The sequence below is a fragment of the Allokutzneria sp. NRRL B-24872 genome, assembly GCF_002155965.1.
In the GTDB taxonomy this organism is placed as follows: domain Bacteria; phylum Actinomycetota; class Actinomycetes; order Mycobacteriales; family Pseudonocardiaceae; genus Allokutzneria.
Genome location: NZ_MUMH01000124.1, coordinates 1 through 55044 on the forward strand (window position 1 = coordinate 1; position 55044 = coordinate 55044).

Genomic DNA, 55044 nt, shown 5'->3' on the forward strand with positions numbered 1-55044 from the left:
CGCGAGCGGATGGTGGAGGAGCTGGACTACCGCATCGAGGCGGACAACCAGCGGGCCTTCGCCAAGGGCTTCGTCGACGACGAGCACATCGTCGTGCCCAGGGTGGTGGCCAGCGCGCCCAAGGTCATGGTCTCGGAGTGGGTCGAGGGCACACCGCTGGCGGCGACGATCAAGGACGGCACGCGGGAGGAGCGGGACGCGGCGGGCCACCTGCTGTCGCTGTTCCACTTCTCGGCGCCCGAGCGGAGCGGTCTGCTGCACGCCGACCCGCACCCCGGCAACTTCATGACGCTGCCGGACGGCAGGTTGTGCGTGATCGACTTCGGCGCGGTCGCGCGGTTGCCGGAGGGGCTGCCGCACACGCTCGGCGTGCTGACCAGGCTGGCGTTGCAGGGCAGGTCCGAGGACCTGATGCAACTGCTGCGCGCCGAGCGCTTCCTCGGTCAGGACACCGACCTGGACGCGCAGGACGTGCTCAGCTACCTGGCACCGTTCGTCGAGCCGATGGGTGCGGAGCGGTTCCACTTCACCAGGAGCTGGTTGCAGCGCCAGGCGGAGCGGATCAGCAACCTGCGCGGAGCGGACTTCCGCACCGGGCGGTTCCTCAACCTGCCGCCGAGCTACCTGCTGATCCACCGGGTGACGATGGGCTCCATCGGCATCCTGTGCCAGCTGGACGCCGAGGTGCCCGCGCGCGAGATCGTCACGCGCTGGCAGCCCGGTTTCGCCGAAGAGGACTGACTCACCCCGGCAACGGGACGCGTCAGGCCCACCACTCGCTGGGCAGCTTGCTCTCGATGTCGCGCACGTGCGTCCGCGCGCAGGCGGGGCACAACCAGCGGGTGCGGCCGCTGTCCCGATCGCTGACCCAGGCCAGCGCCGCGGTCGGATCGCCGTCGAGGTCGCGGACGGTGCCGCAGCGGTGGCAGGCGACGGGCTCGTTCATGGCTGGAGGCTACGCGAGCGGCCTGCGGCCGAGGTGGACCGTGTTGGCCTGCAACCAGAACAGGTCCTCGCGGTCAACGAGGCTGAGCTGGTCGCCGGGGTCGAGCATGCGGTCGAGCAGCGCGGTGTCCTCGGCGGAGCACCAGCCCTCGGTGGTGTCGCGCAGCCAGCGGACGCGGTCGATCACGGTCGTGCGGTCGGCGTCGCTCAGCGGGGCCGGGCGGTCGAAGAGATAGCTGAAGGCGGTCACGTCGACGAGGCCGACGCCGCGGAGCACGCTGCTCCAGCCCTCGGTCAGCGGGATCGAACCGCTCATCTCAGCGCGCATCGCCTTGAACCACTGGGTGTTCGCCACGTCCAGCCGCTGCTGCAGGCCGGGTTCGCCGACTCCGAGATCGTTGGCGAGGAAGCGCGAGGGCAGGCCACCCTCGGCCAGCGCCAAGCGGCCGCCGGGAGCGAGTGAAGCGGCGAGGTTGCGCACTCCCTGCCGTTCGTCGGGCAGGTGGTGCACGACGTGCGATGCCCAGATGAGGTCGGCGGCGGGCAGTCGCCGGGCCAGCTCGGGGTCGGCGGCGTCACCGTGCACGACGACCACCTCGATCTCGGCGCCCGCCACCGCGCGGACGCTCTCCTCGGCCGCGGCGAGCAGGTCCGGCACCGCGTCGACCAGCACCACGATGGCGCCGGGTTTTCCGGCCGCGCGCAGCGCCTCGGCGAAGGAACTCGCCCAGCCGCCGGAGCCGGAGCCCATGTCGATCACCGTGCGAACGCTGTCGTCGACCAGGCGCGCGGCGACCTCTGCGCGCGCCGTCGCGGTCAGCAGGTCCGCCCTGCGCAGCTCGGTGAGCCGGCTCGGCCAGTCGATGTTGTCGTGCGCGTGCGCGTGGGAGCCCATGGGCTGACCGTACCGACGCGCGCGAGCGGGTTGCCCGACTCGGCCGGGCCGTTGCCCCGCAAGAGGTTGAGCCCGATACGGCCGTCGTTGAAGACAGTTGAGGGGGCTGAACACCGGTGAACCCGATGGTGCGCGGGCACCGTCCTCGCCGACGTTTCCGCGTGGCTGGCGAGCGTGAGGTGGGGAAACGGCGACGGGCGCCGTCCTGGGAGGACGACGCCCGTCATCTCGTGCTCATCGGATCGAAGTGGATCTTGTTGGGGCGGAGGGGTTTCCGCCCCGGCGCGGGATCAGAGCGTGGACCGGTGCCGGTCCGCCCTGCGGTTGGCCACCGACGCCAGCCACTGCCACCGCTGCGCGGCGGACATGCGACGGGCTTGTCGCTCGTGCGCGGCGGAGTGCTCCGCCTCCCGCATTCGTTGACGGGTTAGATGCTCATGGAGAAACATGTTCGAAGCCACCCTTTGGTGAAGATCGTTGCTGGTCATCGCGTCGAAGTAGATGTGGTCGTTCATGCGGCTGCCTCCTGCTTCGCGGTGACGCCCGTGGCGCCGACGGTGGTCTCCTTGCGCGGACGGCCACGGGGCCGCTTGCGTGCGATCACCGCGCCGCGCTCGAAGATCTCCCCACCCCAGACGCCCCAGGGCTCGCGCCGCGCGAGCGCTCCGGCCAGGCACTCGGCCCGGACGGGGCAGTCGACGCAGAGCGTCTTGGCGCGGTCGAGGTCGGACGGGGTGTCGGCGAACCAGAGGTCAGCGTCGCCGACTCGGCAGGGCAGGTTGCTCGCCGCGTCGAAGACGTCGGCGGTTCCGTAGTCGGGAACGGACCCGACCTCGGGGATCGTTCCGCAAGGCGGAACGGTCGCGGTCAACACAGTGTTCTCCTCGGTTGTTCTGTGTTTTCGGGTGTTTCTCGGGGTGTTTCCGGGTGTGGAAATGACGAAGGCCGCGAACCGACTTGCGGTCCGCGGCCTTCGTGAGCCTGTGTCCTGACGGTGTCAGGGACTTCGGTCCACTGGTACGGACGAGCAAGCACGGACGTTCTGCCGAACATCAACGGGCTGGTCTTCACGGGTCACGTGCAGAGCGACGGACGGGGCGGCAACGGGCAGACCGGTGCCCAACGGCTTCAGCGCGACTGGGGCGGTGATGGTCCACGCGCCACCCCTGGACTTCATGCCGCTGCCGATGGGCGCGGACATGCCAATGACCCCGGCGAAGGAGGGGTAGCCCGCGAGCGAGAGGTTCTTGGTGATCTTCACTGCGGCCACCTCCTTTCCGAGGTCATCTGGGCCCGAGCGAACTCGGGCGTTTTCACGTGTGGATGTCGGGAGCCGGGGCTCCCGTCCCTTGCAGGCTATGTCTCGCGTGCCAGGGCGTGCAACCGAATTATTCGAGTTGGTCTTCACTCGCCCGGATGAGTGACGGCGAGCCACCGTCCGAGCCCCCAGCGTGCACGAGATCGAGCACGTCAGAACCATACTTGTCCAACTTCGACGCGCCAATACCCGAGATGCCCACAAGGGCGGCGACCGTCGTCGGGCGCTGCTCGGCGATGGCCATCAGGGTCGCGTCCGTGAACACCACGTAGGCCGGGACCTTGAGCTGCTTCGCGCGGTCGGCGCGCCACACCTTGAGCCTGCCGAGCAGTTGTTCGTCCACATCGGACGGACAGCTCGCGCACCTGCCGAGCTTGACCGCGACGCTGCCGATGAGCGGCCCGGCGCACGTGCGGCACTCCGGTTTCGCGGCGTCCCGGCGCAGCGAGGACGCGCCGGCGACCGTGCCCTTGGCGGGCAGGGCGGCCGGGTGGTCGTCGGGGACGAGCCCGTAGAGGAAGCGGCTGCGACGCCTCGGCCTGCCGCCCCCACCGGCCGAGCGCATCAGCGCCCAGGACAGCCACAGGTGCTCGCGGGCCCGCGTGACGCCGACGTAGAAGAGCCTGCGCTCCTCCTCGATCCCTTCGGAGCCACCCGAACTGTCGGAGAGCACGTGCTGGATCGGCAGGGTGCCCTCGGTGAGACCGACGAGGAACACCGCGTCCCACTCCAGGCCCTTCGCCGCGTGCAGCGAGGCGAGCGTCACGCCCTCCACGGTCGGCGGGTGCTGGGCCTCCGCGCGCAGCACCAGCTCGCCGACGAAGCGCGGCAGGTCGGCGTCCTCGACCGCGGCGGCGAACTCCTCGGCCAACTCGACGAGCGCGAGCAGGGACTCCCACTTCTCCCGCATCGCGCCACCGGTCGGCGGCTCGTCGGTGAGGCCGATGGTGGAGAGCAGCTTGCGCACCACGTCCGGCAGCGTGTTCGCGCCGATCTCCAGCTCTCCGTTGGAGCGCAGCACGTGCATGGCCTGGCGGACCTCCGGGCGGTGGAAGAACCGCTCCCCGCCGCGCACCTGGTACGGGATCTCCGCCTCGGTCAGGGCCTGCTCGTAGACCTCCGACTGCGCGTTGACGCGGTAGAGCACCGCGATCTCGCTCGCGGAGACGCCCGCGTCGAGCAGCTTGCGGATGCGCCGGACGACCGCACGCGCCTCGGCGTTCTCGTCGTCGAACTCGGCGAAGTGCGGTTGCGGGCCGTCGGGGCGCTGGCCGATCAGCTGCAGGCGCGAGCCGGCCGGGCGTCCGCGCGCGGCGCCGATGACCTTGTTGGCCAGCGCCACGACCTGCGGGGTGGAGCGGTAGTCGCGTTCGAGCCGGACCACGACGGCCTCGGGGAAGCGCTTGGAGAAGTCCAGCAGCGGGCGCGGGGACGCTCCCGCGAAGGAGTAGATCGTCTGGTTCGCGTCGCCGACCACGGTGAGGTCGTCGCGGTTGCCCAGCCAGGCGTCGAGCACGCGCTGCTGGAGCGGGGTGACGTCCTGGTACTCGTCGACAACGAAGCAGCGGTAGCGCTCGCGGAACTCCCCGGCGACGTCGTGGTGCTCCTCCAGCACGGCGGCGGTGTGCAGCAGCAGGTCGTCGAAGTCCAGCGACCGCGCGCGTGTCTTCAGGGCCTCGTAGCCCGCGTACACGGCGGTGACCTGCTCAGCCGGGCCCGGGATCTCGCGGCCGATCTTGGCGGTGGCCGTGCCGTAGTCGTCGGGGGTGATCAGCGACGCCTTGGCCCACTCGATCTCGCTGGCGAAGTCGCGCAGGGACTCGCGGTCGGTCGGGGCGCCCGCGCGCTGCGCCGCCTGGCCGACGAGGCGGAGCTTGCCGTCCAGCAGCTCCCACGGCGCGTCGCCGACGACCCTGGGCCAGAAGTAGCGCAGCTGGCGCAACGCGGCGGCGTGGAAGGTCCGCGCCTGCGCGCCTTGGACGCCGAGCGCGCGCAGGCGTGTGCGCATCTCGCCCGCCGCGCGCGCGGTGAAGGTGACCGCGAGGACCTGGCCCGCCGCGACGTGACCGTTGTTGACCAGGTGCGCGATGCGGCGGGTGATCGTCCGCGTCTTGCCGGTGCCCGCGCCCGCGAGGACGCAGACCGGGCCGCGCGGCGCGTGCACCGCTTCCCGCTGCTCGGGATCGAGTCCCTCGCTCAGCCTGTTCGCGTGCTCCGAGTCGCCCACCGCCCCATACTCGCAGAGGCCGCGCGCCGGAGGGACGCGCGGCTCAGCGTGGGTGGATTTTGTTTCACAGGAACACGTTCAGAGCTGGACGTTCGCCCACGCGGCGAGCATGCGGTGGGCGATGGAGCTGGCGCCGGGCAGGCCGAGACCGGGGATGGCCCCGCCCGCCGCGAAGGCCGCGCGGACCTCGTCGCGGTGCACCCACTTGGCGTGCTCGATCTCGCCCTCCGCGAGCACAAGAGGCGCGTCGCGGTCGGCGAGCGCGGAGAAGCCGACCATCAGCGAGCGCGGGAACGGCCAGGGCTGGCTGCCGAGGTAGCGGACGGAGCGGACGGCGACGCCGACCTCTTCGCCGACCTCGCGCTCCACGCACGCCTCCAACGACTCGCCGACCTCGACGAAGCCCGCGAGCACCGAATACCGCTCGGCGGGCCAGACCGGCTGGCGCGCGAGCAGGACGTGCGAATCGCCGTCGTGCACGAGACAGATCACGGCGGGGTCGGTGCGCGGGTACTCCTCGTGCCCGCACCCCGTGCACCGCCGAGCCCAGCCCGCGCGCACGGCCTCCGTCGGAGAACCGCAGCGCGCGCAGAAGTTGCTGAGGTCGTGCCACGCGAGCAGGCCGACGGCGGCGGTCATGAGCCCGGCGTCGGTGTCGCTCAGCAACGCCCCGCACATGCGCAGGTCCTGCCAGTCCTCCGCACCGGGACCGCGAACGGCCCAGTACGCGGTGTCGTCCTGCACGCCGAGGAACACCGCGCCGTCCACGGGCGCCTCGCCGAGGTCGCTGGTGCGGCCGAGGTGCAGCACGTCGTCCACGAGCCGGGCGCGGCCGCGCTCGTCGATCACGACGAGAGCGGCCTCCTTCCACCCCTTGGCGAGCAGTTCGACGTCGTCCCGCGAGGCGTCCGCTCTGTCCACAGTGGACCGCGACAGGGCGGGTAATCCGTCGAGCGCGAAGTCCGTCACGAGAGGACGACACCTCCGAGCCCGCGCAGCGGTGCCTCCAGCGTCGAGGCGTCGCCGACGACCACGCCGGTCCACGCGGTCGGCCGGAAGAACTCGGCTGCGGCCTCGGCGATCTGCTCGGCGGTGACCTTGCGCAGGCGGTCAGGGTGCGCCCACAGCCACTCCGCGCCGAGGCCGACCGACGCCAGCCCCGCGAGGTTGCTGGCGAGCCCGGCCTGCGAGGAGACGCCGATGGACAGCGAGCCGACGAGGTAGCGGCGCACGGTGTCGACCTCGGACTCCGTCGGCGGCACCAGGCACATCCGGCCGAGCTCGTAGCGCGCTTCGAGGACGGCGGGCGCGGTGACCTCGCTCGCGGTGTCCCCGCTGAGGATCAGCGTCGCCTTGCCCGGCGTGAACTCGAACATCGAGTGCACCGAGTACGTGTAGCCCTTGTCCTCGCGGAGGTTCTCGACCACGCGCGAGGAGAAGAACCCGCCGAAGGCGACGTTGGCCATCTGCAGCGCGGGGTAGCGCGGATCGGTGCGCGGAACCGCCTGCGTGCTCAGCCGCAGCTGCGACTGCACGGCGCCCGGACGGTCGACGAGGCGCAGGTCGCCGCCCGCGATGTCCGGCAGCTGCGGCATGTCCACCGCGCTGGCGTCGGACTTCCACCCGGTGAGCTTCTCCGCGATCTGGTCGACGGCCCGGCGCGGATCGACGTCGCCGACGATCACGAGCACGGACCCGCGCGGGAGCACGGCGGTGCGGTGCAGCTCGCGGACGTCCTCGACGGTGACGGCCGCCGCGGCCTCCTCGGTCGGCACCTCCCTGGTGAACGGGTGGTCGCCGTAGCGGTGGCGCTGCAACGCTTCCCGGGCGATCGTGCCGGGCTGCGAGCGCATCAGCGAGATCGAGCTGACCAGTCGCTCGCGCTCGCGGTAGACCTCCTGCTCGGGGTACGCCGCCGCGGTCAGCAGGTCGGCGAGGACGTCCAGCTGGAGGTCAAGGCCCTCGACGAGGCCGTTCCAGGCCAGCGTGAGGTGCTCGGGGTCGACACCGACGCTCAGCGCGGCACCGACCCGGGCCAGGTCGCTGTCCAGCTCGACCATCGTGCGGTTGGCGGTGCCCGCGAGCAGCGTCGCGGACAGCAGCTCGGCCTGCGCGGCGTGCTCGGGCCGCTCCCCCGCGAACGGGACGGTGAGCCGGAACTCGACCATGGGCACGGTGGCGCGGCGCGCGGCGATCACGCGCAAACCGTTGTCCAGCACGGTGTCCACGAGCTCGGGCTCGACGGCGGTGCTCTGCGCGAGGAGGTCCGGCAGGGGGCGCGGACCGGCTTCGGTGCGGCCGATCTCGGCGGCGGTGCGAGTCACTTGGCGCCTCCAGCGGGGGTCAGGGTCAGCACGGCGCGGGAGTCGGGCCGCAGGCCCTTGGCGGCCTTCGCCACGTCGTCCGGGGTCACGGCCGCGAGCAGGCTCGGCAGCTCGCCGATGAGCTCGGCTCGGCCGAACAGCAGCTCGGCCGAGCCGTAGTTCAGCGTCCGCGAGGTCAACCGGTCGTGCGCCCCGTGCAGCGTCGCCGCCCAGCGCGCGGTGATCCTGGCCAGCTCGTCGGCCTCGGGACCGTGCGCGGCCAGCCGCTCCAGCTCCTCGTCGATCGCGCCGAGCACTCGCGCCTGCTCGACCTGGCCGGGGTGGATGGCCACGATCGCGAAGGTGTCCGGGTCGCGCGCGTCCAGCGAGCTGCCGAGCAGGCCGCAGCGCGCGCTGATCTCGATCACCAGCTCGTCGCTGTGCACCAGTCGCTGCACCAGTCGCGCCGAGTCACCGTCGCTGAGCAGCGAGGACAGCACCATGTAGGCCAGGTAGCCGTTCATGTCGGTGCTCGGGTCGGGCAGGCGGTAGCCCACGGTCAGGCCGGGCAGCGTCGCGTGCTGGTCGACCTGCTCGCCGCGCAGCTCGGTGGTCGGCAGCGGCTCGGAGAAGGACGGGCGCGGCGGCACCGGGCGGGCCTTGACGTCGCCGAAGTGCTTGTGCACCAGCTCGATCGTCGGCTTGAGCTCGAACTCGCCGGTCACCGTCAGCACGGCGTTGCCCGGCGCGTAGTAGGTGTCGAAGAAGGACGCGCAGTCGTCCAGGGTCGCCTGCTCCAGCTCGGCGAAGTCGCCGTAACCGTTGTGCGCGTTGGCGAAGGTGGAGTACAGCACCGGCGGCAGGGTGATCCACGGGAACCCGCCGTAGGGCCGGTTCAGCACGTTGAGCCGGATCTCCTCCTTGACCACGTCGACCTGGTTGCGCAGGTTCTCCTCGGTGATCTTCGGAGCGCGCATCCGGTCGGCTTCCAGGAAGAGCATCCGCTCCAGCGCCGCGGACGGCGTGACCTGGTAGTAGTCGGTGTAGTCCTGGTGCGTTGAGCCGTTGAAGGTGCCACCGGAGCCCTGGACGTGCCGGAAGTGCGCGAGCTTCTCCAGGCTCTCGCTGCCCTGGAACATCAGGTGCTCGAAGAGGTGGGCGAACCCTGTGCGCCCCTCCGGCTCCGATCGGAACCCCACGTCGTAGTGCACGCTGACACCGACGACGGGCGCTGACGGGTCCGGAGCCAGGAGCACCCGCAACCCGTTGGGCAGGGTGAACCGGTGAAGCTGGGGTTGGGCCATGGCCGCAAGCCTATGCCCGCACGGCCCCGGCGCCTCAGCCTATGCTTTCCAGTGCGCGCCCCGACCCCGGGACGTGCGTCTTCTGCCGGTCCGGCGTGTGGAGGCCCCGACGATGACAGAGCCAGTCGAGCCGCCCCTCGAGGACCCGACGGCGCACTACCGGAGGCGCGGCAACTCGCCCCTGGTGATCACCCTCGTGGTGGTCGGCCTGCTCGTGGGCACCCTCGGCTTCGCCGGGCTGGCTCGCACGTGGGGCTCGACGCCGGACGTCGGCGACCCCGGGCTGGCCGCCGTCCCGCCCGCGAGTTCGAGCGCGGGTCCCGACGAGAAGCCGGTCGCCCGGCCGAAGTACCGCCTCGCCGACCACCCGCTGCTGGCCGAGGGCCTCGGGCTCGGGCCGACCGACTGCCAGCTGCCCGCGTTCGGGCGCACCGAGGACCAGCTGCACGCCTACTACGCCGCCGGGCTGAAGTGCCTGGAGGCGGCGTGGACGCCGGTGCTCCAGGCGGCCAACCTGCCGACGCAGCAGGCGAAGCTGGACACCTCACCGGACCTGCCGCGCAACCCCTGCGGCGAGCCGCCGAACGAGGACGAGGCGATCGCGATGTACTGCGGCGCCAACTTCACGATCTACATGCCGATCACCCGCTTGCAGCGCAACTACGGTTCCGGCCGCTCCGCCGCGTCGGGGCACCTGGCGACGCTGGCGCACGAGTACGGCCACCACGTGCAGGCCGTCAGCGGCATGCTCTCGGCGGCCAACCGGCAGCAGATCGACGCGGGCGAGTCCACCCCGACCGGCCGCGAGACCTCCCGCCGCATCGAGATGCAGGCGACCTGCTTCGCCGGGATGTTCTTCGCCGCCACCTCGGGCCGCGGCTCGGTGACCAAGTCGCTCGCGGACAGCGGGGTCGCGGACTTCCGCAGGATGGACGACACCTCCGTGCAGGGCAGCACGCACGGCAAGGCCAGCAACCAGGCGGCGTGGGCCAAGCGCGGTCACAAGGACAACCGCACGTCCTCGTGCAACACCTGGACGGCGTCCGCCTCCGAGGTCAGCTAGCGGGCGCCTGGGCCAGCGAGAGGCTGTTGCCGTCGGGGTCGAGCACCTCGACGTGGCGCACGCCGTTGCCGTAGGTCTCCACCGGTTCGTGCTCGATGCCGTTGGCGGCCAAGCGCGCCAGGACGTCGTCGAGATCCGTCACGCCGAGCGTGACCATCGCCTTGCCCAGCCGAGCCGCGCGCACGTCGCGGGCGACCACGACGACCCACGCGTTCTCACCGACCTGCCACAGGTGCTCCTCGCCGATCACCTCGTCGGCCGGGCGCCCGAAGAACACCTCGAACCACATCAGGGCTCGGGCGAGGTCGCTCACCGGCATGATGCTGTAGAGGTCCACGCGGACCACTCCTCTCGGTCGTCTCGGAGGGTGGACCGCCGGGACGAGGAGAACTCATCGCGCGGTGTCGGTGAGCAGGCGCCCGACCTGGTTGGTGAGGCGGGCGATGCCGCCGGGGGCGATGGTGGTCCACGCGGGACCGTTGTAGGTGGCGCGCTGCTCGATCAGGTAGCGGCCGTGGTCGGTGTCCACGAACGCGACCGCGTGCCCGCCGCGCTTGCGCCGGTTGGCGTTGTCGCGCACGGCCGAGGTGAACTGGCCGCCGCCGACCACCCCGCTCAGCATCTCGCCGATCATGGCCGCGTCCGCCTGCCCGATCCGCCGCTCCACCAGGCCCGCCGCCAGGTCCTCACCGTCGGCGCACGCGGCGTCGAAGACCGCGCTGGGCAGGCTCACCGAGCGCCCGGGGCCGCCCCGCAGCGAGGGCACCGCGGTGACGATCGTCCTGGTCAGCGCCTTGCCGAAGATGCTGGTGAGAGTGATCTTGGAGCCGTCGCAGACCGCGAGCACGCCCTCGTCGCCGACGCCCGCCGCCATCACGCGGCGGCCGGGGTCCTGGCGCAGGGAGGCGTGCAGCTCCTGGCGGCCGGTGGCCAGCACGGTCAGCAGCTCGCGCAGCCTCGGCTCGACCTGGGCGGGTCCGCTCGCCGCCCTCCCGGTGAAGTGCGCGAAGGGCTCGGGCAACTGCCCCAGGTTGAGCCCGCGCCAACAGCGGTCGAACTCCTCGGCGGTGAGGGCGACGAGCGCCCTCGCCCGCGCGGGTCGGTGCGGCATGGGGCTCCCCTCCACGGCGGGCGGAAATAATTTTCCCGCTCCGACGCGAGCTCACCCGCCCCGGTTCCCACCGTGATGAGGAGGAGATCAGGTGGTGATCAGGCGGGCTGTTCGGTGGCCGTTCGCCGCCTGCCGTACCCGGCGAGCAGCAGCGCGTAGATCGCTCCCGCCACCCCGGCGACCGTGCACAGCACCGCGCGCAGCCGCTGGCCGAGCCCGCTTCCCGCCTGCCCGGTACCGACCACCTGCACGACCAGGTTCTCCGTGACGGCGGGCAGCTTCTGCGGCACCTCGACCTGGAGCTGCTCGCCCTCGCGGCTGCCGCACGCGTCGAGCTTGGCGCGCATCGGCAGCCCGTCCACGCGGATCTCGATCCCGTCCCGCGCGTCGCTGCCGCAGGCGACCGGCGCGACGACGGTGGCCGGCACCCGCCGGGTCGGCGCGAGATCGCCCGACGACGAGCCCGTGACCAGCGGAAGCCCCCACACGACGAGGGCGGCGCCGAGTCCGACAAGGCCGACGACGAGCAGGATCAGTCCCCAGCGGACCGGGGCAGGGCGAGCGACCACACCGAGGATGGTCCCAGACCCGCCTCGGCTAGTCCTCTCCAGCCGGGGTCACCTTGCGGACGTAGAGCAACCGGTCGCCGGATTCGATGGCGTCGGCCTCGGGCGCGTCGACCCGGTAGAGCCGGCCGCCACGCACCACGCCGAGCACGATGTCGGAGAGGTGCCTCGGCGATCCGCCGATCTCGGCGGCCTCGACCTCGCGCTCGGAGATGGCCAGCCCGGCGTCCGGGGTGAGCAGGTCCTCGAACATCTCCACCACCGACGGCGTGGAGGTGGCCATGCCGAGCAGCCTGCCCGCGGTCTCGCTGGAGACCACGACCGAGTCGGCGCCGGACTGGCGCAGCAGGTGGACGTTCTCCGCCTCCCGCACCGCCGCCACGATCTGGGCCTTCGGGGCCAGCTCGCGGGCGGTCAGCGTGACCAGCACGGCGGTGTCGTCGCGGTTGGCCGCGACCACGATGGCCTTGGCCCTGGACGCGCCGGCCAGCCGGAGCACGTCGGAGCGCGTTCCGGAGCCGTGCACGGTGACCAGGCCCTGGGCGGAGGCGGCCTCCAGCGACTCGTGGTCGGTGTCGACGACGACGATCTGCGTGCTCTCGGTCCCCTCCCCGAGCAGCGCGGTGACCGCGGAGCGGCCCTTGGTGCCGTACCCGATGACGACCGTGTGGTCGCGCACCTTGGACCTCCAACTTTGGATCTTGAGAGCCTGCCTGGAGCGGTCGGTGAGCACCTCGAGGGTGGTACCGACCAGGACGATCAGGAACAGCACGCGCAGCGGGGTGATCACCAGGACGTTGATCAACCGGGCCGACGGGGAGGCCGGGGTGATGTCGCCGTAGCCGGTGGTCGACAGCGACACGGTCGCGTAGTAGATCGAGTCGAGCAGCGAGAGCCCGTCCTCGTTGACGTCGCGGTAGCCCTCGCGGTCGAAGTAGACGATCAGCACCGTCGCGATCAGCGCCAGCGAGGCGCCGATGACCCTGCGCACGATGGCGCGGATCGGGCTCATCGTGTGCGTCGGGATCTTCAGCACGCCGACCAGGGCGTGCCCCGGCTTGACGTCGAGGTCGTCGGTCGTGCGACGAAGGCGGATCATGCCGCGCTCCCGTGGTCGAGAAGGTCGATCCCCGCCGGGTTCCGGCGCGGACCGCCCAGGAGACCCGCCAGCCGCACGGCGTTGTGCAGCAGCAGCGAGGTGCTGAGCTGTTCATCCTGCTGGGTGACGTCGGCGGGGTCGGAGGCGGCCCCGCCCAGCACCGGGAGGCCGCTGAGGGCGGGCACGCCCAGCTCGGCGAGCAGCGTGGGCTCGGCGGCGCTCGGCGCGGGGGCGAGCATCAGCATCACCTGGCAGTCCAGCTCCGCCCGGTGCGCATCGACCAGGCGCTCCAGGTGCTCGGAGCCGACCGCGCCCGCGCCCTCGGCGAGCAGCACGACCGTGGCGGCCGGGCGGGTTCTGCCGGTGGCGGCGAGGTGCCCGGCCACGGCCAGCCGCACGGACGTGAGCAGCCCCTTGGCGACCGCGCCCCTGGCGATCAGCGCGCCGTCGCGCAGGGCGGGTTCGAACGGCGGGTGGCTCCAGCCCTGCACGTCGCGGATGGGCGCGACGTCGTGGTGGCCGTAGACGAAGACCGTGGGGCCGTCGCCGCGCCAGACGGCGTGCACGGCGGGTCGGGCGTAGCCGTCGTCCCAGATGCGGGCTTCCGGCCAGCCGTCGCGGCGCAGCGCGGTCGCGAGCCAGCGCGCTGAGCGCAGCAGGTCGTCGCCGTGGGCGGGATCGGCACTGATGGAGGGGATGGTCAGCCAGTCACGCAGGTCCGCGAGGTAGGACTCGGCACGGGCCGAGACCTCCTGTGCTTCGGCGGAACCCGCGCCCAGATGGTGCGAGTCGGTCACGGAGCGGGAGGTTAGGGCATGTGAGCGGCCCACGGGCTGTGATTCCCCGCGCGTCGTGCGCACCACGGGAGTTACCGTTCAGTAATGGCAGCTGACAAGCAGACCTCGGCCGTGGTGCTCGCGGCCTTCCTCGGCGGCATGGGCGCGCTGCACTTCGTGAAGCCGGAGCCCTTCGACGCGATCGTGCCGAGCCGGTTGCCCGGCTCGGCACGACTGTGGACCCACCTCTCCGGCGTCGCCGAGCTGGGGTGCGCGGCGGCCGTGGCCCTTCCGCGCACCCGCAGGTTCGGCGGGCTGCTGAGCGCGGGCCTGTTCGCGGCGGTTTTCCCGGCCAACGTCAAGATGGCTTACGACTACCGGGACAAGCCCGCCAAGCAGCGGCTGATCGCCTACGCGCGATTGCCCTTCCAGGTGCCCCTGGTGTTGTGGGCGTTGAGCGTGCGGAAACGCGCCCTCGGGAAATGACTCAGTAGTAGAGGACGTCCCAGTGCGGCGGGTTCGCCTCACGGGTGTAGATGTTCCCGGCGGCCGAGCGGTACTGCTCGACACCGAACGTGGGCGTGCGCTTGGTGAAGCTGCGCCGGATGTAGCCCTCGATGCAGTCGTTGCGCCGGAAGTCGACCTTGTAGCCGTTCCAGTGCGAGTACGTGCCGCCGCCGTGGCCGGTCTCGGTGCCGCCGGTGAGGTGCAGCGCGCACCCGCTGGAGCGCTTGAGCACGATGACCTGGTCGATCGTGCCGGAGAAGATCTGGTCGAACGACGTGCAGTTGGGGTTGTTGCGGTCCGAGCAGTTGCCGCTGGAGCCCCAGGTGATGCCCGCCGCGCGCAGCCGCGAGGTCGCGGTGGCGTGGCTGATCTTGGTGCCGCTCCGCGCGCTCGGCGGGGCGTCGTCGCCGAGCCGGACGGCCTCGGGCGTGGCCAGTTCGCTGGCCCCGTGCGGCACGGATGCCGAGGCCTGCGGGAGGAGGGTCAGGGTGGCGCTCGCCGCGAGGACGAGCGCGCCCAAGACGCGCCTGGACATGGTTCTCCTTCAAGAAGTGCGTGCAGGGGGTGAGGGAGGGGAACCAGGCGCGGCTCACCAGTAGAGAACGTCCCAGTGGTTGCTCTCGTTGGTGTAGATGTTGCCGCTGGGCGCCTTGTACTGCTCGATGCCGAAGGTCGGCGGCACGACCTTGGTGAAGGTGCGGCGGATGTAGCCCTCGACGCAGGTGTTGCGCCGGAAATCGATCTTGTAGCCGTTCCAGTGCGAGTAGCCCGCGTGCGAGCCGTGCGCGTCCTCGGTGCCACCGGTGGCCACGAGCGCGCAGCCGCTGGCCCGACGCAGCGTGATGATGCCGTCGATGGTCCCGGAGTTGATCTGCTCGAAGGACGTGCAGTTCGGGTTGAGGCGGTTCGAGCAGTTGCCGCTGGACCAGATGCCGATCCCGGCGGCGGTCAGCCTGGCGGCCGCGGTGGCGTGGCTGAGCTTGACGCCGCTGCGGTCCTGGGCGGGCGGGGTGAAGCCAGCGAGGCGCTGGGCCTCGGGAACGCCGGCCTCGGTGCCCGGCAGGGCGGAGGCGAGCGCGGAGGGCCCGGGCAGCAGGGTGGCGGCGACGGCCGCGATCCCGAGCGTGGTGATGATCGAGCGCAGGTTCATCGACCTGACTCCTTCACGTGTCGACGCCCCGGCCTGCGGTGCAGGGGGTGCAGGGGGGCGCTGGTCACCCGATGGGGCGACACGCGGTGGAGAGTCGACAGGGTTACTAAAATTTCGGTGAATGCGCGCCAAAATCCGCAGGTAGTCCGGGGTAAGGCGCCAAATGCCAATTGCACTTGCTCCGCCACGGCCTCCACAAGGCGATGCTCCTGGGCCTACGATGCCCCGGTGCCGCCTCTCGAACACGCCGCGACCGCACTCGGCTGGCACGGCGTGGTCGTCCCAGACGTGTCAGTGCTGGGACAACAGGTCTCCGCCGTCGTCCGGATCAGGAGCGACGTGCACGAGTGGCGCGCGCGCAACGGCTGGCCACCGGAGTCGGACCCCTCGTGGTTCCGCTCCTGGTTCGAGCCGAGCTTCCACGACCAGGTCCCGGTGCCCGCGGTGGAGCTGCTCGGCGTGCTGGTGTTCGAGTCCTCGGTGGACCGGGCGCTGACCTCCTGCGGCACGCTGATGACCCTCGCGCCGTGCGCGGTGGTGCTGCCCTCGCCGCAGCCCGAGGACCCCTGGCGGATGATCGAGCTCGACTACTACGGCATCGGCGTGGTCACCGCGGACGGCACGGGCGCGACCGCTCTGGTGCCGCCGGAGGACCGCTCCGGGGAGTTCGGCCCGTCGCTGTTCGGCCGCTGGCTGCTGGAAGTCCTCTACGAGCGCACGCTGGAGCTGGCGCACCAGCCGTCCCCGCGCTGACGCCCCAGGTCCTCCAACCGCGTCCCCAGCCGCCCCAGCAGGGCGCGCAGGGTGATCAGCTCCTCCTCGGCGAGGCACGAGCGCACCTCGGCGTCGGCCTCCGCGACCTCGGCGCGCAGCGTGGTGAGCAGCGCGCGGCCCTTGCGGGTCAACGACAACCGCACGCACCGCCGGTTGTTCTCCGGCACGATCCGCTCGACCAGCCCGGTCGCGACCAGCTTGTTGATCTGCCTGGTCAGCGTGGGCGCCTCGATCTCCAACCTGGCGGCCAGCTCGGAGTTGCCGCGCGCGCCCGTGCCGAGTTCCTGGAGCGCGAGGAAGCCCGCGAAGGTCAGCCCGCGCGCGGCGAGCAGGCGGTCGAGGTGGCAGCGGATGGCCCTCGCGACGACTGTCAGCTCTCTGCCGACACAGGACCACGCGCCGTTCTCCGGGTCGAGCAGGACAGCAGGCTCGCGGCTGGCGGAAGAGGCGGGCACGGCGCCAGATTAGCCGGGTCGCGGCACCGAGCGGAGCAGCCCGCGCAGCCCCTCCGCGTCCAGCAGGTCGGTGGGGCGCAGCGTGTGGTCGTGGCGGACGTAGTGGAACGCGGCGCGGACGCGCTCCAGCGGCACCTCGCGCAGGCTCGCCCACGCCAGCCGGTACGCGGCCAGCTGCACGGTCACGGCGGGCAGGTGCTCGGAGTCGGGCACCGCGCCGGTCTTCCAGTCCACCACCGTCCAGCCGCCGTCCTTGTCGGCGAAGACCGCGTCCATCCGGCCGCGCACCGCGATGCCGTCGACCTCGGTCTCGAACGGCACCTCGACCTCCTCGGGCGTGCGGTCGGCCCACTCGCTGGCCAGGAACGAGCGCTGCAAGTCCTCCAGGTCCGCGTCGGGCACCGCGGTCTCGTCGGCCGCGCCGGGCAGCTCGTCGAGGTCCAGCAGCCGCGTCGCGCCGAAGCGCCGCTCCAGCCACGCGTGGAAGGCGGTGCCTCGGCGCGCGGTCGGGTTCGGCGGGAACGGCAGCGGACGGCGGAGCCGCCTGGCGAGCGCAGCCGGGTCTGCGGCCAGCTCGACCAGCTGGCTCACCGAGAGCTGTGACGGCAGGACGACCTGTTCGCGCCTGGTCGCCGCTGACGCGCGCTCTTCCAGCAGGACGTCCACGTCGCGCGCCCAGCCCTCGGGGTCGTCCTCCTCGTCCACCTCGGGCGGCGGCTCCTGGAGGGCGGCGCGCACCATGTCCGCGCCTCGCTGCACCGCGGCGCGTCTGCGAGACAGGGGATCGTGCGGCCACTTCGCGCTCTTCGTGGCCTGGGCCAACGGGTTTCCCTCGTCGAGCACGGGCTCCGGCGCCCAGTGCTGCACCGATCCGATCTCCGGCGATTCGACCATCGCGGCGTGGATCTCGGTGAGGAAGTCCGACGGCCCGCGCGGCTTCTCCCCCGTCTCGCCCCACCAGTGCCCGGACACCAGCAGCGCGTGCTCGGCGCGGGTCAGCGCGACGTAGAGCAGCCGTCGCTCCTCGATCAGCCTGCGCTCCTCGAAGTCCTCTTCGTGGATCTTGAGCGCGGTCTCGATCTCCTTGCGGTTGGCGCAGCTCTCCAGCGACAGCGTCGGCAGGTCCTGCGAGTCGCCGCGCAGCTCGGCGGGCAGCTGCTGCGGAGTGCGCAGCCAGCTGGACGACTTCTTCTTGCCTGGGAACACATCCCGGCCGAGGTGCGGCACCGCGACGATCTCCCACTCCAGCCCCTTGGCGGAGTGCACGGTCAGGATCTGCACGCGGTCCTCGGCGACCTCGACCTCACCCGGCTCCAACCCGTCCTCGGCCCGCTCCGCCGCGCTGAGGAAGTCCAGCAGCGACGGCAGCGTGGCGGACGGGCTCGCCGAGGCGAAGTCCGCGACGACGTCGGCGAAGGCGTCGAGCTGGGCGCGGCCGATCTTGTTGGGCCGGGCCAGGGTTTCGATGTCCAGCAACAGGTTCCGCTCGACGTCGGCCACCAGCTCCGGCAGCGGTTGGTCCATCCTGCGGCGGAGCGCGGCCAGCTCGCGGCCGAGCTTGCGAACTCGTTTGAAGCCCTCCTCGGAGTACGCCTCGGCGTCTCCGGGGTCGTCCACCGCGTCGACCAGACCGGCCAGTTCGGCGTGCTCGCCGGGCAGCGCGTCGGCGATGGCGTCGGTCCCGGTCGGCTTCGCGTCGGCCCCACCGGCGAGGAACTTCGCGCGATCCCACAGCGCCGCGATGTCAGAAACGCCCATGCGCCAACGAGATCCGGTCAGCAGCCGCATCGCCGCCGTGCCCGCGAGCGGGTCGACCAGCACGCGCAGGGCGCTCACCAGGTCGCGCACCTCGGGCTCGTCGAGCAGTCCGCCGAGGCCGACGACCTCGACCGGGAGCCCCCGATCCCGCAGTGCCGTCGCGATCTCGGCCATGTCCGATCTCCGCCGCACGAGCACCGCCGCGGTCGGCGACTCCCCCGTGGCGTCCACTCTGGACTCCCAGTAAGCGGAGATCGTGTCCGCCATCCAGTCCAGTTCCTGCTGCACATCTGGCAGCAGCGCCACGCGCACGTCGCCCGGTCCGGCGTTGTCCTTGGCGCGCAGGGGTTCCACGTCGAGCCCGGCCGTGCGCAGCGGCTCGGACACCGCGTTGGCCAGCGCCAGGACCTGCGGTGGGTTGCGGAAGCTCGTGAGCAGGCCGTAGCGCCGCGCGGGCTCAAGTCGATCTTCGCCGTAGCGCGGGAAGTCGGTCGCGAAACGCGGCAGGTTCGCCGCGCTCGCGCCGCGCCAGCCGTAGATCGCCTGAGCCGGATCACCCACTGCCGTAACGGGAACCGGCGTGCGGTGGCCACCGCCGAACAGCGCGCGGAGCAACACGCGCTGCGCGTGCCCGGTGTCCTGGTACTCGTCCAGCAGCACCGCGCCGTAGCGCTCGCGCTCGCCGGTCACGACCTCCGGATGCTCTTCCGCGAGGCGCGCGGCCATCGCCATCTGGTCCGCGAAGTCCATCGTCGCCTCGCGCCGCTTCCTCGCCGCGTACTCCTCGACGAGGGGCAGCAGTGCGATCCGCAGCCTTTGTGCGGCAAGGACTTTCTGCATGTCCTGGCTCAGCTCGTTGCGCTGGCGAGGCCCCTTCGGCGCGCTCTCGACGGCCCGGCAGAACGCCTCCGCGTGCGTGCGCAGGCGTTCCGGGCTGACGAGGTGTTCGCCGAGTTCACCCGCGAGCGCGAGCAGGTATCCGGTCACCGTGGACGGCACCTTGTCGGTGTTGATGTCCTCGGTCCACGATGAGACAACGCGATGCGCGAGCTGCCAGGAAGCCGTCTCGCGCAGCAGTCGCGCGCCGGGCTCGACCGGCAGGCGCAGCCCGTGCTCGCCGACGAGCCGCCCCGCATAGGCGTGGTAGGTGAGCACCGTGGGTTCGCCGGTCAGCACCGCGTTTCTGCGTTCACCACTGGGGTCCAGGTCTTCGAGCAGCCCAGAACCCGCCAGCCGCCGCAACCTCAGCCGCACGCGATCGGCGAGCTGACGAGCTGCCTTGCGGGTGAACGTCAAGCCCAGCACGCGATCCGGCGTCACGAGGCCGTTGGCGACGAGCCAGACGACTCGCGCCGCCATCGTCTCGGTCTTGCCCGCGCCCGCGCCCGCGATCACCAAGGCGGGCTCGGTGGTAGCGGCGATCACCTCGGCCTGTTCGGGTGTCGGGGGGTGCAGGCCGAGGGCTTCCGCGATGCGGGCCGGGCTGGCGGTCACTCCGTGACCTGTCGACCCGAAGGCTGAATCGGGCAGCAAGTCCTTGCGGGACAACGAGAGCAGTCCGCGTTTTCGGTCACCGTGTACTCCGGCCCGACGCAGGACGCCGCGGCCGCGTGCACCACATCGGTCCACGCCTTGACGGCCTGCTCGTCCAGCGGCGGCTGCACGCGCTCAGCGGCTCCGGTCTTCTTGTCGTCCTTGGACACGAACAGCAGGCGCGCGCCGCCGGGCTCCGTGCCCAGCCCGAGCTTGGTGAACGCGCCGAGCGCCACCGCGAGCTGGTAGACCGCGAGCTGCGGGTGCTCTTCCGCGTCGGCCTTGCTGACCGGATTGCGGCCGGTCTTGACGTCCACCACGACCGCGCGGCCGTCCTTGTCCACGTCGAGCCGGTCGACGCGACCGCGCACCTTCAGCCACGGACCGCCCGCTTTCGGTTGCATCGTCACCGAAAGCTCGTTCTCCACCGCGACCTGGGTGAGCTCCGCACGGCTGCTCGACAACCACGTCATGAAGGCGGTCAGCATGCCTTCGACACGCGTCCGCTCCTTGCGCGAGAACCACGGCGCTCCGGCGTCCACCGTCGCCCACGCCTGGTCGAGCGTCTTGCGCAGCGTGTCGTTGTCGGCCCCTTCAGCAGCGGCCTGCACCAACGCGTGCACCAGCGAGCCGGTGATCGAGGCCAGCTCGGCGGAGTCCTGCCCGCCGTGGCGCTCCACCATCCAGCGCATCGGGCAGCGCGTCAGAACGTCCACTGTGGACGGAGAAACCGAGACGGTGTCACTCTCTGTCCACAGTGGAGCGTCCGTGGAGGTTTCCGGGAGCCCGTACCAGTTGTCCGGGTGCGCTCCGGGAACTCCGGCCTGCGCGAGCTTCGCCAGCTGCGCGGCGGCGCGGGCCTTCTTGTCCGGCTCAGCGTCCTTGTCGCACACCACCGAGCGCAGTTCACCGACGAGCTCGGCGAGCACGAGCCCGCGTTCCGGCTTCGCGATCGGGCGCGGCGCTTCCTCGGTGCCGAACTGGTCGAAGCCGTCCAATTCGTCGAGGAACCGCGAAGGCTGCTCGTCCTCGCCGCGAACGGCGCTGACCAAGAGCTTCTTCTTCGCCCGGCTGGCCGCGACGAGCAGCAGCCTGCGCTCCTCGGCCAGGATCGGCGCGGTGGCGGAGAGCTTGTCCGACGGCTCCAGCCCGGCGAGCTGGTCGATGAGCTTTTCCACGCCCAGCAACGATCCGCGCAGCCTCAGGTCCGGCCAAGCGCCTTCCTGCACGCCGGGCACCGCGACGACCGTCCACTCGCGACCGACTGCGGCGTGCGCGGTGAGCACCGCGACCGACTCGCCCTTCGGCGCTGCGGCGGCCAGCGTGTCACCCGCGATCTGTTGCGCGGTCAGGTAATCCGCGAATCCGGCGACGTCCTGGCCGGGCAGCCGATCGGTGTAGCGAGCCGCCGCGTCGAACAGCGCGACGATCGCGTCCAGGTCTCGATCCGCTTGCGCACCGGTCGGTCCCGGACGCGCGGCCTGCCTGGTCCAGCGGATCTCAAGGCCGCTCGCCTGCCACACCTGCCACAGCACGTGCTCGACGCTGGCGTGCTTCGCGATCGCCTCCCTGGCGATCTGGATCAGCCCCGAGACCTTGCGCGCGGGCGCCGCCGCCAGATCTTCGAGCCCCGCGAGCTGATCCGGCTCCTGAAGGACGTCGACCAGCAGGTCACCGCTCGGCCGATCACTGCCCGCGGCGAGTTCAAGCCGCCGGAGTCCACGCCGCAACCGCCGCAGCGCCAACGGGTCCGCGCCGCCGAGCGGGCTCGACAGCAACGCCGCCGCCACCTCGGGGTTCAGTTCCTCCGGCCGCGCCGCGCAGCGCAACAACGTCAGCAGCGGCCACACCGCGCTCTGTTGCGGCAACGGCAACTCGTCCAGGTCGACGTTCACCGGAACGCCCGCCGCGAGCAACGCCCTCCGCAGCACCGGGAGCACCAGGCTCGTCGACCGCGCCACCACCGCCATCTCCGACCACGGCACCTCGTCGATGAGGTGCGCGCGGCGCAGCTGATCGGCCACCCAGGACGCCTCCTGCGCGCCCGATGCGAACAACTTCACCGCGACCTCGCCGGGCTCTTGGTCCTCCGGTCCGGTCAAAGTCCTTGCCGCGCCTGGCAAACGAGCCATCAGCCGACGAACGGCCTCGCGCACGGCGGGGCTCATCCGGTGATCCGTCGAGAGCGTGACCGTGCGCCCAGGAGCATCGCGCAACAGTTGCGGATCGGCTCCACGGAAGGAGAACACCGCCTGGTCCGGGTCTCCGGCGAGCACGAACTCCCCCGCCGAGTCGCCGATCACGCGGATCAGCTCGAACTGTTGCGGGTCAAGGTGTTGCGCGTCGTCCACGAGCAATAGCCGCACCCTGGCGCGCTCGCGCTCCAGCAGCTCCGGCTCCAAGTGCAGGACTCCCAGCGCCGAGCCCACCAGCTCCGCCGCGTCGAGCGCGGGCGCCGTCGCCTGCGGCGCCTCCGAGCCGACCGAGCCGCGCAGCAGCTGCACCTGCTCGTACTGCGCGCCGAACGTGCCCGCCGCGACCCATTCCGGCCGACCGTGTTCCCTGCCCAGCTCGACCAGGTCCTCCGGTCCTAACCCGCGCTCCGCCGCGCGCAGCAACAGGTCTCGCAGCTCAGCCGCGAAGCCGGGCACCGCGATCGCGGGCCGCAACCGGTCCGGCCAGTAGTCCGCGTCGTCCTCGATGTCACCCGCGAGCAGTTCGCGCACCACGACGTCCTGCTCCGGCCCCGACAGCAGGCGCGGCGGCGGCAGCTCGAAGGTCGTCGAGTGCAGACGCAACACCGCGAAGGCGTAGGAATGAACCGTGCGCACGAGCGGCTCACGAATCGTGCGCAAGGGACTGTCAACGCGCGCTTCGCTGATCAGCGAGGTGATGTGCGCCCGCATCGCCGTCGCCGCTTTCCGGTTCGTGCACAGGACCAGCACGTTCTCCGGATCGAGGCCCCGGTTGAGGATGCGGTCGGCGGCCACCTCGGCCAGCAGCGTGGTCTTGCCCGTGCCTGGTCCGCCGAGCACCCGCACCGCTGCGCCAGGGTTGTCGAGCACGCGCCGACCCGCGACGTCCCACTCGGGACGCCGCCTGATCCGGTCCGACCCGCGTACCAGGGTCGGCGCGTGAACTGCGGGCACGCTCCGATGCAATCACGCTGCCCTGACGACGCCCAGCACCGGGTGCCCGTGTCGCCCTACGAAGGGATGGTTGACAGCCCCAGTGGTCTAGTCCACCGTGGAGAGCGCTTACCGCTCGCTCGGTTCGCCGCCTCGACGCGAGTCCCCCCTGCACTGGAGGACCCATGAGGTTTCTGCGGCGAACCACGCTCTGCGCGCTCAGCGCCATCGCCGTCATCGGCACCGCTACCCCCGCTACTGCGGCTGCGGTCAACCCCGTCACCGCATCGCCCTACCTGTACAGCTGGGGCAGGACGATCAACGCCGTCGACGTGATGCGCCAGACCGGCGTGAAGTCCTTCACCCTGGCCTTCGTGCTCTCCGACGGCGGCTGCAACCCGAAGTGGGACGGCACCCAGGAGCTGTCGTCGAAGTCCGCGCTGATCAACCAGATCCGCGGCGCCGGCGGCGAGGTCGTCCCGTCCTTCGGCGGCTGGTCCGGCAACAAGCTCGGCGACCGCTGCGGCAGCGCCAGCGCGCTGGCCGGGGCCTACCAGAAGGTGATCGACGCGTTCCGCCTCAGCGCGATCGACATCGACATCGAGAACACCGAGTTCCACAACCCCGCTTCGCAGGACAAGGTGCTCGGCGCGCTGAAGATCGTGAAGGACCGCAACCCCGGCGTGCAGACCGTGATCACCATGGGCACGGCCAAGAACGGCCCCGACGCCGACGGCCAGCGCCTCATCCGCCGCGCCCGCGAGCTCGGCGCCAACGTCGACGTGTGGACCCTGATGCCGTTCAACTTCGGCGGCGGCAACATGGTCACCGACACCATCAGCGCCGTCGACAACCTGCGCTCGCGGCTGAGCAGCACCTTCGGCTACTCCACGGCCGATGCCTACGGCCGCAGCGGCATCTCGTCCATGAACGGCAAGACCGATCAGAACGAGACCGTCACCGCGGCCAACTACACCGCGATGCGCGACTACGCTCGCCGGAACCACTTGGGGCGCTTCACGTTCTGGGCCCTCAACCGCGACTTCGGCAACTGCGGAGCGGCGGGCTCCAACTGCTCCGGCATCAACCAGGGCACCTACGAGTTCACCCGCATCACCGCCGGCTACACGGGCTGATCCGCGTTGTCGGTGCCCTGCGCGACAATCGGGGCGTGGACGAACAGATGCACGAGCGCGTGCGGGACGTGATCCGCTCCATCCCGGTCGGCCAGGTCGCGACCTACGGTGACGTGGCGGCGGTGGCGAAGGCCCCGTCGCCGCGCGTCGTCGGCCGCATCCTCGCCGAGGACGGGCACGACCTGCCGTGGCAGCGCGTCCTGCGGGCGAACGGCACCCCCGCCCCGCACCTCGCCGACGAGCAGCTCCAACTCCTCCGCGCCGAGGGCGTCGCGATCCTGGACGGCAAGATCGACTTCGCCGCCCACCGCTGGGAGGAGTCGCCCACCGCCGACGCGAAGGCGGAGGACGACCCCCAACCCGGCCTCTTCTAACCCGGGTCCCTCCTCCTCGCGTTTTGGCAACTCGTTGTGATTTGAGAGCGCTCCCCATCACAACAAGTTGCCAAAAGGTTCAGATGGCGGCGCCGAGGGCTGCGGCGAGCTTGAGTTCGACGGCGGCCTCGGAGTGCCGGGACAGCCGCGTCAGCGTGCGGCCGAGCAGCAGGCGCGCGTAGCCGTCGGACGGGTCCAGCCGCACCAGCTCACGCGCCACGGTCTCGGCGCGGCCGAGCGAGGCGGACTGGAAGTGCGCCAACGCCAGCTCCTCCAGCACCGCGCGGTTGGTCGGCTCCTCAGCCGCGGCGCGAGCGAGGAAGCGCGCGGCTCCGCTCGGGTCCCCGGCCTCGCGGAACATCCGCCCGCGCTCGAACAGCTCCATGCTCATCCGTACACCTCCTCGTCGGTCGGACCCCGGTGGGCGATGCGCTCCGCCGGGATGGTCCCGAGGCGGCCCGCCTGGTAGTCCTCCATCGCTTCGATGATCTCCGCGCGGGTGTTCATCACGAACGGCCCGTAGCGCGCGACCGGCTCGTTGATCGGACGTCCGCCCAGCACGAGCACGTCCCAGTCGGTGTGCGCCCGCATCGTCAGGGCCGCGCCCGCGTTGAACACGCCGAGCTGCCCCTCCTCCAACGGCCGCCCCTCAACACCGATGGCGCCACGCCCGTTGAGCACGTAGACCATCGCGTTGAACTCGCGCGGCCACGACAGGTCGAGCTGAGCGCCCGCGCTGACCGTGGCGTGCAGGTAGGTGATCGGCGTCCACGTCACGCCGGGGCCGTCGTGCCCGTCGAGCGAGCCGGCGATCACCCGGACCAGCGCTCCACCGTCCACACTGGACAGAAGCGTGACGTCCCCGCCGCCGATGTCCTGGTAGCGCGGAGCCGTCATCTTCATGGCACGCGGCAGGTTCACCCACAGCTGCACGCCGTGGAAGAGCCCGCCCTGCGTCACGATCTCCTGCGGCGGCAGCTCGTTGTGCAGAATGCCGCTCCCTGCGGTCATCCACTGCGTGCCGCCGTCCTTGATCACGCCGCCGCCACCGATCGAGTCGGTGTGCTCCATCGCGCCGTCGATCATGTAGGTGACCGTCTCGAAGCCGCGGTGCGGGTGCCACGGGGCGCCCTTGGCCTCGCCCGGCGCGTACTCCACCGCGCCGAGGTGGTCCAGCAGCAGGAACGGGTCGGCCAGGCTCAGGTCGACGCCGGGGAACGGGCGGCGCACGGCGAAGCCCTCGCCTTCGAGGAAGCGCTGCGCCTGCACGACGCGCTTCACGCCGCGCCAGTCGGTCTCCGCACGGGGCAGCTCCGGCAGGCGGGGCAGGGTCAGGGTGTTCGCGGTGACGGCGGGCATGGTGGGCCTCCTCGGTCGACGGCCGTGCACACCCTACAAGCTCGTTGAACTCTCAACTATTCCTCGGAGCTCACGCGGCCATGCCCAGCTCCACCGTTCCGTCGACCACGCGCACCGGGTAGACCGGAATGCGCAGCTCAGGGTCCTCGACGCACTCGCCGGTCTCCAGGTCGAACGCCCGCTCGCGCGCCGGGGAGATCACCACCAGCCGCCCGCGCCGGTCGCCGATGATGCCCCGCGAGAGCACCGGAGCCCCGGTCGCCGGGTCGAGGTTGCCGACCGCGCGCACGAAGCCCTCGAAGGTGCGGAACACCGCAGCCTGCTCACCGTCGGGCAGCGCGGTCACCGAACCGCGGTCGGGCCACAGCGCGTCGTAACCACAGATCTGAATCCACGAGAGCGGCTGCATCTGCTCACCTCCGAAAGCGCGTTGGAGGCATCCTGAGTCACCCGGATGTCGCAACGTTCACCCGGAGATGACAGCCGTGTTAACCCACTACAGGGCTTCGAGCACCAGCTGGGCGGCGCGGTCCAAGCCGGTCAGCGTCTGCGTGGAGGAGCGCGGGTGCAGCGCGTGCATCGCGAGCCGGTAGAGCAGCGCGCGCAACAGCATCTGCGGCCACTCGGGCAGGTGCGCCCAGCGCTTGGTCAGCCCGATGTCCGCGCCGCCCCAGGCCAGCGCGTCCACCGCGATCACCGCGGCAGCCCACTCCGGCGGGCGCCAGTACGGCGTGAAGTCCATGATCCCGGGCGGCGCGTTGCCCGCGAAGAGCACGTTGCCGAACAGGTCCCCGTGCACCAGCTGCGAGCGCAGCCGCGTCGGCCTGCGGGAATTGACCAGCACGGTGAACATCCGCCCGCCGAGGTCCGGCACGAGACGGGCGTCCGCCTCACCCCAGGCCATCCGGTCGGCGATCGCGCTGATGTCCTTGCGCGCGTCCAGGAAATCGGGCCTGCGCAGCTCCACCGTTGCCGCGTGCAGGCGCAGCGACACCGAGATCACCTCGTCGTGCCGCGACTCCGGCTGCCCGGCGATGTGCCTGGTCGCCGACCACCCCGCGACCACCCACCTGCCGTCGGTGGAGCGCAGCGGCCGGGCCAGCCGGAGCTGGTCGACCTCGAGGGAGTCGAGCGTCTGCGCGGCCCATGCCGCCTCGGACGGGTCGAAGACCGGTTTGAGCACGACGTCGCCGCACAACCACGCCGGGCCGCCCGCGTAGGGCTCGGGCAGCGCGGTACGTGCACCGAACGCCGCTCGCACGTGTTGGGGTGGCGGCTCCGGCGGTGGGTTCACGACAGGGCACGCTACAGCGCCCCACTGACAGAACCTGGGACCGGCACGGCCGAGGAAGGGGCGCTTTTGGCTTAACCAGCGCCCCTTCGGCCACAACTAGTACGTCGGCAGGCTCGGATCGATGTCGCGCGCCCAGCCCAGAACGCCGCCGCCGACGTGCACTGCGTCGCCGAAACCAGCGCGGTGCAGCGCGGCAAGCGCCTCCGCCGAGCGCGCGCCGGACTTGCAGTGCAGCACGATCGGCTTGTCCTGCGGCAGTTCGCCGAAGGCCTCGCCGGAGAGGATGCGGTCCTTCGGGATCAGCACCGAGCCGGGGATCTTGACGATCTCGTACTCGTGCGGCTCGCGGACGTCGACCAGCACGAAGTCCTCGTTGCGGTCGAACTTCTCCTTGAGCTCGCGCGGGGTGATCGTGCGCCCGGCCGCCGCGCTCTGCGCCGCGTCGGAGACCACGCCGCAGAACGCCTCGTAGTCGATCAGCTCGGTGACCGGCTCGCCGTTGGGGTCCTTGCGGATCTTGATCGTCCGGTAGGACATCTCCAGCGCGTCGAAGACCATCAGCCTGCCCAGCAGCGTCTCGCCGATGCCGGTGATCACCTTGATCGCCTCGGTGACCATGATCGAGCCGATGGAGGCGCACAGCACGCCGAGCACGCCGCCCTCGGCGCAGGAGGGGACCATCCCGGGCGGCGGGGCCTCCGGGTAGAGGTCGCGGTACTGCACGCCCTCGACGCCGCCGGGCGGATCGGCCCAGTAGACGCTGGCCTGGCCCTCGAAGCGGAAGATCGAGCCCCAGACGTAGGGCTTGCCGAGCAGCACGCAGGCGTCGTTGACGAGGTAGCGGGTGGCGAAGTTGTCCGTGCCGTCCAGGATCAGGTCGTAGTCGCGGAAGACGTCCAGGACGTTGTCCGCCTCCAGCCGCACCTGGTGCAGGTTCACCTTGACGAACGGGTTGACCTCGGCGATCGAGTCGCGCGCGGACTCCGCCTTGGGCCGCCCGAGGTCGGACTGGCCGTGGATGATCTGCCGGTGCAGGTTCGACTCGTCGACCGTGTCGAACTCGACGATGCCGAGCGTGCCGACTCCCGCAGCGGCGAGGTAGAGCAGCGCCGGGCTTCCGAGCCCACCGGCACCGACCACCAGCACCTTCGCGTTCTTCAGCCGCTTCTGACCGTCGACCCCGACCTCGGGGATGATCAGGTGGCGGCTGTAGCGGGCGACCTCTTCGTTGGTCAGTCCCGCTGCGGGCTCCACCAGCGGTGGCAGCGTCGACATGGGTGTTCCTCCTCGCCACGTGGGCACCGAAATCGTCCCTGTGCTCGTCAACGCCCGTCTTACACGCGTTCTTCCACGTGGACCAGACGTCCCAACCCCTGGGAGGCCGTCAGGGGTTGGGCCAGGGGTTGGGCTTGCACGTCTTGCCGTCGGCCTTGACCGCGTTCTTGTTGTTGCTGTCCGCCTGGTTCAGCAGGGCGACGTAGTTGTTGGCGACGCCGAAGGACTGCTGCATCATCACCGGCGCCGCTCCGCCCTCGTCCGAACAACCCTTGTGCTGGTTGCGGAACACGTGCCCGACCTCGTGGTTGATCGCGTACGTGCGGTAGAGCCCGAGGTCGGGTCCGTAGGCGATGGCCCCGCGCACCCACCGCGCGAGGTTGATGTAGACCCGGTCCTGAGTGGTGTTCCAGCAGGACGCCTCGTACTGGATCGTGTAGTTGCACACGTCGGGCCTGCGCGTGGTCCCCGGCGTGGTGAGGCTGATCCGGAAGTCCGGCGCCGGGGTGGTGCTGTCGACCCGCTGCAGGCGCACGCCACCGATCTTGCTGCCGATCCAGCTCTTCGGGCTGGACAGGATGCCGTCGACCACCCTGGCGAAGGCGTCCTCGCCCTGCACCTGCGAGGCGTCGATGCCGTTCTCGATCTCGATCGTGTAGCGGTAGAGCTTGCCGGTGGTGCCCACCACGTCGGTGGAGCCGCGCACGACGGAGAAGGTGTTCGGCCCGGACTCGGTGTACTTGCCACCGGTCTTGGGCAGCTCAGCGCTGGGGATGTTCACGTCGATCTTGCCGGGCGGGGCCTCGGCGACGACGGGTTCCAGCTGCTCGGGCGGCTCCTCGCTGGAGCTGCTCTGCTGACCGCCGCCCGCCTGCTGCTGCTCGGGGGGCGCGGCGCCGAAGTCGACGAAGGCGAGCACGGTCAGCACGACCAGCACCGGCAGCGCGTAGACCCGCCATCCGTAGGTGGCGATGGCACCGGCGACGCCGGTCTTCTTCTTCGGCTTCTCCCGGCGTTCGCGCTCGTCACCGCGCTTGTCCTGGCGCGGCTTCCAGGACGCGACGAGCGGTTCGGACTGGTTGCGGCGCTCACGCCGGACGCGCTGCGGCTGCTGGACCTTTTCCGGGCGAATCGGACGAGCGGAGCCCCCGTTGCCGTGCGTTCCGCGTTGTCCGTGCTCCGTTCGGGTCACGGCCCCAGATTGCCACAGCCTCCGTGAGGCCCGCGCGCACGACCCACGTTGATCACCATTCGTGCGCGTCGACCGCTTCGAGCATGCCCAGGAACGCCTTGGCGACCGTCCTCGGCCGCTCCATCTGCGCGACGTGCCCCGTCCTCGGCAGCACGAGCAGCCGCCCGCGCGGGAGCAGCCGCGCGGTCCGGGGCGCCTTGCGCACGCTGACCAGGCGGTCCTCCGTGCCCCACACCACCAGCGCGGGCTTGTCGACCCTGGGCAGCACGGTGCGCCAGACCGAGCGGTGCGGCGGCGCCAGCCAGGACCTGATCAGCCCGTACGCCGTGCGGTCCAGCGCGTCGTTGGCCCAGTGCTGGCCGGCCCGGACGTGGTACTCCTCCTCGGCCAACGCCCAACGACCCTCGGGGATCTCCTCCGTGCTGGCCATCACCAGCTTGGCGAGCCGTTCCGTGCGCATCCGCGCGGTGATCACGCCGACCTGGCGGCGCATCCTCGGCCCGATCACCGGCAGGCTCATCAGCAGGTAGCGCGGGTCGGAGACGCGGCGGGGGTCGGGGCGCAGGTCCGGCATGGCGGGTGAGACGAGGGTCAGCGTGCGCACCAGGTCCGGCCGCAGCGCCGCGATGCGCAGCGCGATCGCCCCGCCGAGGGAGTTGCCGAACAGGTGGACCGGCCCCAGCTCCAACCCGGCGAGGAACTTGATGACCATCGGGACCACGACGGTGATGTCGTAGTCGTGGTCCGGTCCCGGCTCGGACAGCCCGAAGCCGGGCAGGTCGATCGAGATCCCGGGGAACCTGCTGCTCAGCACGGCCGCGAGATCCGTCCAGTTGGTCGAGGAACCACCGAGGCCGTGGATGTAGAAGGCGGTCGGCGCCTCCTGCGGTCCCGGGGTCTCGCGCACGTGCAACCGCACCCCACCCGAGGTGACGAGCCTGCCCGGCCACCACTCGCGGGACAGATCAACCTCGGGCAGCTCAGCCCTGGACAGCGGGATTCTGGTCAGCGGTTGGCGCTCGGCGGTCCGGCTCATGCACCAAGGATGCCGCGCGGCGATGACATCTGACTACCAGCGAGTAAGGTCATGAAGACCGTGCGGGCGGCGAAACCCCGGCGGCACGGCAAGAGCACGGCTGGAGGCGGTATGACGGAGACGGCGCAGGGCAACGAGCAGGTAGCGCGTGGGGTTCGGCTGCCACGCACGGCCCGCCGGGCGCAGTTGCTCACGGCGGCGCAGGACGTGTTCGTGGCCAACGGCTACCACGCCGCGGCGATGGACGAGATCGCCGAACGCGCCGGTGTCAGCAAGCCCGTGCTCTACCAGCACTTCCCGGGGAAGCTGGAGCTCTACCTGGCGCTGCTGGAGACGCACACCGACGAGCTGGTCCGCCGCGTGCGCGAGGCCATCGAGTCCACCACGGACAACAAGCTTCGGGTGCAGGCCGCCGTCGCGGCCTACTTCGACTTCGTCGACGGGGAGGGCCAGGCGTTCCGGCTGGTCTTCGAGTCCGACCTGCGGCGCGAGCCCGCGGTGCAGGACGCCGTCGACCGGGCGACGACCACCTGCGTGGACACCATCGTCGGCGCGGTCACGGCCGACGCGGGGCTGGACGAGGACCGGGCGCGGCTGCTGGCGGTGGGTCTGGTCGGGCTGAGCCAGGTGACGGCGCGGTTCTGGCTGGACGCCAACCGCGTGGTGCCGAAGCAGGAGGCGATCGCGCTGATCGCGACCCTGGCGTGGAAGGGCATCGGCGGCGGTTACCCGATGCACCAGCAGGGCTGAGAGCACGGAGAAGGGGCGGACCCGGCCGGGTCCGCCCCTTCTTCTTTCTCGGTTCTAGCCGACGGGCAGCGCGGTCCGCACCATCCCGGCCAGGAGCCGCGCGGCCTCGTGACTGCGCTCCACCGGCACCATGTGCCCGGCACCCGGGTAGATCACCAGCTGCGCGCGCGGCAACTGCTCGGCGATCACCCGCGAGTGCTTCGGCGGGGTGAGCCGGTCCCGACCGCCGGTCAGCACGACCACCGGCACCGAGCTGAGCGCGCTCAGCGCCTTCGTCCGGTTGTGCGCCAGCACATCGCTGAGGAACCCGTGCAGGGTCAGCGGGTGCGACCCGGCGATGATCTCCGAGGTCTCGCGCAGGTGCGCGCGCTCGTAGCCGACGCCGAACAGCAGCCACCTCAGGTACGGCCGCAGCAGGGTGGGCGGGCCGATCTTGCGCGCGCCGCGCCGCTCCAGCAGCCGCCCGTGCACGAGCTGCGCCTTCACCATCGCCCGCGCCAGCGGGGCGGGCAGGCCGGGCGCGTCCCTGCCGAGCTCGCCGCTGGAGGTGTTGACGAACTCCACGCCCGCCACCCGCGCCGTGAACAGCTCGGGGTGCCGCTCGGCCAGCGCCATGATCGTCATCCCGCCGATGGAGTGCCCGGCGAGCACCACCGGCCCGCTCGGAACGACCTCGGTCAGCACTTCCGCGAGGTCGTCGGCCAGCTGCGCGATCGTCGTGCTGCCGGTGACCGGCGCCGCGGAGTCGCCGTGCCCGCGGTGGTCGTAGCGCAGCACTCGGACGGGGCCGCCGACCTCCTTGGGCAGCAGCTCCGCGACGCGCGTCCACGTCCGCCTGCTCAGCGTCCACGCGTGCAGCAGCAACACCGTGACCGGCGCGTCCGGCGCTCCGGTCTCCTCGATGACCAGGCGCGTGCCGTCGCTGGTGGTGAAGGTCAGCATCCGGCCCTCCGCTACTTCTCGTGCTTGTCGATGAAGAACGACTTGCGCCACAAGCGCATCCCCGGCGACCCCAGCAGCCCGACCTCGTCGACGAAGGGCACCAGGCGCTCGGCGGACCACTTCATGGTCTCGCGGAAGTGCGGATTCGTCAGCGCGGCCTTGCGGCCGACCTTCGGGTCGATCCCGACCGAGCGGTAGACCTCGGGATTGATCAGCGTGCGGGAGACGTAGTAGGCCATCGCGCCCGCCTGGTAGCGGTGCACGGCCAGTTCCGCTTTGGACAGGCCCTCCATGCCGCGCACGATCTCCTCGCGGGCGTAGCGGACGTGCCGCGCCTCCTCCAGCACGTGGATGCGGTTGATCATCCGGACCAGCGGCTGCACGGACTCGTCGGCCATGGACTCGCGCTGGATGCGGTCGAGGATCTCCTCGGCGATCAGGATGCCCGCGAACATCGACGGACCCCAGCCGATGGTCTTCAGCACGCGGCCGAGGAAGTGCGGGGTGCGCTGCGGCCCGTAGGCCGGGCAGCCCAGCCGCTCGACGGCCCTGGCGAACATGATCGAGTGGCGGCACTCGTCGGCGATCTCGGTCAGCGCGTACTGAACGTGCCTGCTGGTGGGGTCCATGCTGTAGGTGTGCCTGATCAGCAGCTGCATCAGGATCATCTCGAACCAGATGCCGTTGCTGGCGACGCTGGCCACCTCGTGCTTGGACAGCTCGATCCGCTGCTCCTCGGAGAGCTGGTCCCATAACTGGGTTCCGTAGAGCGACACGCGGTTCGGCGGGGCGTAGTAGGCGCCCTCGACCAGCGGCGCCTCCCAGTCGATGTCGAGGTTGGGGTCGTAGGAGTTCTTCGCCGAGGAGTTCAGCAGCCGCTCGGCCGTCTTCTCCCGGTCCGCGACCTGTAGTGCACGGCTCATCGCTTGGTCACCTTCTCCCGATCGGTCCGGATCATTCGCTGTGCCAGCTCGACGGAGTCGTACTCCCCGCGCCGCAGGTCCCGGCCGTGCCGCGCCAGCACGACGCGGTCGACCAGCGCGGGCAGCGCCCTCGCGAGCCTGGTGGCGGCACCGCCGAAACGCGTGGTGCCGACGTCTCTCGGCGGCTTGCGGGCCTCCAGCACCCGCACCGCCGTGGTGATCACGTCTTCGAGCCGTTCCGCGGGCACCTTGCCCTCCAGAACGGTTCCCGCGGCCTGGCTCTCGCGGTGGATCGGCGTGCGCACGTAACCCGGGTAGACCGTGGTCACGCCCACCGCTGAGCCGTATTCGATGCGCACCGAGTCCGCGTAGGCGGCCAGCGCGCGCTTGGACACCGCGTAGGCGCTGGAGAACGGCGCGGTGACGTAGGCAAGGCCCGACGCCGTGAAGACCAGGCGCGGCCGGTACCCCTCGGACCGGCTCTCCAGCAGCGCGGGCAGGGCCGCCGCCGTGACCCGCCAGGCTCCGAGCAGGTTCACCTCGAAGGTCCGCCGCACCTTCTCGCCGGGCGGGTCGCCGCTGTCGACCGGCAGCCCGATGCCCGCGTAGTGCACCACCGCGTCCAGCCCGCCGAGCCGTTCCACGGCGTGGGCGACGGCCAGTTCGGTGGCGTCGTCGTCGGTGAGATCGCAGCTCAGCACGCCTTCGGCGGCGTTGACGTCCAGGCCGAGCACGTCGGCGCCGCGGGCGCGCAGCGCTGCCGCCGTCGCGCTGCCGAATGCCCCGGCCGCCCCGGTGACCAGCACCCGGCGCCCGGTGAGAGGGGAGGGAGCAACCGCCATGCCGCGAACTCCTTCGGAAGGTGTAACCACAAGTAACAGCTACTACTGGTAACGTCCCCGGTATGGCCGGATCTGTCAAGGGCAAACGCGGAGAACCCGACGCCAGGCGGGAGCGCTGGAAGGAGCACCGCAGCGCGCGCAGGGCGGAGTTCGTCGAGGCCACCATCAGCGCGCTGCGCGAGCACGGCCCCGACGTGGGCATGGACGAGATCGCCGCGGCCGCCGGGGTCACCAAACCCGTGCTGTACCGGCACTTCTCCGACAAGGCCGACCTCTACCTGGCCGTCGGCCAGCGCGCGACGGAGATGCTGACCGAGCGCCTGGTGCCCGCGCTGGAGGAACTGGGGTCGATCAACGACGTCATCCACCGCGCCATCGACGCGTACCTCAGCACCATCGAGGAGCAGCCCGAGCTCTACCGCTTCATGATCCGCCGCGGCTTCGCGGACCGGCCGCTCGACCAGGACCCGGCCACCGCGACCGAGGACATGATCGCGACGAAGCTGGCCCGGCTGCTCGGCGTGTACATGCGCCTGCTGCAACTGGACTCCGGCGCGGCCGAGCCGTACGCGTTCGCCGTGGTCGGAGCCGTGGAGAAGGCCGGGGAGTGGTGGCTGGAGCGGCAGTCGATGAGCCGGGAGAACCTGCGGGACTACCTGGCCCAGATCGTCTGGCACGCCATCGACGGCGCCGCGCGGGCCGGCGGGGTCCAGCTGGACCCCGACCTGCCGTTGGACGAACTGCTGCCCAAAGAGGCGGCGCAGTTGACCGTGATCAGGGGCGAGGCAGGAGGAACCGGTGGCTGAGGCGAGCGCGACGACGACAACGGCTCACGAGGAGCACGACGAGCACGACCACGACGAGGACGGCTACGCCGGACCCGCGACCTTGATCACCAAGGACGGCGAGGCCGAGGTCGAGGTGCGCCTGTCCGGCCACTTCGAACCCATCGACGGCCGCTACCACTGGTACGGCAGGTTGGCCGCGAGCGACGAGGTCACCGAGGCCGCCGAGAAGCACCGCCGCTCCGTCGTGCTCCGCACCCCGCACGGCGAGGCCGAGGGCGCCCTGTCCGACCAGGACCCCTGGGGCCGCTTCCGCATCACCGGTCTGGGCCGCCCGCCCTTCGAGGTCCTGGAAACCCTCCCCGACGAAGACTGACCACCCCGGCGCCGAACGTCCCAATGTCTTTTACAAAGAGACACATGTCCTTATATATGAGACATTGAGACACGACCCGCCGGAGGACACCCGTGCTGTTCCACCTGCCCACCCTCGACGACCGCGATCGGCGGGTGATCGAGGAGATCGACCGCTTCCGCGTCGACATGCGCTTCAGCCTGCGCGATCCAAAGCGGTGGGACGGCCAGCTGCGCCGCAACCTGCTCGCGAAGGCGATCCAAGGCAGCAACAGCATCGAGGGCTACGACATCAGCGACGACGACGCGGTGGCGGCGGTCGACGAGGAGGAGCCCCTCACCGCGAGCGAGGCGACCTGGGCCGAGATCCAGGGCTACCGCTCAGCGATGAGCTACGTGCTCCAACTGGCCGACGATCCGGACTTCGCGCTGGACCAGTCGCTGCTCAAGAGCCTGCAGTACATGATGCTGGGGCACGACCTCAGCAAGAGCCCCGGCCGCTACCGCCAGAAGTCGATCTTCGTCGTGGACGAGGCCCGCGACGTCGTCGTCTACGAGGGGCCCGACCACACCCAGGTCCCGGGATTGATGTCCGAACTCATCGCCTCACTGGACCGCGACGACTCCACTCCTGGCTACGTCCGCGCGGCGCTCGCGCACCTCAACCTGGTCATGATCCACCCGTTCCGGGACGGCAACGGCCGCATGGCGCGCTGTCTGCACACCCTGATCCTGGCTCGCGACAAGATCGTCGCTCCGCAGTTCAGCAGCATCGAGGAGTTCCTCGGGCACAACACGCCCGCCTACTACGCCGTTCTCGCCGAGGTCGGCGGCGGCTCGTGGAACCCGGGCAACGACACGACGCCCTGGGTCAAGTTCATCCTCAAGGCCCACCACATCCAGGCGCAGACGGTGGTCAACCGGCTGCACGAGGCCGCCGCGCTGTGGTCCGAGCTCGACGAGATCGCCGTGCGCGGTGGGCTGCCAGAGCGGTGCGTCCCCGCGCTGTTCGACGCGGTCACCGGCCTGCGCCTGCGGCGTTCCGGCTACATGAAGCTGGCCAGCGTCGAAGACCGGACGGCGACACGAGACCTCCAGGCCATGGTCGACGCCGACCTCCTCGTCGCCAGGGGTGAACGGCGCGCCCGGACCTACTCCGCTGCTGAGGGACTGCGCCTGCTCAGGAGCCAGGTCCGAGCCACGAGACGACGGGTGATCGACCCGTATGGGAACTGAGCGCTCCGGCGAACCGGGGCGCTCACGTCACTTCAGCTGGCCCGCCTTGAGCCGCTCCGAGGGCCAGGACGGCGCCGTCGGCTTGCCGAGCTGGCTCGTCTGCGGCAGCGGGAGCTTGCCGTCCCACAGGTACTCCACCCGCCGCGCGGACCCCTCGGCCCCGGTCGGATCTTCCTCCGGGTCGTACGACAGCTGCTCGGAGTACGCGGGCAGCAGGCTCTTCGGGTCGAGGTAGAACACCATCTCGGTCGTGCCGCCGGTGTTTCCCGCGGGGAAGTAGGGGTGGTCGTCGAAGGACAGCTTCGTCTGCTGGAACGCCCAGATGAAGACCTGCGACCCTGCCGGTCCTCGCGAGGTGGCGATCACCTTGAACGCCACCGGGAAGCGGATGTACTGCTTGCCCTCGCGGGAGACCATGGCGGGCTTGCCCGGGGCGAGGAAGCCATCCGACTCGTGCAGGTACGCCAGGAACGCCTGCGCCTGTGTCTCGTTCATCCCACCGGGGATCAGGCCGTTGCCGACCTTGCCGAGCATCTCGACACCCTTGATGGGGTCGCACGGCCCGGCCTCGGCGATGGCGCCGTCGTAGCGGACCCGGCGCTTGGCACCCTCGACGCAGGCGTTGGTGTCGTCGAAGAAGTTCAACTTGCGCTGCTTGTAGTCGAAACCACCCTCGACGATCTTGCCTTCGTAGGGCTGGCCCGCCAGGTACGGGCGCATCGGGGTGTGGATGATCGAGTCGATCCGGGTGTGCAGCACCGGCTGGGTCAGCTGCGCCATGATCGTGTCGTCGAGCAGCTTCTTCGGGTCAGCCTTGGCGACGTCGGCCTCGGTCAGCTCCTTGCTTCCCTTGCCCCCCTTGTCCCCGCCGGTCTGCGCGGCGCCGGGCTTCTCCGCTCCACCGCCGCCGAACAGCGCCCAGCCGCCGACGCCAAGACCGGCCACGAGCACGACCACCAACGACACGACGAGCGCCGTCCGCCCCCGCCGCTTCGGGCGCTGCGGCTGCTGCGGCGGGTGCTGCTGGGGCGGGTACGGGTGCTGCTGCGGGTACGGGTGGGGCGGTTGGGGCTGGTAGGGCCCCTGCGGGCTGTGCTGTCCGTGCCATCCAGGACCAGGAGGTGCGGTCATGAGCCGGATTCTCACATCGGCACCACTCGAACGGCCGATGCTTCAGCACTGCGTGAAGGAGCTGGCTACTTCACCTGGCCCGGGCCGATCCGCTCAGCGGGCCAGGACAGACCCGTCACCTTGCCCGGCTGGTTCGGGCTCGGTGCGGGGAGCTTGCCGTCCCACAGGTACTCCACCCGCCGGACCTGCCCCTTCGCCCCGGTCGGGACCGCCTGCGGGTCGTAGATCAGCATCTCCGAGTACGCGGGCAGCAATGACTGCGGGTCCAGGTAGAACACGCCCTCGACCTGGTCCTCGCTCTTGCCCGCCGCGGAGTAGGGGTGCTGGTCGAAGGGGAGCTTCGTCTGCTGGAAGGCCCAGATGAAGTGCTGCGTCCCCCGCGCGCATGGTGGAGGTCGGCGCCGAGCGGAACACGACCGGCAAGCGGACGTACCGCTTGCCCTCCCGGGAGACCGTGGTGGGCTTGCCGGGGCCGAGGAAGCTCTGCGGCTCTTTCAGGGAGTCGACGAAGGCCTGCGCCTGTTCACGGGTCAGCCCGCTGGGGAGCAGCCCGTTGCCGACCTTGCTCTGCCAGTCCAGCCCCTTCACCGTGGTGCACGACCCGGCGTCGACGGTGCTGCCGTCCGAGCGGAGCTGGCGCTTGGCGCCGTCGACGCAGAGGTCGCGGTCATCGAGGTAGTTCATCTTGCGCTGCTTGTAGTCGAAGCCGCCCTCGATGACGTCGCCCTCGTACTCCTGCCCCGCCAGGTACTGCGCGACCTCGCCGAACCAGATCTTGTCCATCCTGGTGTGCTGCACGGGTTGGACCAGGAACGCCATGAACGAGTCGGTGAGCAGCGTCCTCGGGTCGGCCGTGGCGATGTCGGCCTCGGTCAGCCCCTTGGCCTCCGCCTTGCCGCCGCCCGGCGCCGCGTCCGGCTTCGCACCACCGCCCAACAGGGCCCACCCGCCGACGCCGAGACCAGCCAGGAGCACGACCACCAGCGACACGATCAGGGCCATGCGTCGCGATCGAGGTCGCGGCTGCTGCGGCGGATTCTCACACCGGCACCGCCTGGACGGCCTGCGCTTCACCACTGCATGAAGAAGGCCCGCCACCCCGGGTCGGGACGACGGGCCTTCGACGAGCGAGGACCTACTGGACAGCGAAGCCGACGCGGCGCACGTCGGCCGCACCGATCTCGATGTAGGACACCTTGTTCGCCGGGATGATGAAGCGCTTGCCCTTGTCGTCGGTCAGGGAGAGCACCCCGCCTTCCCTGCGAAGCGAGTCGGCGACCAGCTCCTCGACCTCGTCCTGAGACAACGCGCTTGAGACGACCAGCTCACGCGGGCTGTACTCGACGCCGATCTTGACCTCCACGCCGACCTCCGTGCTGAAAAGTCCGAATAAGAGACGGTTCCCAGGCTAGTCCAGGGTGTGCGTGCTCCACCGTGCCACCACCCCGCTTGCGCTGTGGGCGGAATCGGGAATCAGCCGAGACCGAGCACCTGCATGCGCTGGCCGTGGTTGTTCTGCAGCCTGCGGATCAGCGTGCCGATGCCGGAGAGGTCACCGGTGCCCCTGATGATCAGCTCGGCGAGGCCGTCGCGCTCGGCCGCGACGTGCTGCGCCTGGGTGACCGCCTCGCCGAGCAGGCGGCGACCCCACAGGGCGAGCCGGTCGCGGACCTTGCGGTCGGCCTCGCACGCCGCGAGGACCTCGCGCTCGGCGAAGGCGGAGTGGCCGGTGTCGGCCAGCACGTCCAGCACCAGCTGCTTGGCCGCCGGGTCCAGCCACTCGGCGATCTCGCGGTAGAAGTCCGCGGCCAGCCCGTCGCCAACGTAGGCCTTGACCAGCGACTCCAGCCAGGAGCGCGGGGCGGTGGACGCGTGGAAGGCGTCCAGCGGGGCCTGGAACGGCGCCATGACCTCCTCGACGCGCAGGCCGCGCTGGGCGAGGAACTGCTCGAGCTGCCAGTAGTGGCCCATCTCCGCACCCGCCATCCCGGCCAGCGCGGCGCGCCCGGCCAGTGTCGGGGCGCTGCGCGCGTCCTCGGCCATCCGGTCGAAGGCCGAGAGCTCGCCGTAGGCCAGCACGCCGATCAGGTCGACGACACCGGCTTCCAGGGGCTCGGTGTCCGATTTCTGCAGGTCCGCCTCGGTCATGGGAAGGAGCGTATCGGGCAGCGCGGATCACACCCGGATGGCTGAGCACCCGTGACCGGAGCGTGAGACACGTCCTAACGGTGTGCGTACAGCGCTGGTCGTCTGGCATTTCCCGGGTAGACTCCCGACCCAGACGCACGACGACTGCCTGAACGAAGCCGCCGGTGATGAGCGCATCGCCCGCTCGCCAGGCCGCGTCGGCGACAAGGTGGCGGAGGAACCGCCACCGCGACAGGGCGCGCGTATCGCCTCGTCAAGCCCTCCCGCGCGGGAGGTCCACCCCAGTGGACGCCACGCCGCGGTTGAGCGCCGCTCCATGGCATGCGCGCAAGGCACGAGAGAGGCGATCACTCTGACCGTCAGCAGCGACACCAAGACCGGCACCACCGAGAACGACGAGTCCGTCGAGGCCATCGTGGCCGAGGAACTCGCCGAGGCGCACCCGCTCCGGGCAGCGGCGACCGTGGTCGATGACGCCCCGACCTTCGCCGAGCTCGGCGTGCACGACAAGATCGTCAAGGCGCTCGGCGAGGCCGGTATCGAGCGGACCTTCGCCATCCAGAAGCTGACGCTGCCGCTGGCCCTGGCCGGCGAGGACGTCATCGGCCAGGCGCGCACCGGCACCGGCAAGACCCTGGGCTTCGGCGTTCCCGCGCTGCAGCGCCTGGAGCTGCCGGGCGACGGCACCCCGCAGGTGCTCGTGGTCGTGCCGACCCGCGAGCTGTGCCTGCAGGTCACCGCCGACCTCAAGGACGCGGGCAAGTACCTCAAGGCGCGCGTGCTGCCCGTCTACGGCGGCCGCCCGTACGAGCCGCAGATCGCCGCCCTGCGCAAGGGCGTCGACGTGGTCATCGGCACCCCCGGCCGCCTGCTGGACCTCGCCGAGCAGCGCCACCTGGTGCTGGGCAAGGTCCGCACCCTGGTGCTGGACGAGGCCGACGAGATGCTCGACCTCGGCTTCCTCCCGGACATCGAGCGCGTGCTGCGGATGGTCCCGGACAAGCGCCAGACCATGCTCTTCTCGGCGACCATGCCGGGCCCGATCATCACGCTGGCCAGGACCTTCCTCACCCAGCCCACGCACATCCGGGCCGAGGAGGTGGACGCGAGCGCCGTGCACGAGCGCACCTCGCAGTTCGTCTACCGCGCGCACTCCCTCGACAAGGTCGAGGTCGTCTCCCGGGTGCTGCAGGCCGAGGGCCGCTCGCTCACGATGATCTTCACCAGGACCAAGCGCACCGCGCAGAAGCTCGCCGACGACCTCGCCGAGCGCGGGTTCGCGGTGGCCCCCGTGCACGGTGACCTCGGTCAGGGCGCCAGGGAGCAGGCGCTGCGCGCGTTCCGCTCCGGCAAGGTCGACGTGCTCGTGTGCACCGACGTCGCCGCGCGTGGCATCGACGTCGAGGGCGTCACGCACGTGGTCAACTACCAGTGCCCCGAGGACGAGAAGACCTACGTCCACCGGATCGGCCGCACCGGGCGGGCCGGGCGCACCGGCGTCGCGGTCACCCTGGTCGACTGGGACGAGGAGCCGCGCTGGAAGTCCATCAGCGAGGCGCTGGAGCTGGGCAAGCCGGAGCCGGTGGAGACCTACTCCACCTCCGACCACCTGTTCACCGACCTGGGCATCCCGACCGGCGTCACCGGCAGGCTGCCGCTCGGCCAGCGCACCCGTGAGGGCCTGGACGCCGAGGAGCTGGACGAGGAGCCGCGTCGCGGCCGGGGTGCCAAGCGGGGCGGCGAGCGGGGCGGCGAGGCGAAGGCCAAGCCGAAGCGCGACCGCGTCCGCAAGCGCACCAGGGGCGGCAGCTCCGGTGACGGCGAGGCGGAGGGCGGCGACGCCAAGGCGTGCACCGCAGAGACCCCGGCCGCCACCGCGGAGACCGGTGACGAGACCCGTCCCACCACCCCGCGCAGGCGCAGGCGCCGGACCAGGGGCGCGAGTGCCGGTGCCGAGGGCGGCCAGGCCACCGACGGGGGCCAGGAGCCGGCCCCGGCACGCGCCCAGGAAGATGGGGACAGCAGCGCGACCGAGCGCCCGGCCCGGCGCCGGCGCAGCAGGCGTCGCGCGGGCGTGGACACCACTGGCGAGCAGGCCGTGGCGGCGAGCGGCGAGGAGTGATGCGGGTGACGGGCTCTGGGCAGCACGGCGAGCAGGACCAGCCGACCAGCCACGATCCGGAGCCCGTCCGCCCCGTCCCCACGGACGCTCCCCCTTCGGAAACGCCCACCTCAGCCGCGTCGAGCGCGGCTCGGCCGGACGCACCTCCTAGCACGACGCGTCCAGCTGCCGCCCCTTCGTCGGGCACGACTCCGGCGATGCCTTCCGGTACGGCACCCCAGGACGCGCCCGGCAGTGCGACTCCGCCCGGTGCGACACCCGCTGGCGATGCTCCCGCTGACGCGGACACGCCCCCGATGGGCATGGCGGTCGCGAACGCCGCGCGGGCGACAGCAGCCGTGCCCTCGGACCCGTGGCACGACCACCAGGCCGTGGCCGTCGCCACCGAGCCGGTCGTCGAGCAGCGCCCACGCGTTCCCTCGCGCTCCTTCCACCGCAGGGCCGACTACGTGGTTGCCGCGCTGATCGCGGTCGCCGTGCTGATCGGCGCCTTCATCGTGCAGCGCACCGGCGACGCGGCCGCGACCGTCTCGCGGACCAGCCCGCAGCCGATGAACCAGCTCCCCCAGCCCACCGCGCTGCCGCCGTCCTTCGCCGAGGCTTGGCGGGCGCCGAGCTCCGCGACCTTCGCCCCGGTGGTGGCTGGACCCGCGGTGGTGACCGGCGAGGGCGGCGAGATGGCCGGGCGCGACCCGCTGACCGGCGAGAAGAAGTGGTCCTACACGCGCGATCTGCCGCTGTGCACGGTCGGCATGTCGTGGGGCCAGGTGTTCGCGGTCTACACCAAGCCCGGCTGGGTCGGCGGCAACGGCCCGCAGCAGGGCAACTGCAGCGAGATCACCGGCGTGGACGCGGCGACCGGCAAGCGGGTGCTCGCCCGCAACGGCAACGCCCCGAGCGGCACCCGGCTGCTCAGCGACGGCACGCACCTGGTGATGACCGGGAAGCGGCTGATCGAGGTCGTGCGCTTCGACCTGGTCAAGACGGTGGAGTACGGCAAGGTCGAGGCCGAGATCCAGCCGAACAAGCAGCCGAGGACGAACTGCGAGTTCGGCTCGATCGCGCTGGGCGGCAACCGGCTCGGCGTGATCGAGCGCTGCCCCGACGACCTCGGCGACCGGTTGACGGTGCAGAAGCCCAACCCCAAGGACTGGGACGGCCCCGAGGTCGCCTTCAGCACCGTGCTCAACGGGCGGGGCACTCGCCTGGTCTCGATCACCGAGGACCGCGCGGTGGTCGCCCTGCCCAATCCCCCGCGCCTGGTCACCTACGACGTCAACGGCAGCCAGACCGACGAGCAGCCGCTGTCGATCCCGGACTCCGACCTGGCGGGCGATCCGCCGGGGCAGGTGCCGCAGGTGGTCGAGGGCAGCTCGAACTCGTACTGGTTCACCGGCTCCAAGCTGGTCGCGCTGTCCACTAAGGAGCTTCGTCCACAGTGGACGGTCGACGGCGTCGTCGGCTCTCCGACGCTGTTCTCCGGCAGGCTCGTGGTCCCGGTGCGGGACGGGCTGCTGGTGCTGGACGCCGTGAGCGGCGCGCGGATCGGGTCGGTCCCGGTGCGCCGCGACGAGCCCGGCCCGGTCGCGCTGGCGACGGCCGGCCCGGTGATCCTCGAACAGCGCGCGGGGACTCTCGTCGCGTTGCGGTGATTCCCAAGCCGGTCTGGGAGAGAATCACGGGGTGACCGTGCCGTTCCCGTCTCCGCTCACCCCGCACCGCGGGGCCAGGGTCGAGCTGCCCAGCCGCTACGGCCCGATCGCCGCGCTCAGGGCGAAGCCCGATCCCGAAGCGGATCTGGGCGCCGTCGCCCTGCTCGTGCCCGGCTACCCGGGGTCCAAGGAGGACTTCGCGCCGATGCTGGACCCGATCTCCGACGCGGGCTTCGACGTCGTCGCGATCGACCTGCCCGGGCTGAACGAGTCCGGCGGCCCCGAGGACGAGGCGGCCTACCGCCCCGGCGCGCTCGGCGAGGTGGTCTGCGAGCTGGTCAACGACCTCGGTGCCGGCGGGAGCACGCCGGTGCTGCTGCTCGGGCACTCCTTCGGCGGGCTGGTGACGCGGGCCGCGGTGCTCGCGGGCGCGCGCGTCGCCGGGCTCACGCTGCTGTGCTCCGGGCCGAGCGAGCTGCCGGACGGCGACCGCAGGCAGGCGATCATCGAGGGCGAGCCGATCCTGCGCACCAAGGGCATGGCCGCGGCGCAGGAGCTGCGCGAGGCCCGCGACGCGCGCAGGCCGGGCTGGGCGCACGTGCCGCAGCGGCTCAAGGAGTTCTACCGGCGCCGCTTCCTCGCGTCGAAGCCCGCCGGGCTGCTCGGCATGGCCGACGGACTGCGCCACGAGCCCGACCTGGTGCCGAAGCTCGGCGTCGTGCTCCAGTCGAGCGGAACGCCCAGCCTGGTCATCTGCGGCGAGGGCGACGACGTGTGGCCGGTGAGCGCGCAACGCGACATGGCCGAACGCCTCGACGCCGACTTCGCGGTGCTCGCGGGCGCCGGGCACTCCCCCAACGTGGAGAACCCCGAAGCCCTCCTCGCCACGCTCCTGCCCACCTGGCGCGCCTGGCTCACCGAGAAGGGCTAGGACCACCACCAGAACCAGAGGGTGGCGCCCGCGATCACGTAGACGCCGAACACCATGGCGAGGCCGACCCGGCCGGGCTCGTGGTCGGAGCGCTGCTGGAGCACGATCATCACGGCCGCGACCACCAGGTGACCGATCACCTCGGCGATGCCCGGTCCCGGCATCCCGGTCACGCCCGCGTAGATCTGGGCGAGCACCATCCCGAACGCCAGCACCAGCATCCCGGCGGCGAGCGAGCCCGCCATCCCGCTGACCAGGCGGCGGACCAACGAGTTGCGGCGGCCGATGGCGGGGCTCACGGCGCCAGCGTCGCCCACGGCTCCACCTCCGGTGCGGCGTCCTGGCCCTCCGGGCAGTGCCTGCGGAAGTCGCACCACGTGCACTGCCTGCCGGTCATCGGCGGGAACAGCACGTCCTGGTCGCCGCCCGCCGTGAGGGTGTCGGTGGCGAGCGCGAGGTCCTCGGCGGCCTCCTCCGCGCGGCTGAGGTGCCTGCCGAGCGACTCCTCGGTGTGCTCCCAGACCGCGACCTCGCCGGAGGGCAGGTGGTGCAGTTCGACCCTGCGGCAGGGGCGGCGCAGCGTGCGGCGCGCGGCGATGGCGTAGAGCGCGAGCGCCTGCGAGCCGCGAGCGTCGTCGACGCCCAGCGCGTGCCTTCCGGTCTTGTAGTCGACGATCACCAGCTCGCCGTCGCGCAGGTCGATGCGGTCGACCCGGCCTTCGGCGACGATCTTCTCCGTTGGCGTGGACACCCAGCGCTCCAGGCCGATCGGCTCCAGCTCCTTCGGCAGCCCGCGCACGTAGTCAGCGACCCACTGCTTGGCGCGGTCGCGGTAGACCTCGGCCTGCTCCGCGTCGCGGAAGCCGTCGCTCTTCCAGCACCTGCGCACCAGGTCAGCGGCCTGCTCCTCGCTGCGGCGCTCCTGTGGCAGGTCGAAGTAGCCCTTCAACGCGTTGTGCACCACCGCGCCCAGAGTGCTGCTCGCCGACGGCCCGCCGCGCTTGGGCGCGGGCCGGTCGAGGTAGGCCATCCGGTACCGGCGAGGGCAGTCGCTCCAGGTCGCCAGCTTGGCCGGCGTCACCTTCACCAGCCTGCGCGGCATCCCTCCGAGATCAAGACCCAGCTGCCCGTCCACCCGTCCCACGGTACTCAGGACAGCTGTCGCTCCCACACCGGGCAGGAACCGGGCTTGGCGCGCGCCACCAGCGCCTCGAACTGCCCGGGGTCGGTGGTCTCCTGGCCGAGCCGGATCGTCTTGTTCGTCCCGTGGTAGTCGCTGGAGCCGGTCATCACCAGGTCCAGCCGCCCGGCCAGCTCGCGCAGCTCGGCGCGCGTCGGCTCGTCGTGGTTGGGGTGGTCGACCTCCACACCGGAGAGCCCGAGCGCGGCGAGGTCGGCGATGACCTCCGGCGTGATGACGGGCCCCCGCGCCCTGGCGAAGGGGTGCGCGATCACCGTCACCCCACCGGCGTCGGCGATCATCGCGATGGCCCGCTCGACCGGGGTGTCCGTGCGCGGCAGCAGGTAGGAGCCGCCGCTGCCCAGGAACCGGTCGAAGGCCTCGTCGACCGAGCCGACCACGCCCGCTCGCATCAGCGCCTGAGCGAGGTGGGGCCGCCCGGCGGGCGAGTCCGGGGGCAGCGCGGCCATCAGCTCGTCCGGATCGACCGGGAAGCCGTCAGCGGCCATCCGCGCGGCCATGCGGTGCAGCCGCACCCGGCGCTCCGCCCGCAGCCGCGCCTGCTCGGCGACCAGCGGTTCGGACGCGGGATCGAACAGGTAGGCGAGCAGGTGCACGGTGACGGTCCCGCCGAGGCCGTCCGGGGACTCGCAGGACAGCTCGGCGCCGGGCAGCATCCGCATCCCGGGCGGCAGCGCCGACACCGCCTCGGACCAGCCCGAGGTGGTGTCGTGGTCGGTCACCGCGATGACGTCGAGCCCGGCCAGCTCGGCGGCGCTGATCAGCCCGGCGGGCGAGTCGGTGCCGTCGGAGGCCGTGGAGTGGGTATGCAAGTCGATCCGCACCCCAGGAGTCTGCTCCACGTCCCCGGAAAACACAGAACCCCCCGGCCAGGCGCCTGCCTGGCGGAGGGCTCCACGGCTGACCACCAACCCCGTGCGGTCAGCCGTTGTCGTGCGCGTCCAGAGGGGATCAGCCTGTCGCGCGCTTGCTCAACGCGGCCTTCTTCTTGGCCTGCATCATCGAGAACCGCTCGGCCTGGGCCTTCTTGTCGCCGAAGACCAGCTCGGAGATGGCGTCGTAGACGTCCTCCGGGCAGGGCAGGTACTCGATCCGGTTGAGCGCCTGGATCTGACCCGCGGACTCGACGACGATCGTGCCGTAACCCCACATGCGACCGCTGAGGCTGCGCTCGTAGGTGAGGTCGGTGACCTTGCCGATCGGCATCATCGCCACCTTGGTGGTGAAGACGCCGTTGGTGAGCATGAAGCGCTTGTCGGTGACGACGATGCGCTCGACCCACCACTCGATGACGAAGTAGGCGAAGCGAAGAAGGACGAACAGGGCGGCGTACCAGAGGATGTTCTGGATGAGCCACTGACCCGCTGGGAGCAGGTACGAGATCATCACGGCGCCGGCGAGCAGCGCGATGGTCTCGAAGATGTCCCACAGCAGGGTGGCCCAGTGCCGGCGCACCCTGATGATCCGTCGCTCGGTCTCGAGCAGGTACTCGTCGGGATCGCGAGGTGCGAACACGGTCTCACCGCCCTGTCGGTGTCATCAGACGAACAACGACCTGACGAACGTGATGATCGCCTGAGCCGCGTCCCGCAGTCTGCCCAGGATCCCGTTCACAGCGCCCGCAGCCTGATCCGGTGCGGTGAACACGAGGAACAGGACCAGCGCAATGCCGGCAAAGGTGAGGATCTTCTTGATGTTCACGTTGTCCAACCCCGTCCGCTAACGGCCTTGTTGGCGCCTGCGGAACCGTTGTACCGCACTCCGCCGCGCTTCGGCAGATTTGTACCGCACTTGGCTGAGTGCGAGTGCCAACTGCCTCGCCAAGACTACTGTCCGTGTTCGCGCCTGGCGATCGCGAATCTTCGATCCGGGACGTCGGGGGAATCACAGTCGACACCGATGGTCGACTCCGGCCGATCCGCCGTTCGAACGACCCCGGTCGGGGCAGGTGGAGTCCGACCAGGACGGCGCTCCGGCCGCTGCCGAAATGCTCCTGAAAGCGCCGGGGCTGGTCGTGACCGTCGGCGACTTGATCGGTTCTGTCGTCCGGTCGGCTGAACTCGGGGAGTACGAGATCTACGACCGCACCCGTCGGCCGGACCGCGGAAGCACCGGAGCGCGGGACGACGCGGCCGAGAAGGCGCGGATCGATGGTGTGATCTTTGCCGCACACGATCAGGCCGGAGTGCTCACCGAGGGCCGTGCTGGGGCGTTCGGCGGCTGCGGCACAGTGCCCCAAATCACCAAGAATCGCCCGGCACGGTGACTTCAGGCACTAGAGCCACTCGACCCACTGCCCGTGCATGCCGCTCCTGGCCACCGGACGCACCTCTGACCTGCCCTTTTCCCAGCGGACGATGCTGACGACGTTGTGCGCCGGACCGTCAAGCACCAGGTCCTCACGCTCCGGAAGCAGCAGGTTCAGGCAAGCGCCAAAGGGCTCCTGCGCCACCCACCAGAGCGTCCGGGACTCCGACAGCGCCCGGACCGCCTCGACGTAGTCCGCCCGCCGCACCTCGTCCACGTACGCCAGCAGGTTGCTGTTGAAGACCACCAGCGGCAGGTCCGCGGGCACGCGCGCCGCGGCCGCGTACAGGTCGTCGACGGCGTCCCCGGCGACCAGCACGGGCGGATCGGCCCTGACCTCCTCGGCGGCCAGCCGCAGGAAGCTGAGCCTGCGCGGCTGGTCCGGCCACACGCACGCCTCCAGCCAGCTCAGCTGCTCCTCGTCGGCGACGTCGACCGGGGTGAGGTCGAGCCCGACCTTCGCGTCGAAGGCGGGCGCCTTGGCCCTGCCCCTGCCCTGCTCCCGGCGGACCGCGGTGTCCAGCACCAGCCGCGCCTTCTTGCGGCCGGAGTTCACGTCGGTGCCGTCCGGGAGGCGGTGGCGGTAGCCGTAGCGGTCCATGCCCAGCAGCAGCCCCGCGCTCGCGCCGACCTCCAGCAGGCCGAGCGGGGCCTTGCCGACCTGGGCCGCGATGAGCGAGAGCACCGGGTAGAGGACAGCGGCGCGCCGGACCTCGTTGGTCTGGGTGGTCCGCGAGGAGATCAGCTCGCGCATCTTGTCCGCGCGGCCGAGCACGAAGTCCCGGAACTCCGGCCACGCCGCCTCGTCGACGCCGTCGTGGCCGCCGACCGAGGGGTAGTAGCGGGTCAGCGGGTGCCACGGCTCGGCGAACAGCGCGCGCTGGGCGGCGGCGAAGAACAGCGTGGGCACGGCGAAGTTGGCCGACGTCGCGGTCAGCAGATCAGCGACCTCGGCGTCCTCGGCGACACCGAGCGCGAACCGCTCGTACAGCGGGGAGTTGCCTGCGGCCTCCTGCTCGGCGAACCGGTGGAACCGCTGGCGGACGGTGTCGAGCTGGGAGGTCATCGCGTGCTCCTACGAGAGCTTCGGCTCGGGGCGACCGGGCTGCTCGCCACCGCGCGCGAGCCCGTAGGACTTCTTCGGCACCATGACCTTGCGGCGGAACACGCAGACGACGGTGCCGTCCTGCTTGTAGCCGCGGGTCTCCACGTAGACAACCCCACGGTCGTCCTTGGACTTCGAGGGGGTCTTGTCGAGCACCTCGGTCTCGCCGTAGATCGTGTCGCCGTGGAAGGTCGGCTTCACGTGCTTGAGCGACTCGACCTCCAGGTTGGCGATGGCCTTGCCGGAGACGTCGGGCACGGACATGCCCAGCAGCAGCGAGTAGATGTAGTTGCCGACAACGACGTTCTTGCCGAAGTCGGTGGTCTCCCCCGCGTAGTGCGCGTCCATGTGCAGCGGGTGGTGGTTCATCGTGAGCAGGCAGAACAGGTGGTCGTCGTACTCGGTGACCGTCTTGCCCGGCCAGTGCTTGTAGACAGCTCCGACCTCGAACTCCTCGAAGTAGCGCCCGAACTGCACAGCGACCTCCCGGGTGTGTTGGATCATGGTGCCCGCGAGGGACAGTCTCACCCCCGGACGGGTACCCTCGACAACTGGTCTGTGAGCGACTCCACCGTTCACCGGCTCCCGGCATAAGGAGGTGGGACGCTGATGAGTGCAGACAGCACGCCTCCCAGTACCGGCTCGCGTCCCCGCCGCCGGACCGCCATCCTCGGATAGGTCCGTCCGCACCAGGACTGGCCGGGACGCGCACCCCAGAGTCGGAAACCGCCCGCTGATCGGGTTTTCCGGCATCTCGTAACGCATTTCGCCGCGCGAACTCTCGGGAGCCCGTCATGCCTGGTTTGCCCACGCTCGGCCGCAAGGGCGGCCGCACAACTCGAAACGGTCGAGGGATGACTCCGATTCCGGTCCCGCTTTCGGCCTACGTGGTCGACTGCGGCGTGTACGTCGACGGCAAGCGCCTCCCCGGGCGGTGGACGCACCTCGCCGCGATCGAGGAGGTGCGCCAGCGGCAGAACGGCTTCGTCTGGATCGGCCTGCACGAACCGGACGAGGAGCAGATCCAGAGCATCGCCGACACCTTCGGCCTGCACGAACTCGCCGTCGAGGACGCGGTGCACGCGCACCAGCGGCCGAAGCTCGAGCGCTACGACGACATGCTGTTCATGGTGCTCAAGACGGTGCGCTACGTGGCGCACGAGTCGCCGGAGACGGCCAACGAGATCGTCGAGAGCGGCGAGATCATGGTCTTCGTCGGCCGCGACTACGTGATCACCGTGCGGCACGGCAAGCACGCGGGGCTGGCGACGCTGCGGCACCTGCTGGAGGAGGACCCGGAGAAGCTCGCGCTCGGGCCCGCCGCCGTGCTCTACCAGATCGCCGACCACGTGGTCGACCGCTACCTCGAGGTGACCAGCGCGGTCGAGGACGACATCGACCAGATGGAGGTCGCCGTCTTCGACCCGCGCAGCGACGTCGACCCCGAGCAGATCTACCTGATGAAGCGCGAGGTCATGGAGCTGCGCAGGGCGGTCGGCCCGCTGGCCACCCCGCTGCGCAGGCTCGCGGAGGGCTACATCCCGCTGGTGCCGGAGCAGGTCCGCTCCTACTTCCGCGACGTCGACGACCACCTCACGACCGTGCACGACCGCGTCGTGGCCTTCGACGAGCTGCTGACCACGCTGATCGACGCGGTGCTCGCCAAGATCACGCTCCGGCAGAACAACGACATGCGCAAGATCTCCGCGTGGGTCGCGATCATCTCGGTGCCGACCATGGTCGCCGGGATCTACGGCATGAACTTCGAGTTCATGCCGGAACTGAAGTGGGCCTTCGGGTACCCGATGGTCCTGTGCGTCATCGTCATCGCCTGCGTCGTGGTGTACCGGATCTTCCGGCGCAACCGCTGGCTCTAGTGCTGTTGGGAGGTTCCCCATGCTCCGGATGCTGCGCAGCCTGCGCGCCTGGATCTTGGTCGTGGCAGTCGCCTGGATCGCCACCATCACCGTGCTGATCATGAGCAAACCCGAGGACGGGGCTCCTTCGGCCGACGTCCTGGCCACGCAGATCGCCGACGCGCTGCGTGCCCAGGACGCCGACCGCCTTGCCCAGCTCGTGTCCTTGGACGAGGGCGGTGACGAGGTCGCGCGGGTGACCGTCGCCAACTTCGGCACCGTGGACACGCAGCTGATCACCTCGCACCTGGAACGGCTCAACGGCGTCCAGGTGGTCGTGGACTACGTGCGCCCCAACGGTGAACGCGGCGCGCTGCGGCTGTCAGCCGTGGTCAGCTCCGGGCGGTGGAAGGTCACCCCCGTCGCCACGCCCTGAACGCTCTGGTGAGCACGGCCGCCGCGCCGTGCACCCCGCCGAGCGCGACGGGGAACCAGGCGAACGAGCCCACCCGTGCTTCCAGTGGAATCCCGTTGTCCCGCAAGCATTTCAACGCCCACAGCGAGTACGGCGCCACCACCAGCGGGGCGGTGACGAGCCCCGGCGTGTAGCGGCGCAGCAGCGCGGACTGGGCGAGGTGGGTCAGCGAGTGCAGGCCGAAGCCGGTCAGCACCGTCTGGAACAACGGCGACCGCCCACCCGTCCGCGCTCCCGACGCGGCGGCGGTCGCCACCACCACCCCCATCAGCCCGATCGCCGTGCTGACGTGCGCCTGGTCCACCTCGGGCAGCCAGGTTCCGTTGTCGCGGGAGAACTCCGCCATCGTCAGCAGCTCTTCGGCGTCGTGCACGAGCCAGGCCGCGAGCAGACCCCAGGCCACCACTTTTACGTTACGTGACGTCACGTAATTTACGATAGCCGCGAGGAAGGGAGGCGTCCATGCCCCGTGGCCGACCGCGCAGCTCAGCGGCCCAGGACGCGATCATCTCCGCGACGTTGTCGGTGCTCGTGGAGTCGGGCTTCGCCGGCCTGACCATCGAGGCCGTCGCGAGCAGGGCGGGCGTTGGCAGGCCCACGATCTACCGCCGCTGGGCGAGCCGGGAGGACCTCGTGGTGGACGCACTCGCCACGACCGTCCCCGTAGCGTCCACAGTGGACACAGGAGATCTGTTGGCGGACATAGCTTCCACGGTCCGCATCGCGATCAACGGCCTCGGCGGCTCAGAGCTGGGCGGAGCGGTCGTCGGGGTTCTCGCCGCATCGGCCGGAAACCCGCCGCTGGCCGCCGCCTTGGCCGAGCGCTACCTCGGTCCACGCCTCGGCGTCGTGTCAGAACTGATCGCGCGCGGCATGGCGGCGGGGGTGCTGCGAACGGACCTGAGCCCGGAGGTGATCCGCGACCTGCTGCTCGGACCGCTGGTGTACCACTGGCTGGTGACCGGCGCCCCGATGCCGGAATCCGACACCGAGGCCCTGTTCACCGCCGTCCTGACCACGCTCCGCGCCTGAGCGGAGTCACCTCGGCGACGCCACAGGGAGTCCTGCCGCGCGCGCGTGCTCGGCAAGCCGCTTGTCGTAGGTGATGAACTCGGTCAACGGCTGGGCGAGTTCGATGGCGGTTGCCAAGTGGAGGGCGTCGAGCGAGCGCAGGTGCTGACCGGGCAGACGTCTGGCCTCAGCGACGATCACGCCCAGCGGGAATCGGATGAAACCCGCCAGGATCTGATCAGCGAGCATGTGCTGATCCTCATCCGCCTCAAGTCTGATCAACGCGCGATGGATCTCAACCTCGCTCAGCTCCGAGGTCGCAAGAGGCTCGGTGAACACCTGCAGGTGTTCGGCCAGTGCTACCGACCCATCCTCCACGAGTACAAGTTTGATCAACGCGCACGCGTCGAGATAGATCACCTGTCGCCGCTCTCCTCACGGTCGGCCAGGATCGCCGCTGAACCCGACAGTCCCGTCGACGTGGCCCGTGCGGGCAACGAGCGCAGCAGAGCGCGGAGCCGAGTCTGCCCCTCGCGCCAGTCCTGCCGCACGTGGCCAGCCGCAGCCAACTCGTCGAGCCAGACCTCATCAGGATCAGGGGGGCTGATGATGCCGATCAGCTTCCCGTTCCTGGTGATCCCAATGCGTTTACCAGCCTCCACCAGCTTCAACACGCTGGTCGTCTCGTGGGTGAGCCGACTCACGGTCACCCGCTCCGGTGGTGGGTTCGGCGTCGCCATCGGTCCCCCATCCCTTCGGTTCCACCTATCTTACCCCGGCATTCCACAGTCTCCGCGAGATAGTGGAATGCCGGGTGGCCGATGGTGGAACGACCTGGGATCAGAAGGGCCACTCCCAGCCACCGCTGGTGTCCAAGCCCGTAGGCCGGAACGTGATCACACCGGAGGTGCTCCGGGTGTCCAGCACCAGCTTGCCGACGTACTTCGATCCCGCTGCGAGATCTCCCACGGGTAGTTGCTCGGAGTCCTTGAGGCACGAGTACGTGGCTGCGGTGGCCACGTTGGCCTCCGTGAGCCCGTCCTGCCCAACGACCGCGAACGAGTGCGGGTTGAACATGCCGCCCATCGCAGGCTCCATGTCCGCACTGGTCTGAATCGTCCAGCTCAACACGACCAGGTGCCCGTTCTCGCTGCGGCTGGCGTACTTCGCCGAGCACTTCGCGTCGACCTGGATCGCGTCGAGCGTGAACTTGACCTGGGAGGAGTCGATCGAGCCCGTTCCGCCGAATCCCGCGATCTCGCCGATCTTCTTCTGGATGAGACCCCGAGCAGATCGGGGCTTCGTCGTCGTGGTGGGCAGCGCCGTGGACGCGGGCGGCGCCGTGGTGCCCACCGCTGCCCCGGGCGCTGCCTGCGGCGGAGCAGCAGACTCCGCACAACCGCTCAGGAGGCTCGCAGTGGCAACGCACGCCACAAGGGCGATTTGAATCCTGGTCATCGCTCGGCCGCCTCTGAGTCGCCGAGCAGACTGGCCGCGCTGGAACGCCCGGTCAGGCGGAGTGCGCGTGCTCGCGTGCCGGGGTCTCGGCGTGGCCGGCGAACAGGCCGATGACAGCGCCCATCACCGCACGGAGGAGGAAGCTCGCCGTGCGCGGAGTGGTGGTCGTGGTCCCGTTGGGGGTCATCGCTGTGTGCCTTGTCTGCTCGTTCGTGGGTGCCGATGCGATCATCGGCCTACCCGGTTCTCGCGGCGCCAAACCCGGTCGTTAACAGCTCGAACGCGGCTTCATCCGGTCAGGCGTGAATCTGATTGTGCTGGTAACGAAGCCGGTTCCGCGAACGAATTTCCCTGCCAAGTCCACTGTGGACAATGATCTTCAGTCCTCCGTGGGGTGTGTCACGAGTCTCCAGCTGACCGAGCTGACGCCCGGGCGCAGGCTCAGCGCGCTGACCGCGCGCTCCAGCTTCCCGCCGCCCACGCCCCTGCCGAGCACCCGCGCGGTCACCTCGACGCGGTCGGACGCGAGGTCCGCGCTGGTCAGGGCGCGCAGGTGGAAGCCGCCTTCGGCGATGGAGCTGACGACGAGCGCGCGGACGTGGGCCTCGTCGGCGTCGCGGCAGACGGCGCGCAGGTCGTAGTCGGTCTCAGCGACGGCGGGGTCGCTGGCGCGCCCGTCGACGAGTCGGCCGAGGGGGCGCAGGCCCACGTTGGCGATGACGATCACCACGGCTCCGGCCGCGGCGACGCCGTAGTGACCTCCGCCGCACATCAGGCCGACCCCGGCGGTGCCCCAGATGGTGGCGGCGGTGTTGATGCCGCGCAGGTTGCCGCCGTCGCGGATGATCACCCCGGCGCCGAGGAAGCCGACCCCGGAGACGATGTAGGAAGCGATCCGGGTCGTGCTGCCGCCGTCCGGGGTGAGCACGCTGAACAGCTCGAACAGCGCGGCGCCCACGCAGACGAGCGCGTTGGTGCGCAGTCCGGCCGTGCGCGCCCGCCACTGCCGCTCAAGCCCGACGAGCGCGCCGAACACCGCCGCGCACAGCAGGCGCAGCCCGATCTCCCACCAGGTCATGGGGTACTCCTCACAGCATTGCGCGGATCTCCGCGCAGAAAGAATTGCCGCAGCCAGCACTCAATGTCTGGCGCGGTGATGGCGTTCTTCTCATTCGGCGCACCGGGGCCACCACATGGCCTGCCAGCAGCGCGAACGCGTCAAAGAAAAGGGCGTTTG

63 protein-coding genes are annotated in these 55044 nt (G+C 70.8%); 17 read left to right on the forward strand and 46 right to left on the reverse strand.

The features are described from left to right. A partial coding sequence (locus CCN37_RS28320; RefSeq protein WP_168200901.1) for an AarF/UbiB family protein occupies positions 1 to 741 on the forward strand: 741 nt, incomplete at its 5' end. Between the two features lie 22 nt (positions 742 to 763). Here the strand turns inward: CCN37_RS28320 and CCN37_RS28325 are convergent. The 9 genes from CCN37_RS28325 to CCN37_RS28365 all read right to left on the reverse strand — a co-directional run bounded on the left by CCN37_RS28325 (position 764) and on the right by CCN37_RS28365 (position 8992). Continuing rightward, the gene (locus tag CCN37_RS28325; RefSeq protein WP_086826599.1) at positions 764 to 946 is read right to left on the reverse strand and encodes a hypothetical protein; all 183 of its coding nucleotides are present in this window, start codon (positions 944 to 946) and stop codon (positions 764 to 766) included. Positions 947 to 955: 9 nt separating this feature from the next. Further along, on the reverse strand, positions 956 to 1840 hold the full coding sequence (locus CCN37_RS28330; RefSeq protein ID WP_086826601.1) for a trans-aconitate 2-methyltransferase: 885 nt from the start codon (positions 1838 to 1840) through the stop codon (positions 956 to 958). A 290-nt stretch (positions 1841 to 2130) separates the two neighbouring features. Beyond that, a complete protein-coding gene (locus CCN37_RS28335) occupies positions 2131 to 2355 on the reverse strand; it encodes a hypothetical protein (RefSeq protein ID WP_086826603.1) in 225 nt (74 codons plus the stop codon). Continuing rightward, positions 2352 to 2681, reverse strand: coding sequence for a WhiB family transcriptional regulator (locus tag CCN37_RS28340; RefSeq protein WP_210408251.1), 330 nt, complete (start codon positions 2679 to 2681; stop codon positions 2352 to 2354). Before CCN37_RS28340 ends, CCN37_RS28335 begins: the two co-directional genes overlap by 4 nt. 156 nt (positions 2682 to 2837) lie before the next feature. Then, positions 2838 to 3101: a hypothetical protein gene (locus tag CCN37_RS28345; protein ID WP_086826607.1), complete on the reverse strand. Its 264-nt coding sequence runs from the start codon at positions 3099 to 3101 to the stop codon at positions 2838 to 2840. A 127-nt stretch (positions 3102 to 3228) separates the two neighbouring features. After that, a complete protein-coding gene (locus CCN37_RS28350) occupies positions 3229 to 5385 on the reverse strand; it encodes an ATP-dependent DNA helicase UvrD2 (protein WP_086826609.1) in 2157 nt (718 codons plus the stop codon). A 78-nt stretch (positions 5386 to 5463) separates the two neighbouring features. After that, positions 5464 to 6354, reverse strand: coding sequence for an NAD(+) diphosphatase (gene nudC / locus CCN37_RS28355; RefSeq protein WP_086826611.1), 891 nt, complete (start codon positions 6352 to 6354; stop codon positions 5464 to 5466). Further along, positions 6351 to 7709: a pitrilysin family protein gene (locus tag CCN37_RS28360; RefSeq protein WP_086826613.1), complete on the reverse strand. Its 1359-nt coding sequence runs from the start codon at positions 7707 to 7709 to the stop codon at positions 6351 to 6353. Before CCN37_RS28360 ends, nudC begins: the two co-directional genes overlap by 4 nt. Continuing rightward, complete coding sequence (locus CCN37_RS28365; protein WP_086826615.1) at positions 7706 to 8992, reverse strand: pitrilysin family protein; 1287 nt, start codon at positions 8990 to 8992, stop codon at positions 7706 to 7708. Before CCN37_RS28365 ends, CCN37_RS28360 begins: the two co-directional genes overlap by 4 nt. Before the next feature lie 112 nt (positions 8993 to 9104). On the opposite strand from CCN37_RS28365, the gene CCN37_RS28370 reads away from it, so the two are divergent. Continuing rightward, positions 9105 to 10055, forward strand: coding sequence for a neutral zinc metallopeptidase (locus tag CCN37_RS28370; protein WP_168200902.1), 951 nt, complete (start codon positions 9105 to 9107; stop codon positions 10053 to 10055). On the opposite strand, the gene CCN37_RS28375 is transcribed toward CCN37_RS28370, so the two are convergent. The 5 genes from CCN37_RS28375 to CCN37_RS28395 form a co-directional block, all read right to left on the reverse strand. Next, entirely contained in the window at positions 10048 to 10392 is a 345-nt protein-coding gene (locus tag CCN37_RS28375; RefSeq protein WP_086826619.1) for a VOC family protein, read from the reverse strand. The two genes, CCN37_RS28370 and CCN37_RS28375, sit on opposite strands and share 8 nt — an antisense overlap. Positions 10393 to 10446: 54 nt before the next feature. Continuing rightward, complete coding sequence (locus CCN37_RS28380) at positions 10447 to 11166, reverse strand: ESX secretion-associated protein EspG (protein ID WP_086826621.1); 720 nt, start codon at positions 11164 to 11166, stop codon at positions 10447 to 10449. Between the two features lie 98 nt (positions 11167 to 11264). Beyond that, positions 11265 to 11735: a hypothetical protein gene (locus tag CCN37_RS28385; RefSeq protein WP_086826623.1), complete on the reverse strand. Its 471-nt coding sequence runs from the start codon at positions 11733 to 11735 to the stop codon at positions 11265 to 11267. A 28-nt stretch (positions 11736 to 11763) separates the two neighbouring features. Continuing rightward, a complete protein-coding gene (locus CCN37_RS28390; protein ID WP_086826625.1) occupies positions 11764 to 12831 on the reverse strand; it encodes a TrkA family potassium uptake protein in 1068 nt (355 codons plus the stop codon). Then, positions 12828 to 13628 (reverse strand): M20/M25/M40 family metallo-hydrolase, encoded by an 801-nt coding sequence (locus tag CCN37_RS28395; RefSeq protein WP_168200903.1) that lies wholly within the window; start codon positions 13626 to 13628, stop codon positions 12828 to 12830. The genes CCN37_RS28390 and CCN37_RS28395 overlap by 4 nt, the downstream gene beginning before the upstream one ends. Positions 13629 to 13712: 84 nt before the next feature. Between CCN37_RS28395 and CCN37_RS28400 the strand changes: the two genes are divergently transcribed. Beyond that, on the forward strand, positions 13713 to 14093 hold the full coding sequence (locus CCN37_RS28400) for a hypothetical protein (protein WP_086826629.1): 381 nt from the start codon (positions 13713 to 13715) through the stop codon (positions 14091 to 14093). Between the two features lies 1 nt (position 14094). On the opposite strand, the gene CCN37_RS28405 is transcribed toward CCN37_RS28400, so the two are convergent. Both CCN37_RS28405 and CCN37_RS28410 read right to left on the reverse strand, forming a co-directional pair. After that, entirely contained in the window at positions 14095 to 14649 is a 555-nt protein-coding gene (locus CCN37_RS28405; protein WP_086826632.1) for a hypothetical protein, read from the reverse strand. A gap of 54 nt (positions 14650 to 14703) precedes the next feature. After that, positions 14704 to 15264, reverse strand: a complete 561-nt coding sequence (locus tag CCN37_RS28410; RefSeq protein ID WP_086826636.1) for a hypothetical protein — start codon at positions 15262 to 15264, stop codon at positions 14704 to 14706. Positions 15265 to 15492: 228 nt separating this feature from the next. Between CCN37_RS28410 and CCN37_RS28415 the strand changes: the two genes are divergently transcribed. After that, positions 15493 to 16017, forward strand: coding sequence for a hypothetical protein (locus tag CCN37_RS28415; RefSeq protein ID WP_086826638.1), 525 nt, complete (start codon positions 15493 to 15495; stop codon positions 16015 to 16017). Here CCN37_RS28415 and CCN37_RS28420 read toward each other — a convergent pair. The 3 genes from CCN37_RS28420 to CCN37_RS28430 are packed head-to-tail and all read right to left on the reverse strand — an operon-like array spanning position 15972 to position 22933. Then, positions 15972 to 16493 (reverse strand): MarR family winged helix-turn-helix transcriptional regulator, encoded by a 522-nt coding sequence (locus tag CCN37_RS28420; RefSeq protein ID WP_086826640.1) that lies wholly within the window; start codon positions 16491 to 16493, stop codon positions 15972 to 15974. The genes CCN37_RS28415 and CCN37_RS28420 overlap by 46 nt on opposite strands. A 9-nt stretch (positions 16494 to 16502) precedes the next feature. Then, on the reverse strand, positions 16503 to 19745 hold the full coding sequence (locus CCN37_RS28425) for an ATP-dependent helicase (protein ID WP_086826642.1): 3243 nt from the start codon (positions 19743 to 19745) through the stop codon (positions 16503 to 16505). After that, the gene (locus CCN37_RS28430) at positions 19742 to 22933 is read right to left on the reverse strand and encodes an ATP-dependent DNA helicase (protein ID WP_086826644.1); all 3192 of its coding nucleotides are present in this window, start codon (positions 22931 to 22933) and stop codon (positions 19742 to 19744) included. Before CCN37_RS28430 ends, CCN37_RS28425 begins: the two co-directional genes overlap by 4 nt. Positions 22934 to 23097: 164 nt before the next feature. Between CCN37_RS28430 and CCN37_RS28435 the strand changes: the two genes are divergently transcribed. Both CCN37_RS28435 and CCN37_RS28440 read left to right on the forward strand, forming a co-directional pair. Beyond that, positions 23098 to 24048 carry a chitinase gene (locus CCN37_RS28435; RefSeq protein ID WP_086826646.1) on the forward strand — a complete coding sequence of 317 codons (951 nt, stop codon included), beginning with the start codon at positions 23098 to 23100 and terminating at the stop codon, positions 24046 to 24048. A 35-nt stretch (positions 24049 to 24083) separates the two neighbouring features. After that, positions 24084 to 24422 (forward strand): MGMT family protein, encoded by a 339-nt coding sequence (locus tag CCN37_RS28440; RefSeq protein WP_086826649.1) that lies wholly within the window; start codon positions 24084 to 24086, stop codon positions 24420 to 24422. Positions 24423 to 24501: 79 nt separating this feature from the next. Here the strand turns inward: CCN37_RS28440 and CCN37_RS28445 are convergent, their stop codons facing one another. From CCN37_RS28445 to CCN37_RS28475, 7 genes are all read right to left on the reverse strand, one after another. Next, on the reverse strand, positions 24502 to 24813 hold the full coding sequence (locus tag CCN37_RS28445) for a tetratricopeptide repeat protein (protein WP_210408243.1): 312 nt from the start codon (positions 24811 to 24813) through the stop codon (positions 24502 to 24504). Continuing rightward, complete coding sequence (locus CCN37_RS28450; protein ID WP_086826653.1) at positions 24810 to 25781, reverse strand: pirin family protein; 972 nt, start codon at positions 25779 to 25781, stop codon at positions 24810 to 24812. Before CCN37_RS28450 ends, CCN37_RS28445 begins: the two co-directional genes overlap by 4 nt. A gap of 70 nt (positions 25782 to 25851) precedes the next feature. Then, the gene (gene nirD / locus CCN37_RS28455) at positions 25852 to 26190 is read right to left on the reverse strand and encodes a nitrite reductase small subunit NirD (protein WP_086826655.1); all 339 of its coding nucleotides are present in this window, start codon (positions 26188 to 26190) and stop codon (positions 25852 to 25854) included. Positions 26191 to 26277: 87 nt separating this feature from the next. Next, a complete protein-coding gene (locus CCN37_RS28460) occupies positions 26278 to 27075 on the reverse strand; it encodes a TIGR02569 family protein (RefSeq protein WP_086826657.1) in 798 nt (265 codons plus the stop codon). A 96-nt stretch (positions 27076 to 27171) separates the two neighbouring features. Next, positions 27172 to 28350 carry an adenylyltransferase/sulfurtransferase MoeZ gene (gene moeZ / locus CCN37_RS28465; protein ID WP_086826659.1) on the reverse strand — a complete coding sequence of 393 codons (1179 nt, stop codon included), beginning with the start codon at positions 28348 to 28350 and terminating at the stop codon, positions 27172 to 27174. 109 nt (positions 28351 to 28459) lie between these two features. Beyond that, positions 28460 to 29542 (reverse strand): DUF3152 domain-containing protein, encoded by a 1083-nt coding sequence (locus CCN37_RS28470; RefSeq protein WP_246843363.1) that lies wholly within the window; start codon positions 29540 to 29542, stop codon positions 28460 to 28462. A 52-nt stretch (positions 29543 to 29594) separates the two neighbouring features. After that, positions 29595 to 30578, reverse strand: a complete 984-nt coding sequence (locus tag CCN37_RS28475) for an alpha/beta fold hydrolase (RefSeq protein WP_086826661.1) — start codon at positions 30576 to 30578, stop codon at positions 29595 to 29597. Between the two features lie 111 nt (positions 30579 to 30689). Between CCN37_RS28475 and CCN37_RS28480 the strand changes: the two genes are divergently transcribed. After that, positions 30690 to 31328: a TetR/AcrR family transcriptional regulator gene (locus tag CCN37_RS28480; protein ID WP_086826663.1), complete on the forward strand. Its 639-nt coding sequence runs from the start codon at positions 30690 to 30692 to the stop codon at positions 31326 to 31328. Between the two features lie 54 nt (positions 31329 to 31382). Here CCN37_RS28480 and CCN37_RS28485 read toward each other — a convergent pair whose 3' ends face one another. The 3 genes from CCN37_RS28485 to CCN37_RS28495 are packed head-to-tail and all read right to left on the reverse strand — an operon-like array spanning position 31383 to position 34035. Beyond that, positions 31383 to 32270, reverse strand: a complete 888-nt coding sequence (locus tag CCN37_RS28485; protein ID WP_086826666.1) for an alpha/beta fold hydrolase — start codon at positions 32268 to 32270, stop codon at positions 31383 to 31385. Between the two features lie 11 nt (positions 32271 to 32281). Next, positions 32282 to 33193 carry a diiron oxygenase gene (locus CCN37_RS28490; protein WP_086826668.1) on the reverse strand — a complete coding sequence of 304 codons (912 nt, stop codon included), beginning with the start codon at positions 33191 to 33193 and terminating at the stop codon, positions 32282 to 32284. Further along, entirely contained in the window at positions 33190 to 34035 is an 846-nt protein-coding gene (locus tag CCN37_RS28495; RefSeq protein WP_086826670.1) for an SDR family oxidoreductase, read from the reverse strand. The genes CCN37_RS28490 and CCN37_RS28495 overlap by 4 nt, the downstream gene beginning before the upstream one ends. A 62-nt stretch (positions 34036 to 34097) precedes the next feature. Between CCN37_RS28495 and CCN37_RS28500 the strand changes: the two genes are divergently transcribed. The 3 genes from CCN37_RS28500 (at position 34098) to CCN37_RS28510 (ending at position 36410) form a co-directional block, all read left to right on the forward strand. Next, the gene (locus CCN37_RS28500) at positions 34098 to 34841 is read left to right on the forward strand and encodes a TetR/AcrR family transcriptional regulator (protein ID WP_086826672.1); all 744 of its coding nucleotides are present in this window, start codon (positions 34098 to 34100) and stop codon (positions 34839 to 34841) included. Beyond that, on the forward strand, positions 34834 to 35196 hold the full coding sequence (locus CCN37_RS28505) for a DUF4873 domain-containing protein (RefSeq protein WP_086826674.1): 363 nt from the start codon (positions 34834 to 34836) through the stop codon (positions 35194 to 35196). Before CCN37_RS28500 ends, CCN37_RS28505 begins: the two co-directional genes overlap by 8 nt. Positions 35197 to 35288: 92 nt before the next feature. Then, complete coding sequence (locus CCN37_RS28510; protein WP_086826676.1) at positions 35289 to 36410, forward strand: Fic family protein; 1122 nt, start codon at positions 35289 to 35291, stop codon at positions 36408 to 36410. A 27-nt stretch (positions 36411 to 36437) separates the two neighbouring features. Here CCN37_RS28510 and CCN37_RS28515 read toward each other — a convergent pair whose 3' ends face one another. The 4 genes from CCN37_RS28515 to CCN37_RS28535 form a co-directional block, all read right to left on the reverse strand. Continuing rightward, complete coding sequence (locus CCN37_RS28515; protein WP_168200904.1) at positions 36438 to 37541, reverse strand: hypothetical protein; 1104 nt, start codon at positions 37539 to 37541, stop codon at positions 36438 to 36440. 93 nt (positions 37542 to 37634) lie between these two features. After that, positions 37635 to 38543, reverse strand: coding sequence for a hypothetical protein (locus CCN37_RS28525; protein WP_086826680.1), 909 nt, complete (start codon positions 38541 to 38543; stop codon positions 37635 to 37637). 133 nt (positions 38544 to 38676) lie between these two features. Next, on the reverse strand, positions 38677 to 38904 hold the full coding sequence (locus tag CCN37_RS28530; protein ID WP_086826682.1) for a DUF3107 domain-containing protein: 228 nt from the start codon (positions 38902 to 38904) through the stop codon (positions 38677 to 38679). A gap of 110 nt (positions 38905 to 39014) precedes the next feature. Then, positions 39015 to 39689 carry a ferritin-like fold-containing protein gene (locus CCN37_RS28535; protein WP_086826684.1) on the reverse strand — a complete coding sequence of 225 codons (675 nt, stop codon included), beginning with the start codon at positions 39687 to 39689 and terminating at the stop codon, positions 39015 to 39017. Positions 39690 to 40005: 316 nt separating this feature from the next. Between CCN37_RS28535 and CCN37_RS28540 the strand changes: the two genes are divergently transcribed. The 3 genes from CCN37_RS28540 (at position 40006) to CCN37_RS28550 (ending at position 44394) form a co-directional block, all read left to right on the forward strand. Continuing rightward, entirely contained in the window at positions 40006 to 41811 is a 1806-nt protein-coding gene (locus CCN37_RS28540; protein ID WP_168200905.1) for a DEAD/DEAH box helicase, read from the forward strand. Positions 41812 to 42008: 197 nt separating this feature from the next. Beyond that, entirely contained in the window at positions 42009 to 43463 is a 1455-nt protein-coding gene (locus CCN37_RS28545; protein ID WP_143261852.1) for a PQQ-binding-like beta-propeller repeat protein, read from the forward strand. Between the two features lie 31 nt (positions 43464 to 43494). After that, entirely contained in the window at positions 43495 to 44394 is a 900-nt protein-coding gene (locus CCN37_RS28550; protein ID WP_371505119.1) for an alpha/beta fold hydrolase, read from the forward strand. On the opposite strand, the gene CCN37_RS28555 is transcribed toward CCN37_RS28550, so the two are convergent. From CCN37_RS28555 to CCN37_RS40195, 5 genes are all read right to left on the reverse strand, one after another. Beyond that, positions 44391 to 44693 carry a hypothetical protein gene (locus CCN37_RS28555; RefSeq protein WP_168200906.1) on the reverse strand — a complete coding sequence of 101 codons (303 nt, stop codon included), beginning with the start codon at positions 44691 to 44693 and terminating at the stop codon, positions 44391 to 44393. The two genes, CCN37_RS28550 and CCN37_RS28555, sit on opposite strands and share 4 nt — an antisense overlap. Then, entirely contained in the window at positions 44690 to 45529 is an 840-nt protein-coding gene (locus CCN37_RS28560; protein WP_246843364.1) for a PD-(D/E)XK nuclease family protein, read from the reverse strand. The genes CCN37_RS28555 and CCN37_RS28560 overlap by 4 nt, the downstream gene beginning before the upstream one ends. Before the next feature lie 14 nt (positions 45530 to 45543). Continuing rightward, on the reverse strand, positions 45544 to 46419 hold the full coding sequence (locus CCN37_RS28565; protein ID WP_210408244.1) for a PHP domain-containing protein: 876 nt from the start codon (positions 46417 to 46419) through the stop codon (positions 45544 to 45546). Positions 46420 to 46546: 127 nt separating this feature from the next. Continuing rightward, positions 46547 to 47110, reverse strand: a complete 564-nt coding sequence (locus CCN37_RS28570; RefSeq protein WP_086826695.1) for a PH domain-containing protein — start codon at positions 47108 to 47110, stop codon at positions 46547 to 46549. Between the two features lie 24 nt (positions 47111 to 47134). Further along, on the reverse strand, positions 47135 to 47296 hold the full coding sequence (locus tag CCN37_RS40195) for a hypothetical protein (protein WP_086826783.1): 162 nt from the start codon (positions 47294 to 47296) through the stop codon (positions 47135 to 47137). Between the two features lie 247 nt (positions 47297 to 47543). Between CCN37_RS40195 and CCN37_RS28580 the strand changes: the two genes are divergently transcribed. Then, positions 47544 to 47861 (forward strand): hypothetical protein, encoded by a 318-nt coding sequence (locus CCN37_RS28580; RefSeq protein ID WP_086826697.1) that lies wholly within the window; start codon positions 47544 to 47546, stop codon positions 47859 to 47861. A 9-nt stretch (positions 47862 to 47870) separates the two neighbouring features. Here CCN37_RS28580 and CCN37_RS28585 read toward each other — a convergent pair whose 3' ends face one another. Both CCN37_RS28585 and CCN37_RS28590 read right to left on the reverse strand, forming a co-directional pair. Beyond that, on the reverse strand, positions 47871 to 48968 hold the full coding sequence (locus tag CCN37_RS28585; RefSeq protein ID WP_086826700.1) for a DUF2332 domain-containing protein: 1098 nt from the start codon (positions 48966 to 48968) through the stop codon (positions 47871 to 47873). A 9-nt stretch (positions 48969 to 48977) separates the two neighbouring features. After that, complete coding sequence (locus CCN37_RS28590; RefSeq protein WP_086826785.1) at positions 48978 to 49484, reverse strand: MaoC family dehydratase; 507 nt, start codon at positions 49482 to 49484, stop codon at positions 48978 to 48980. Between the two features lie 317 nt (positions 49485 to 49801). Between CCN37_RS28590 and corA the strand changes: the two genes are divergently transcribed. Further along, entirely contained in the window at positions 49802 to 50884 is a 1083-nt protein-coding gene (gene corA, locus CCN37_RS28595; protein WP_086826703.1) for a magnesium/cobalt transporter CorA, read from the forward strand. A 19-nt stretch (positions 50885 to 50903) separates the two neighbouring features. After that, positions 50904 to 51299: a hypothetical protein gene (locus tag CCN37_RS28600; RefSeq protein WP_086826706.1), complete on the forward strand. Its 396-nt coding sequence runs from the start codon at positions 50904 to 50906 to the stop codon at positions 51297 to 51299. Here CCN37_RS28600 and CCN37_RS28605 read toward each other — a convergent pair. After that, a complete protein-coding gene (locus CCN37_RS28605; RefSeq protein WP_210408245.1) occupies positions 51277 to 51765 on the reverse strand; it encodes an HXXEE domain-containing protein in 489 nt (162 codons plus the stop codon). The two genes, CCN37_RS28600 and CCN37_RS28605, sit on opposite strands and share 23 nt — an antisense overlap. A 35-nt stretch (positions 51766 to 51800) precedes the next feature. On the opposite strand from CCN37_RS28605, the gene CCN37_RS28610 reads away from it, so the two are divergent. Next, on the forward strand, positions 51801 to 52370 hold the full coding sequence (locus tag CCN37_RS28610) for a TetR/AcrR family transcriptional regulator (RefSeq protein WP_086826708.1): 570 nt from the start codon (positions 51801 to 51803) through the stop codon (positions 52368 to 52370). Between the two features lie 6 nt (positions 52371 to 52376). Here the strand turns inward: CCN37_RS28610 and CCN37_RS28615 are convergent, their stop codons facing one another. From CCN37_RS28615 to CCN37_RS28630, 5 genes are all read right to left on the reverse strand, one after another. Then, positions 52377 to 52769, reverse strand: coding sequence for a type II toxin-antitoxin system VapC family toxin (locus CCN37_RS28615; RefSeq protein WP_086826710.1), 393 nt, complete (start codon positions 52767 to 52769; stop codon positions 52377 to 52379). Next, positions 52766 to 53089, reverse strand: coding sequence for a type II toxin-antitoxin system Phd/YefM family antitoxin (locus CCN37_RS28620; RefSeq protein ID WP_143261853.1), 324 nt, complete (start codon positions 53087 to 53089; stop codon positions 52766 to 52768). The genes CCN37_RS28615 and CCN37_RS28620 overlap by 4 nt, the downstream gene beginning before the upstream one ends. 100 nt (positions 53090 to 53189) lie before the next feature. Beyond that, a complete protein-coding gene (locus tag CCN37_RS28625) occupies positions 53190 to 53702 on the reverse strand; it encodes a hypothetical protein (protein WP_086826715.1) in 513 nt (170 codons plus the stop codon). 157 nt (positions 53703 to 53859) lie between these two features. After that, positions 53860 to 53994, reverse strand: coding sequence for a hypothetical protein (locus CCN37_RS42100; RefSeq protein ID WP_256388086.1), 135 nt, complete (start codon positions 53992 to 53994; stop codon positions 53860 to 53862). 192 nt (positions 53995 to 54186) lie between these two features. Then, positions 54187 to 54885 carry an MgtC/SapB family protein gene (locus CCN37_RS28630; protein ID WP_086826717.1) on the reverse strand — a complete coding sequence of 233 codons (699 nt, stop codon included), beginning with the start codon at positions 54883 to 54885 and terminating at the stop codon, positions 54187 to 54189. Between the last annotated feature and the right edge of the window lie 159 nt (positions 54886 to 55044).

Coding starts and splice junctions, on each gene's coding strand:
- CCN37_RS28525 (WP_086826680.1), bottom strand. CDS start 38,543: ATGGCCCTGATCGTGTCGCTGGTGGTCGTGCTCCTGGCTGGTCTCGGC.
- CCN37_RS28450 (WP_086826653.1), bottom strand. CDS start 25,781: ATGCCCGCCGTCACCGCGAACACCCTGACCCTGCCCCGCCTGCCGGAG.
- CCN37_RS28610 (WP_086826708.1), top strand. CDS start 51,801: ATGCCCCGTGGCCGACCGCGCAGCTCAGCGGCCCAGGACGCGATCATC.
- CCN37_RS28330 (WP_086826601.1), bottom strand. CDS start 1,840: ATGGGCTCCCACGCGCACGCGCACGACAACATCGACTGGCCGAGCCGG.
- CCN37_RS28475 (WP_086826661.1), bottom strand. CDS start 30,578: ATGAGCCGGACCGCCGAGCGCCAACCGCTGACCAGAATCCCGCTGTCC.
- CCN37_RS28540 (WP_168200905.1), top strand. CDS start 40,006: ATGGCATGCGCGCAAGGCACGAGAGAGGCGATCACTCTGACCGTCAGC.
- nirD (WP_086826655.1), bottom strand. CDS start 26,190: ATGCAGCCGCTCTCGTGGATTCAGATCTGTGGTTACGACGCGCTGTGG.
- CCN37_RS28490 (WP_086826668.1), bottom strand. CDS start 33,193: ATGAGCCGTGCACTACAGGTCGCGGACCGGGAGAAGACGGCCGAGCGG.
- CCN37_RS28410 (WP_086826636.1), bottom strand. CDS start 15,264: ATGAACCTGCGCTCGATCATCACCACGCTCGGGATCGCGGCCGTCGCC.
- CCN37_RS28445 (WP_210408243.1), bottom strand. CDS start 24,813: ATGAGCATGGAGCTGTTCGAGCGCGGGCGGATGTTCCGCGAGGCCGGG.
- CCN37_RS28405 (WP_086826632.1), bottom strand. CDS start 14,649: ATGTCCAGGCGCGTCTTGGGCGCGCTCGTCCTCGCGGCGAGCGCCACC.
- CCN37_RS28325 (WP_086826599.1), bottom strand. CDS start 946: ATGAACGAGCCCGTCGCCTGCCACCGCTGCGGCACCGTCCGCGACCTC.
- CCN37_RS28380 (WP_086826621.1), bottom strand. CDS start 11,166: ATGCCGCACCGACCCGCGCGGGCGAGGGCGCTCGTCGCCCTCACCGCC.
- CCN37_RS28620 (WP_143261853.1), bottom strand. CDS start 53,089: ATGGCGACGCCGAACCCACCACCGGAGCGGGTGACCGTGAGTCGGCTC.
- CCN37_RS28400 (WP_086826629.1), top strand. CDS start 13,713: ATGGCAGCTGACAAGCAGACCTCGGCCGTGGTGCTCGCGGCCTTCCTC.
- CCN37_RS28370 (WP_168200902.1), top strand. CDS start 9,105: ATGACAGAGCCAGTCGAGCCGCCCCTCGAGGACCCGACGGCGCACTAC.
- CCN37_RS28485 (WP_086826666.1), bottom strand. CDS start 32,270: ATGCTGACCTTCACCACCAGCGACGGCACGCGCCTGGTCATCGAGGAG.
- CCN37_RS28535 (WP_086826684.1), bottom strand. CDS start 39,689: ATGACCGAGGCGGACCTGCAGAAATCGGACACCGAGCCCCTGGAAGCC.
- CCN37_RS28495 (WP_086826670.1), bottom strand. CDS start 34,035: ATGGCGGTTGCTCCCTCCCCTCTCACCGGGCGCCGGGTGCTGGTCACC.
- CCN37_RS28365 (WP_086826615.1), bottom strand. CDS start 8,992: ATGGCCCAACCCCAGCTTCACCGGTTCACCCTGCCCAACGGGTTGCGG.
- CCN37_RS28500 (WP_086826672.1), top strand. CDS start 34,098: ATGGCCGGATCTGTCAAGGGCAAACGCGGAGAACCCGACGCCAGGCGG.
- CCN37_RS28630 (WP_086826717.1), bottom strand. CDS start 54,885: ATGACCTGGTGGGAGATCGGGCTGCGCCTGCTGTGCGCGGCGGTGTTC.
- CCN37_RS28335 (WP_086826603.1), bottom strand. CDS start 2,355: ATGAACGACCACATCTACTTCGACGCGATGACCAGCAACGATCTTCAC.
- CCN37_RS28435 (WP_086826646.1), top strand. CDS start 23,098: ATGAGGTTTCTGCGGCGAACCACGCTCTGCGCGCTCAGCGCCATCGCC.
- moeZ (WP_086826659.1), bottom strand. CDS start 28,350: ATGTCGACGCTGCCACCGCTGGTGGAGCCCGCAGCGGGACTGACCAAC.
- CCN37_RS28390 (WP_086826625.1), bottom strand. CDS start 12,831: ATGATCCGCCTTCGTCGCACGACCGACGACCTCGACGTCAAGCCGGGG.
- CCN37_RS28515 (WP_168200904.1), bottom strand. CDS start 37,541: ATGACCGCACCTCCTGGTCCTGGATGGCACGGACAGCACAGCCCGCAG.
- CCN37_RS28585 (WP_086826700.1), bottom strand. CDS start 48,968: ATGACCTCCCAGCTCGACACCGTCCGCCAGCGGTTCCACCGGTTCGCC.
- corA (WP_086826703.1), top strand. CDS start 49,802: ATGCCTGGTTTGCCCACGCTCGGCCGCAAGGGCGGCCGCACAACTCGA.
- CCN37_RS28480 (WP_086826663.1), top strand. CDS start 30,690: ATGACGGAGACGGCGCAGGGCAACGAGCAGGTAGCGCGTGGGGTTCGG.
- CCN37_RS28600 (WP_086826706.1), top strand. CDS start 50,904: ATGCTCCGGATGCTGCGCAGCCTGCGCGCCTGGATCTTGGTCGTGGCA.
- CCN37_RS42100 (WP_256388086.1), bottom strand. CDS start 53,994: ATGACCCCCAACGGGACCACGACCACCACTCCGCGCACGGCGAGCTTC.
- CCN37_RS28545 (WP_143261852.1), top strand. CDS start 42,009: ATGCCTTCCGGTACGGCACCCCAGGACGCGCCCGGCAGTGCGACTCCG.